The following is a 57671-nucleotide window of genomic DNA, read 5'->3' on the forward strand; positions in this document are numbered from 1 at the left end:
AAGCTGGAAAGCTACACCGGCGATAAGGCTCAGGTCCAGCTGATGGGCTCAGGCACCATTCTGAACGAAGTACGTAAAGCGGCGCAGATCCTGAGCGACGATTACGGTATTGCGTCAGACGTATTCTCTGTCACGTCATTCAATGAACTGGCGCGTGACGGTCAGGACGCTGAGCGTTTCAACATGCTGAACCCGGATGCAGAACAAAAAGTATCTTACATCAGCACGGTACTGGGCGAAGCACCGGCAATTGCGGCCACTGACTACATGAAGAGCTATGCCGATCAGGTTCGTGCCTTCATGCCAAGCGTTTCTTACAAAGTGCTGGGCACCGACGGTTATGGTCGTTCAGACAGCCGTGAAAACCTGCGTCGTCACTTTGAAGTGAATGCAGGCTACGTGGTTGTTGCTGCACTGAGCGAGCTGGTTAAGCAAGGCAAAGTTGAAAAATCAGTAGTAACAGACGCTATCAAGAAATTTGATATCGACACAACCAAAACCAACCCACTTTACGCATAAGAGGCTAAGTGATGGCAATCGAAATTCATGTACCAGATATTGGCGCCGATGAGGTTGAAGTAACCGAGATTTTGGTCAGCGTTGGCGACACGGTAGAAGAAGAGCAGTCGCTGATCACCGTTGAAGGCGACAAAGCGTCAATGGAAGTGCCTGCTTCTCAAGCGGGTACGGTTAAAGAAATCAAAATCAGTGAAGGCGACAAAGTGTCGACTGGTTCACTGATCATGGTCTTCGAAGCGGCGGGCGATGCGCCTGCTGCTGAGGTGGCACCTGCGGCTGCTGCGGCGCCTGCCCCGGCAACCGCAGAAGTGAAAGAAGTCCACGTACCAGACATCGGCGGTGACGAAGTTGAAGTTACCGAAATCCTGGTTGCGGTTGGCGACAGCGTAGAAGCCGAGCAGTCTTTGATCACGGTTGAAGGCGACAAAGCGTCAATGGAAGTACCAGCGCCATTTGCCGGTACAGTGAAAGAAATCAAAGTTGAGATTGGCGGCAAAGTGGCCACCGGCAGCTTAGTTTTTGTCTTTGAAACAGCGGGTGCAGCAGCGCCAGTTGCGGCAGAAACTGCGCCAGCGGCAGCCCCGGTTGAAGCAACGCCTTCGTTGCAGGAAGTACAGGTACCGGATATCGGTGGCGACGAAGTTGAAGTCACTGAAATCATGGTGGCAGTCGGCGACAGCGTTGAAGAAGAGCAGTCTTTGATCACCGTTGAAGGCGACAAAGCGTCAATGGAAGTACCAGCGCCATTTGCCGGTACAGTCAAAGAAATCAAAGTGGCGGCTGGCGACAAAGTGTCAACCGGGTCACTGATCTTTGTATTCGAAACCGTTGCGGCGGCAGCGCCGGCTCAGGCCGCACCAGCACCTGCTGCGTCTGCTCCTGCACCGGCTCCAGCGGCAAAAGCGGTTCCGGCAGCAGCGCCTGCGCCAAGTGCGGCGAAAGATGAGTTTGTGGCCAATGATGATTACGCCCATGCCTCGCCTGTGGTACGTCGTCTGGCGCGCGAGTTTGGCGTTAACCTGGCACGCGTTAAAGGTACTGGCCGTAAGAACCGTGTACTGAAAGAAGACGTGCAGAACTATGTGAAAGAACTGGTTCGTAAGGTTGAATCTGGCGAGATCAGCAAAGGCGGCAGCACAGGTGGCGGCGAGCTGGGTCTGATCCCTTGGCCGAAAGTCGACTTCAGCAAGTTTGGTGAAGTAGAAGAGAAGAAACTCTCTCGTATTCAGAAGATCTCTGGCGCTAACCTGCACCGTAACTGGGTTCAGATCCCACACGTTACTCAGTTCGACGAAGCCGACATCACCACACTGGAAGCATTCCGTAAAGAGCAGAATGTCCTGGCTGAGAAGAAGAAAATGGGCGTGAAGATCACCCCATTGGTATTCGTGATGAAAGCAGCGGCGAAAGCACTGGAAGAGTTCCCAACCTTTAACTCGTCTCTTTCAGAAGACGGTGAAAGCCTGATCCTGAAGAAGTATGTGAACATCGGTGTGGCGGTAGATACGCCAAATGGCCTGGTTGTGCCTGTCTTCAAAGACGTCAACAAGAAAGGCATTATCGAGCTGTCTCGCGAGCTGATGGACGTGTCTAAGAAGGCCCGTGAAGGCAAGCTGACTGCGGCTGACATGCAGGGCGGTTGTTTCACTATTTCGAGCCTGGGTGGCATTGGTGGTACGGCATTTACGCCAATCGTGAATGCACCAGAAGTGGCAATCTTAGGTGTGTCTAAGTCTGAGATGAAGCCGAAGTGGAATGGTAAAGAGTTTGAGCCGCGCCTGATGGTGCCGCTGAGCTGCTCATACGACCACCGTGTGATTGATGGTGCACTGGCAGCCCGCTTTACTGTGACGCTGGCCAATTACCTGAGCGACATTCGTCAGCTGGTAATGTAAGCCAAAGCAAAACCGCATGACCCCAGGTTGTGCGGTTTTGTCATATTTTTACTGTCCTGTCTGATATTTGGGCGGGACATCTGTGGGTGCGAATGATACACTTTCGCGCAACAAAAAACTCTCTCTGGTTGTTGGTGGCAGCGCTTGCCGATGATCAGGCACATTGGGTGCGGATACTCACTCGAGTAGAGTCCCGTTCGAATAATAGTTAAGGTAATAACATGAGCAACGAAATCAAAACTCAAGTTGTTGTACTAGGCGGTGGTCCTGGTGGTTACTCTGCAGCATTCCGTGCAGCAGACCTAGGTTTAGAAGTTACATTGATCGAATCTCGCGATACCCTGGGTGGTGTGTGCTTGAACGTAGGTTGTATTCCTTCAAAAGCACTTTTACACGTGGCTAAGGTAATCGACGACGCAGCTGAAATGGCTTCACACGGTGTAACTTTCGGTGCTCCTCAAATCGACCTGGACAAAATCCGTAGCTGGAAAGAGTCTGTAATTGGTCAGCTGACAGGCGGTCTGTCTGGCATGGCGAAAATGCGTAAAGTGAAAGTAGTTAGCGGCTACGGTAAATTCACCGGCTCTAACTCTATCGCAGTTGAAGGTGCTGACGGCACAACGACTGTAAACTTCGACAACGCTATCATCGCTGCGGGCTCTCAGCCTGTAAACCTGCCTTTTATCCCACAAGATGAGCGTATCATTGACTCAACTGGCGCACTTGAGCTGAAAGACGTACCAGAAAAACTGCTTGTACTGGGTGGTGGTATCATCGGTCTTGAGATGGGTACTGTGTACCGTGCACTGGGCTCACAAATCGACGTGGTTGAGTTTGCAGACCAACTGGTTCCTGCGGCTGACAAAGACGTTATCAAGATTTACCAGAAGTACGTGAAAGACAAGTTCAACGTGATGCTGTCTACTAAGGTTGTTGCGGTTGAAGCGAAAGAAGACGGTATCTACGTTTCATTCGAAGGCAAGCAAGCACCAGAAGGCCAGGTACGTTACGACAAAGTACTGGTTGCGGTTGGTCGTACGCCTAACGGTAAACTGCTTGATGCAGACAAAGCGGGTGTTGCGGTTGATGAGCGTGGCTTCATCAACACTGACAAGCAAATGAAGACTAACGTAAACCACATCTACGCGATTGGTGACATCGTAGGTCAGCCTATGCTTGCGCACAAAGCGGTTCACGAAGCACACGTTGCGGCAGAAGTGATTTCTGGTAAGAAACACTACTTCGATCCTAAGTGTATTCCTTCAATCGCTTATACAGATCCAGAAATCGCATGGGTTGGTGTAACGGAGAAAGAAGCGAAAGAGCAAGGTCTGAGCATTGAAACTGCGGTATTCCCGTGGGCAGCTTCTGGCCGTGCAATTGCTTCTGCACGTACTGAAGGTCAGACTAAGATGATCTTCGACAAAGAGACTGGTCGCGTGATCGGTGGTGCTATGGTTGGTATCAACGCCGGTGAAATGCTGGGCGAGATCGGCCTGGCAGTAGAGATGGGTGCAGACGCAGAAGACGTGGCACTGACTATCCACGCTCACCCAACGCTGAACGAGTCAATCGGCCTGGCGGCTGAGATCTTTGAAGGTTCAATCACTGATCTGCCTAACAAAAAGGCAGTAAAGAAGAAGTAATCGCTACTTCTGAATGAACTAAAAAAACCCGGCTCACAGAGACCGGGTTTTTTTGTGCCTGGCATGTCGTGCAGAATAAGCACCTTTGGTGCGTTTGAGCCCAGGTGATGAGAAAGGAAGCGGCATTGTTAACATTTAGACACTGTGCTAACGCCGGCGAGTATCAGGTCAGCGGGTCAGCAGACCCTGACAGTGACGTTTGAGGAAGGGGTTCTGTATGGACAAAAAGAGCAAAGTGAAAAGCGCAAACTCATCGCCAGGGCCAACAATGCGTTTTCCTTTGAATGCACCCAGAACTACTACCAGCTCAGTGTGGCAGAAGGCAAAACCAGCCTGACGCCAGTTGGGCTGTATCGCGGTAAGGGCAGGCCCTTGTTTAAGTTGTAAGCGCTTCTGCTTACAGAACACGCATATTTGTGCGTTGTGTTTGACTACAAAGATTCAGATGACCCCCTTTTGGGTTGTGAGCAGATACCGGCTCAGGGCCGGTATGACGAAGGTGTATGTCTGCTGCGAAGTGACATCGCTCCGCCAGGGTCACATAGCCGTAATGAAATGAATCATTGAGCGAACAGAAAGTGTGTGGCACTCGATCACTACTTTCTTGATGCCTACTTTTAAGCATATTTCACCGACCAATCTTCTATTTCGTTGAGCACTTCATCAACGGTTTCTTTAAGTTCGTCGCCCATTTTTAATACCTCATTCGGGTATTTATCCTGCATCAAGGTCATCAGGGCATAGTAGATGGGCTTAAAACGCTCTTTCAGCGCGTATTGCTCGAACCAGCGCTCGACTAAATTGGTCTGGCCTTTGGCAAGGAATGGAACGAAGAGATCTGTGAGCAGGGATTCATCAGAACGTTCAAGCCCGCCATTCTGACAGAGTAATGTATCCATGGCTTGGGTTGCGTCCTGAAAGAGGTTATTCCACAGCAGCATTTTAATTAAAATGTGAGTGAAATCTAATGGTGAGCTATTTTCCATTGCCTGCCTGACGCATTGCAGAGCCCTAAACTTGTTCTTTGCATCTGCCTGATAGTAGTAGCACAGTGCCAGCATCGTATAAATCACAATATACTTCTTATTTTTCAGGTATTGCTCAAAATAATCAATTGCCTGTGAGAAGTTTGCTTTGTACATGTTTAGACAGCCCAATCTGTCCAATACAGATTCTCCAGCGTCTTGAGCGGATAGAAAGTGCTGTTCTGAAAAATCATATTCACCTCGTTCCAGGTATATTTCACCCGAGATCCTGTGATAGTAACCTTTGTGTTGGCTTTCCAGTTCAGATTGCGCGGCTTGAAGAGCCATCAGTGCCTTATCCCATTGAGCAGACTTTTGATAGATACTGGTCAGTAGTATTGCTGCATTGACATTTTTAGGCTCTATGTCTGTGATTTGCCTAAATGCCAATTCTGCATCAGCATCCTTGCCTAATCTAAAATAGATAAAGCCTTTGATAGTCAGAGCATTAACACTGTCTCTTTCTTGTAATGCTTCGGCGAGCGTGAGCAGCTTGTTTGGTTTAGTTTTTTCAGCTTCATCCTCAGCCACGGCAATCAGAGTAACCTCCTCTACAGAAAGTGCACTAACAGCCTTTTCAACGACCTCAGTCATATCAGCCGGTTCGTCACTTCGCAGCCATTCAATCAGGAGCTGTTTGTTTTTATCACCTTCTACATCTGTGATATCAATCAGCTCTTTACTCAGCGCGGTGTGTCCCGCACCGCTCAGGTACTGCTGAGTTTGCTCAAGAATTTGTTGTTTGTCTGTGTGCTCAAGCTGGTCACTGCACAGCAGTGCATTGGCAAACGTCAGTGTAGCTTGGGGATGGCACTGGCCTGTGAGTTGCGCAAGAAAAGACTGGCTGCGGTGTTTTAGCTCGTCGCCAATGCACCAGACTTCCATAAAACGCGTCAGCCAGAGGACCCGGTTTTTGTCCCGGCGTCTGCCGTAGCGCATCAGGTACCAGATATTAAAAAAGCGCTCCTTGATGCGATACAGGTTATTTTTGCCATCGGTTTTGATTTTCTCAATCACCCAGTTTTTCTCCAGCTGGCTGAGCTGTGCCGAGATATTTTTGCTGGGCAGGCGGGTTTTTTCGGCTATCTCCTTGGCTGAAATGGCATCCCAGTGCAGTGCGATGGCGTTGACTATGGGCTTTTGCTGTGGTGCCAGGTCGTCCATACGGTGTTTATACAGCGGCGTAGTCCGGTCTATGGTTTCTTCCAGCAGTGCATAGGTCTGGCCGTTGGCCCCTTCCATCAGAATATTAAACAAAATAACCAGTGTGCGCGGAATACCGCCCGTTAAGCGCCGGATAGATTCAATCCGCTGCGGTTCTTGCTCAAGGATAGCCAGCAACCTTTGTTCTTCACGTTCACCACTGTGACTGGCCAGTGCCCGCAACAGCGCCTCGGTATCTGGCTTGTCTAATCCGGCTAAATTGATCACTTCAAAGAACTGGTAAAAGGGGGCCTGGTGATCGTAAAAAGCTTCCAGGCTGACCGCCGAGCCACCTATCAGCCTGAAGTAAGGATTGGTGATGAGCACTTCTCTGAGGATTTCTGTTTCTTTGCGGTTAAAGTTTGCGAATAGTTCCACCAGGTTATCAATAAATAACACAACCCGTTTGTCCTGTTTTTTGAGCCGGTTACTCAGCAACTGAATCGCGGCTTTAGGGTCTGGATTCTGGCCAGCAATGGCATCCAGCCCATCCAGTAGCCCGGCAAACTGGTCGTGATAATGCTCTTCCAGCTCTTCAGCAACGCGCTCCCAGAAAGAAAACAAAGGGCTGATACCGTATTCTTCTTCTTTAAAGGTGACAGGCAGCAGCCAGGTGTTCAGCGCGTCACTGTGCGCAAGCTCTATGGCAAGGCGTCGCAGCAGGGTGGTTTTACCGGCACCGCGTACGCCCTGGATCAGGTAATTTTGTTCGGGCACCTCTTTGTTGGTGCTGGCAATGGCACGCCAGATTTTTTTGTATTCTTTCAGTCGGATCACAAAGTGCGTTTTAATGAACTGGTCCGATGCATTTTGTGCATTGTATAGCTTTACGCCTTCTTTATAGTCGTCGAGTTGCATAGCGCCCCCACCATTCTTTAAGCATGGGCGAGGTGAACTGATAACACTGCGCCTGATTGATAAAAATATAACCATCGTGGATCAGACAGTCGATCACGTATTGGCAATTGGTTTGCTGATACTGGCTTGCCTGCGAGAGGTTAAACAAATGGGATCCCGGCAGCTGCGCATGCTCACACATCGCTGTTAATACGTCATTTGCCAGTGCTTTTTCGCTGTCCGAAAAACGGTTTAGTCGTTCTGCCCAGTGATTAAAGTGAGATTGATACTGTATCGAGAACAGCGTGTTGTAGGCGACGTCAATATTTGCCGGGCTGACAGAATCCAGTCCTTCATCAAAATACACATCAACCAGCTGCATCCACAGGATCTCGATGTAATAGGGCATCAGCCAGCCAACCTTGTTGAGCAGGTAATCCTGCGCTGTGGCATCAATCTGGATGGGATCCAGTTCACGACGATTCAGTGTGTTGATAAACTCGCGGCCCTGAGCCTGGCTTAGTGGCGCAATAGGCACCGGGATGAGCACATTGATGAGATCTGACAGTGCCATTTTGCTCACCAGCGTGTCCAGTCCAATTGAGCCCGTCAGCACAAACTGCACATGTTGGTTGAGCCCCTGCTCTGACCACAACTCGCGACAACCAGATAAAAACGACTCCGCGCTTTTGTGATCTTGCTGAGCATAGATTTTCTCAACCACATCCGGGAACTCATCAATGATTAGCACCAGTTTTTTGTCCAGTGTCAGTGCATTGAGGGCGGCGCTGAGATCTCGGTGAGTGAGCTGGCGGTCCTGATGGTCAAACTCGATACCCGTCGCGCCGAATGATACGCCGGTAATGCTGCTGCGAAATTTGCCAATTTGATCTTTGCCCCATTTAAACAGGCTACTCAGTTGGTCGGTAAACTCGGAGCGGAACAGATTATCTATGATCTGTTTGTAGTATTCGTGCTCGGTTGCACAGGATTGTACAATATTATAAAGAAACACGTAGCCATCTGGCGGGTTGTCTTGCAGGTAAAACAGCATAGACGTTTTACCGACACGCCGCGGGGCAAGGACCAGCAAGTGGCTCCCGTCTCTGAGCCGCCGCAATAGCTTATTTTGATCTGTTTCTCTGGGGAAATATTTATCACCCCGAACCACCTGACCCGCCATAATGCCTCCTGACAAAATTTTTATAGTCAAAGTGTAGTGACAATAAATTTATTGTCAAAAATTTTGGCAATAAAATTTTTGTCATCTTTGGGTGTAAGGTGTGGTCAAAATTGTCCTTATGGCCTTGACGGTATCCGTTCCTATGCCGTCAACTGTGCCTGGGTGGCATTAAATACGGCTTCAATTGAGCCAAGTGCGATTACTATTCTCTTGCCTGTTCAGTTTAGCTCACCGCACCCATCCCGGCTCTGTCGCAAATTCCTTTCCCTAATAACTTTGTCTGTTATTTTGTTTGACGACTAATAACAAATATAAAAGGAAGGGGTATGAAAAAATCTATATTGAGCCTGAGTTTGGCGTCGATTCTGGGAGCTGTGACTATGGGCACTCAAGCGGCGGATCATGCCAGTTTGCTTAAGCAGGTGGAGCCTAAAGTGATTGAATGGCGCCGGGACATTCACCAGAATCCGGAGCTGGGTAATCGTGAGGTACGCACGGCAGCGAAGGTTGCTAAACACCTTAAATCATTGGGTATGGAAGTAGAAACTGGTATTGCGTATACCGGAGTGGTGGGCATGCTGAAAGGCGCTAAGCCCGGGCCGACCGTGATGCTGCGTGCGGATATGGATGCGCTGCCGGTGACCGAGAAGAACGACCTGCCGTTTAAATCTACTAAAACCACCAATTACCGGGGGGTGGATGTGGGCATTATGCATGCCTGCGGCCATGATACCCATGTGGCTATGCTGATGGGGGCAGCTGAGGTGCTGGCGGGGATGCGTGATGAGCTCGCAGGCAATGTGATGTTTGTCTTCCAGCCGGCGGAAGAGGGCGCACCTGATGGCGAAGAGGGAGGCGCTGAGTTAATGCTTAAGGAAGGGATCTTCAAAAAGTATCAGCCCGATGTGGCGTTTGGTTTGCATATTACCTCTAAGCTTAATGTGGGCCAGCTGGGGTACCGTAGTGGGCCGACTATGGCCAGTGCCGATCGTTTTGAGATCAGTGTAAAAGGAGAGCAAACTCATGGCTCGACACCCTGGGCCGGGGCCGACCCGATAGCGGCTGCCGCACAGATTGTGTCCGGGGTAAATCACATTGTCAGTCGCCAGATCAATATTACCAAAGAACCGGCGATTGTTTCATTTGGTAAAATTGCCGGAGGGGTACGTAACAACATCATTCCCGAAGAGGTAAATATGGTCGGTACCATACGTAACTTTGATATGGAAAACCGCGCCCAGATCTTTGAAAAAATCACGCACACCGCTGAACATATTGCACTGGCTTCCGGCAACAAAGCCGACGTGAAGATCATTGAAGGTTATCCGGTGACTGTAAATGATCCTGCACTGACTGAGCAAATGTTGCCTACCCTGGAGAAGGTTTTCGGGGCACAGGGGATGATTGAAATGCCTAAGGTGACTGGTGCCGAAGACTTTTCGTTTTATGCCATGGAAGTGCCTGGGTTATTTGTGTTTCTGGGTGGTACTGCTAAAGACATTGACCCCAGAAATGCCGCCAGTAATCACTCTCCCTACTTTATTGCTGATGAATCGGCGTTTAAACTGGGCACACGGGCACTGACCGAGTTTACGCTCGATTATATGCAGCAAGCAAATTAATAAACGCTGTGGGTTGGGTCTGGTACGTGCTTTGTCAGGCCGGTGTTTCCTGGTGGTTGATACACTCCACGGAGGGGCACAAAATGATGCGACTATTGTCGCATCAGAACTTAAAGCTTAGTGGCAAGTATCTGTACCGCAGTTAGTATTGTTAGGACGTGATGGGCAGGTGAAAGAACCACACTGCACGACCATAGTATGGATGCACTCACGATAGAGAGAATATTTGTCACCACCGGCGATTTCTGCTGTTTTTGTTGCCGGGATAGCCGTCAGGTCTTTCGATAAACTTTTAAGCTTTTTTTTAGATATTTTTAGATTCATGTGTTATTTCCTTATTTTTGTTTGTGCATAAAATGCTCAGAGATGTTTACATATTGATGAGAGTGAGTCAATTGTTTGTGTCGTGAAAATCTTATAACTTAATGTTATGAGTAGTTTTTTTTCTATTTTATAATTGGCTTAGGAGGAATATTTAAAGTTGAATGATCGTTAAGTTACTGTAAGATTCATACATCACAAGTGTATGCACACAGACGTCTTTGCAATTCGATAAACTGAGCATACTCACATAGATCCTGTTAACGTTTAATCCACTGTCATCTGGCATAGTTGAAATAACTTCCGTCCATCACCTCACCTGGCTCCTGACTCGCATTGTCAAACATAGCGAGAAAAAAGGCATTCATTCTGCCAATGTGGCAATGTAAAAAGAGTAATCCGCTGCCGATGGACCCGGCGGCGGATTGGTTAATCAGCAAGTACCTGCAATATCAGTTCGTCAAAGTAGTTGTCATTGTCGTTACCATGATTGCGTACTCCTTGCAGAACAAACTCGATATAGGCAGTAACTTTGGGCACTCGTGTTTGCCCAGATACCGCTGTCCATTGTGCAGCCGTGGCGCTGCAGAAAAGTCAGTTTGTAGCCAGTTGTGGCTATGGTAATCAAAGTAGCGGTCTTTATCAGTGGTGCCTGTTACCTTGGCGATGACTTGCTACTACGTAAGTAGCTCACGCGGTTTTTAATCCGTGCGTAAGTCAGATATATGGTTTCAAACAACCCTATGGTCCAGCAAATGGGGCAGCCCCTGAATACGACGAGGGTGACGATACCAAGCCCGAGAGAAGCAAAGGGGTAGGGAGCGGCAATTTCAATTGCGTACCATAACAAAGCGAGCCCAATCGCGCCTCTGAACAGGTGCTCAGTCAGTGAGTTACTTGCAAATTGCGACTTTTTCTGCATATTTAAGGCCTATACGTCTAGATTAAATACTCGCGGATCAGCAGCCTGGCACGATAAAGCTGTGCTTTGATACTTTCCCGCGAACGCTGTAGTTTATCTGCTATCTCTTCAATGCTCATTCCTTCCATATCGCGTAATAACACGACATGGCGGTAATGTTCAGGCAGGGCTTGTATCGCCCGAATGAGATCTATTCTTAAGGCATCGGTTGGTTTATTCGACAACAGAACATCATCCTGATATTCATCTATATTTTCGGCTTTATTAACAATCGAATCGCCTTTAGTTCGTTGTGCAATGCGTAAGCATTCTCTTCTGACGACAGTAAACAGCCAGGCAGGCAGCGATGTTAGCATTTTGACTGTGCCAATTCGTTTTGCCAGTAGCCAGAGTGTTTCCTGTACGGCATCGTCGATATCAGCAGCGGAACAGTTACGCTTTGCGTAGCGCCGGATATCGGGTTGCGTGGCGATAATTAGTGACTCCAGGGCTTTGTTATCGCCCGCCCGCGCCTTTTCGAACATGCCCTTATCATAGCGAGGGGGGGTTGACGGTTGTGTCATTTACTTTTTTGCCTGCGCACGGCGAATGAACACATTGGACAAAATCCAACGAAACCAGTCACCGTTGTGATCACCCCCACACCGGATATCAAATAACCAAGGGCGAGGCCTTTCAGGCCGACTGCACCGCAAGCAACCATAGCTGCGCCGGCTATAACACGGGTAATACGTTTCCAAATTGGTAAGTTTTTTCTATAAAGCATCTTCGTCCTCTTAGTATAGATGATGGCATGTCATTTCTCTTCATAAGGTAAGAGGAGCGCACGGAGCATTTCGGTTCAAAAAAATTGAAAATAAATACCGGGCCGCACTGTGATGTGACTGATGGCCAGCCTGAATGGAGGTCTGTGGTTCTGTGGTTCTGTGTTATAGTGGGAGGTGAGTGAAACTGATGTTGCTATGATGCACAGCCCACATATTCATTAGCCCTCACAATCATTACTGAAAGGAGCTGCCAAAGTATGAAAAGCATTGCCATTTTGGTCGATGTCCAGAACATTTACTACACCACCCGGCAGGCCTATGGCAGAAGCTTTGATTACAACGGCTTCTGGCAGGAAGTACTTAAAGGCCGCACTTTGTATCGGGCGTTGGCATATTCCAGTGAGCCCAATGCGCCCAAGCAGCAACAGTTTCAGAATATTCTCAGAGCCATAGGATTTGAGGTCAAACAGAAGCCCTATATTCAGCGTACGGACGGGTCGGCCAAGTGTGACTGGGATGTGGGGATCACCCTGGATGCCATGGAGTGCGCGCCCCATTGCGACGTGGTGGTGCTGCTGACTGGGGATGGCGATTTTGACTTGCTGGCCGAGCGTATTCAAAGCCGTCATAACTGTGAAGTCGAGGTGTACGGAGTGCCCCAGCTGACCGCCAATTCGCTCAAACGCGCGGCCACCCGCTATGTGGCCATTGACGAGCGTTTATTGCTAAATGCAAAGCCAAACCACAATAATGCCGGCCAGTAGAGATACGATAAAATCTCTAAATTCTCAAAGAAGCTGTAACAGATCAGCACCGCCATCAGGCACAAAGCGGTCTGTGCAGTTTTAGAGCCCTGCGACGCCCATAATAAATAAACACTCGACACCAGCATAGGAATGGCCAGTGCCACGGCCCCGACAAGGCCTTTGACAAATAACAGCCCATACCAGCTGTGGTGCGAGCCGATAGGCATAAATTCCACCATTTTTGGTCCACGCTCAACAATGCCGTGCCCCCAGATGGGCGCTTCTGCCTGCCAGCGCTGAATGGCAATATTAGCCAGCGCCTTGCGCACCCGGGTAGAGCCCGGGCGCTGCTGTTTTACCGCCTCGTAGGAGTCCATCACCGCATTATAAATGGGCTCGCCCAGCAGTAAAATCAGCGGGATAGTGATACCGAGCAGCAGCATCATCCAGGGTTCTTTAAACTTATCGCTGAACAGCACCAGCGGGAACAACATAATGAAGATGGCGATACCGGCGCGGGATTGCGACAAGATAAGCATGGCCCAGCAGCCCGCGATGGCCCAGCGGCGAACCTTGGCGTTTTTTTCCTGCAGGCAAAACACCAGATAGACGCAGGACATAAAGCCGGCAGCCGGGGCCCAGGGGGTAAAGAAGCGCCAGCGCCCGGCACCGGTTTCGGGATTAATACCGTAAAAACTGACCATAAAAAAGCTCTCCCCCGGTCCCCCAATCACTTTTAACGGCGACAGGAAGATATCACCCGGTAGCTTAACCACATAAAAGGCTACGGAGATCAGTGAGAAGATCAGGGTGTGAATGGCAATAATGCAGACTCCGCGGATCACCACCTCTTGGCGAATTTTTGCCAAGGCGGCAATCACTGGGAAAATTGCCAGCAGCGCCCAGCCTTTCATCCAGCCGATGGTCGATTTAATGGTTTGCCCAACCCCCAAAGACCAGTCGCTGTGTGCAATCAGCAGCGCCACCAGCATCAGTAACATGGCGACTATCCACATCCAGATCATTGGTGACAGCGACCGCGGCTTGGCGTTCAAGTCCAGGTAACAGCGCATCAACACCACCATAAAAATCAGCCAGCCAATAATGGAGCCCATCACATACAGCATGCCCAGCATAAAAGTGGGGTAGGTAAGCACCAGACCTGCCCAGACCAGCTTTTCTTCTGTGCTGATAAAGCGCTTGTCCTTAAAGGGTAGAAAGGCGGTGAATAACATGCTGTCCTCCGCTAGTCAGGTTGTTTCATCACCGCCGAGATAATCACCCGACGTTTGTTGATCATCAGCACCGCCATCGACAAAAAGATCATCGCAGCCAGCGCTGCTGCAATGGCGATGGCCTTTTTCGGAGAGGATGAATTAATGGGCAATGACGGTGGCGACATCAGCTGGATCACTGGATAAGAGGCAAAAATATCCGCTTTGCCAGCCTCAAGACGTGCCACGGCTGAGGTGAATACGGCTTTGGCCAAATCAAACTCACGCTCCAGACGCTCCAGCTCAGCCGCTTCTCTGGCGTAGACCTTAAGCTTTTCATTCAGCAGCTGTACTTCGTTTTCAAGCTCAATCAGTTTTGCTTCCGACCCTTTTTTAGCTGCAAAGGCGCTGATAAGGTCGGCAAACAATTGCGCGCGGTTCGGGTTAGAGGCGAGATCTGTGGTATGAAACGCATGAGCCGCGTTGATCCCGACCAGGCCCTCGGAGCGGGTTCTGAGCGCCATTTTCGACTGCTCAAAGCGCGCCAGCTCGGCTTTCACCATAGGATGACCATCATCCCAGCGAGAACGGTACTCGCTCAGCTGAGCAGCGCTTTTGTCCAGCTCAGACAAATAGGCTCTGAATTCACCATCCGATTGCAGCACAAAAGCCTGGCCTGCCATGGAGGGCGATACTCCCAAATCGACACTGAGCTGGCTGACAAAATACTCAGCGCGGCCAATTTCGGCTTTGACGATGGCCACCTGCTCTTTGAGGTTGGTCAGGGTACGCATCTGCTGGTCCAGCTGCTCCCGGCTGATCAGCAAAGAGCGCTGCTGAAAGTCCGTGATGTTACTGCGTGTGACATTGAGCCGCTCTCTGTACTGATCGAGCACCGATTTGATGCTGGCATCGCGACGTTGCACTTCGTCGGCACGCAGGTGATCCAGTTGGTCCTGCAACGCGTTATACAAAGCCCAGGCTTTTTTCTCGGCGATGCGCGGACTGGCTCCTGTGATCTCGACATTTAAAATCGAGGTTTGCTCGGTCAGACGGACTTTAGGGCGGCCAAATGCTTTAGCCGACATGCCCATTGAACTCGCTGCATTGTCGATGAGGTTTTTGCTCATCAGCATTTCTTTGTAATTGACTCTGGGGTTGTAGCCTTTACCGAATGGAGCGCTGGTAGATGATACCACCTGGCCCACCTCATCAAGCGAGACGTTACTGTTAGCACCGGTGCCAGGCAATACCATATCCAGGTCGCTGCGGTATTTAGCTGGCTGCTGCAGGTAGGCAAAGACCAGCAGTAAAATAATCGCGTAGCTGACCAGACAAGTTACCAGATAGGGCTTGCGCAGGGTGCGGTAAATCGAGGCCCTGAAGCGTGAATAAGGCGTGGTGACCTGAAGTTGCGTGTTCATGAGTCCTCCTTACTCAGCAAAGAGAAGGGTGAAACGATATCTAACAGCGTCCGGGCGATATCACGTAGATTGGTGATATCTGAATCATAGCAGGCGATGGCATCGTTCGGCATTACATAAGGGTTAATGTGGTCACGATAAGACTTACGCATCAGCTCTTCTACCGAGCGCTCTATCACCTGGGTTTTGCCGGTCAGCGGGTGGTTGCTGACCAGCACAATGCGACGTGGTGCATTGGTATATTCTTTGCCACCCACACAGTTGGCTGAAACGGCTGCCTGCAGCAGCCGGGTGCCGTAAGGCAGGTTGCTAGAGAAGCGGCCGATGGCGGCATTGGCATTACTCATTGACGAGTCAATCAGGTTAGACATAAAGACCCGAAAGCCCTTTGGCGTGATCTGTGACGGCTTCACCAGGTTGGGCTGAAAACAGCCGGTGCTGGGCACTATCACCTGATCGCCGGCAATGAGGACATGATCTTTGACTGGCTGGCCGGTCATAATGCCAGTCAGATCCGCTTCGATGCGCCAGCCCTGGCGAACCAGGATCACCTGGTCCAGTTTGGCATCGGGGCGGACACCGGCCGCAGCCCGAATGGCTTCTGAGAGCAGGCGCTGCTTTGAGTGGTCGCCCGACGCCGCCACCTGCTGATCTAACAGCTGTTCGGGTAACTTGGCATTGATGGTCACCCGGCCCGGTGAAAAGACCGCGCCTGAGACTGGCACTTCGATGGCAGCCCAGGTTTTGACCTTAACCGTAACATCCAGCGTCTGAGCGCGGAAGATTTTGGCACGAATAAGCGCCAGCTCCACTTTTTGCGCCAGGGCCTTGGTGGTCAAACCTGCGGCGTAGATGGGTTCAATCACAGGTAATGTCAGCGCCCCTGAGCTGTCCAGCACATAGTCGCCGTTAAAGCCTTCGCCGTATTCCATTCTGACCTGGATCAGGTCGCCCGGGCTTAATGGTGCTGCACCGAATGCGCCTCGGTAGCTTGATTCATTGGGGCTCAGGCCGGGCGCTGCCAGCACAATGGGTTGATCAACCCGAAAGTTAGCCGCCGCCGCAAAGTTGTCGGCATCGGTGCAGCTCAAACGAGACGCAAACACCGAGTTTGACTGAGTGAACTGGGTTCCTGTGGCATGTGGCATACCATAGAAATCATCATCGTTGTAATCCGGACTGAGTGTGCAGCCAGTGCCAAGCACACACAGTACAAGCGCTGAGATGCGTGTCATCAGGGTGGTGGTTGAAGTGGCTTGTGTCATGGTTTGCTCCTTGGCAGTGGGTCTTACTCAGTGTGCTTAGCATGACAGGAGCATAATCTAAGCCAATTTAATTATCTCTTTTAAATCAGGTGGTTAAGGTTTTTGACGTCGTGATGCACGCTGTTTTTTTGTATTTTGCAAAGCAATTTCAAAATGAAAAGAAGCCAGCAAATGCTGGCTTAAGGGCCATTGGTGCGAGGTGCGTTATCAGTCAGCAGTTGCCTGCTGGCTGATAACGGCGCGGGCCCGGGAGCGAAGGGTTAGCTGGCAGGATGCTTATTTGCCTGCCTAAGGGTACGCATAGCCAGTTTTTCTGCGCGATTGTAGAGTGATTTGGGCAGCAGGCTGGTTACAGCGCTGCACCAGGTCAGGGCAGTGCGCCCCGGCTCTTCAAACAAAATACGAATGTCGGTAAACAGCGCTTTGTGGATAAGCTTCAGCGCGGCTATGGTATTGCGGGACTGCACGGCACGACGGCTCAGATATCTGAGCTGATATGCGCGTGCAAGCGAGCCACACTGTTTAAAAAATTGCGCATGGCTGCGCCTATGTTTATTGACTGCATGCTCCCAGCTCAGATATTGCTTTTGCAGGTTGGCAGATAAGCCACTGGCATTAACGCGATAAAAGGTCAGTGGCTCAGGGATCCCGGCAAAAGTCGCCTGGGTGTAAAGCGCCAGGCGCAACCACATTTCTATGTCTTCAGATTGTCTGAGATTTTCATCAAAGTACTGCCGCCAGCTGCGGGTTTCGTCATGAAAGGCGACTTTTTCCAGGGCGGCTGCGCGTATTACCGGTGCGGAACCATTACCTACCGGATTACGACAAAAAATGGTTTTGGCATTGATGTTGTCTAACTTGGGAAACTGGCCAATTCCCAGTTGTTTATTGTCATCGTCGACAAACAACGACGGGCAGTAACTGACGTCAACATGGGGGTTGCGATTCAGGTGTGCAACATGTTTTTCGAGCTTGTCGACTGCCCAGTAGTCGTCGGCGTCCAGCAAAGCAATATAAACGCCCCGAGCGTTACGGATCCCGGTGTTGCGTGCCCCGGACAGGCCGCGATTGTGCTGACGAATGATGTGGATCCGGTGGTCTTTATAGTCTCTCAGGTAGCTCAGTGTGTTGTCACTGCAGCCATCATCAACACAGATCACTTCAAAATTCTGATAGGTCTGGTTGAGCACCGAGCAGATGCATTTATCAATATATTTCTCAACGTTGAACATAGGGATGATGACACTGACAACGGGTTTTGAATTAATCACATAGTTAGTCATAGCGGGCTCCGGATCATAAAGAAGATTTTGCTGCGCCGGCGTAACAACGTCTCAGCGCAAAGTCTGCCAATGGGAAGAGCAGCCACAGTGCGCTGCAACTCACCAGTACGGCGGCAAGTAAAAGGGGTTGATCAGGCTGTATCATTAACAGCCCGGCCAGGGAAACGAGTAAACAGTAGGCGTTCAGCTGACATTCCCGGGCATAGCAGCCATTGCTTCTTTGTATTACTGCGTAACTATCGGTCCATACGGTGCTGGTGGCAATCAGGCATAGTAAGGCGCCGGTGGTAAAGCTGCCTTGCCAGTGTTCACTGAATACCACAGGCACATACCAGGGGACCAGTAACGCCTGTACAATAAAAATCGCAGACACGGCCATCGTAATGGCGAGCAGCAGCTGGCTGTGTCTGGTACCGAAATTGCCTGCATTTTTAAGTTTGCAAACAAACGGGTAAAGTGCAGTGGTGTAAGCCTGAGCAACCGATATCGCCAGCCCGACGCCGACACTTTTAGCGAAGCTATATAAGCCAAACAAGTCGGGAGTCAGCAGGCGTGCTGCCACGAACATGTCTATATTGACACGCAGCGAGCGCAGGATTTCACTGCCAGCGAGCTGGGTGGACGCTTTAAGTAGCCGGGTAAACACTGCTTTGCTGAACTGGCCCGTCATCGCCGAAGTGGGGACAAAGGCAAAGCAGCCAAGCCATAATACGGTGAATGCCCATTTGCCAATCACCACGGCCAGTAGTCCGGCGTCGAGGTACAGTGCAGCAGCCAGAGCTAAGTTTTCGGTGATAATACAGACGCTGCTGATCAGGCCGAACAGGCCCATTTGGTTGCGTCTTTGCATCAGGAAAACCTGATTACAGACCAGCGGAAATACCAGATAGGTCAGCGCCATCAAGGCAATCAGCACTGTCATGTCCTGACCCGGAAACAACCAGGTACTGGCAATTGCGAGCAGAATTTGTACCAGGCATAAGGCAACACACAGCAGCCACTGTAATAACCGGCCGTTTTTCAAAAAAGCGGGTAAGTCGTCATCACAGGCCCGGATCACCTGTGCGCCGGCACCAGAGCGCAGCAACAGCCTCAGCACTTCATGTACCGTCAGCGCCAGCATGGCCGTGCCATACTCAGTGGCAGACAAACAGGCTGCCATCGCCATGATGCTGATCAGCCGCGAGGCCTTGGCAACCACCTCGGCACCGATCAGATAAGAGGTATTGCTGAGCAGGGTCCGCATTGTGCTGGTTGGGTGTGTCATGGCATCGTTCTCTCGTTATCAGATACCTTTACTAACCAAAATCCGTACCAAGGCGAGCTGAGGCTCTAAAAGAATTCAAGAAAGCCTATTAGTTATATGTTTTTAAAATACTTTATTTGTAATTTAGATTGCCTGATTTGATCGTGAGGGGGGTATACAGAACGTGCTTAGGTAAAACTTAAGGTGTGCAGATCGCATTTTGCGACTGGGGTTTTGCAATTTGCGATCTGCGAATGGGGGAGCACCCGATAAAATCAGGCACCGGTATGTTTATCTCCCCATTGCTGTATTTTGCGGTACAAGGTCGAAGGGCTGACTTCCAGCAAGCTGGCTGCTTTCACCACGTTGTCATCACACGCGGCAATGGCTTTTTCAATGGCGATACGCTCGACCTCAGCCAGCGAACAGATCTGACTTTGTGACGGGATCTCGGCTGTCTGCAGAGGCGGTGTATAGCCGCTTTGCTGCACACTCAGCGATGGCTGCGGAGGGTTACTGCGCATCGCGCCTGATTGGCCGTTGAGCAGGGCCTGGGCATCGCTGGGTTTAAGTTTAAGCTGCATTTGCAACGTGTCTTCGGTGATAAGCGGTCCGTCAGACATCACCACACAACTGTGGATGAGGTTTTCGAGCTGACGTACGTTACCCGGCCAGTCGTAGTGTAAGATCAGTTGCTCGGCGGCGGGTGAGAAGCCCACAAACACTTTGTTTTCAACTTCGCTGAACTTGCTTAAAAAATGCTGCGCGATTTGCAGCGCATCGTGATCCCGCTCATGCAGCGCTGGTAAATCAATTGCAATTACGTTCAGACGGTAAAACAAGTCTTCCCGTAAACGCTGATCCGCAATCGCCTGGTGCGGCTCGCGATTGGTGGCGCAAATAAACCGTACATCGACTTTTTCCTCTTTACCGCTACCCACCTTCTGAAAGGTGCCAGACTGCACAAAACGTAAGATCTTGGCCTGCAGGTTCATGTCCATTTCGCCAATTTCATCGAGAAACAGGGTGCCACCATCGGCCTGAGTGGCTGCGCCGTCGCGGTTAGTTACAGCCCCCGAGAAGGCGCCCTTGATATGACCGAAGATCTCAGACTCCATCAGCTCGCTGGGGATGGCGGCGCAGTTAATACACACCAGGGGTTTATCTTTGCGGGTGCTGGCGCGGTGAATGGCGTCGGCGGCCAATTCCTTGCCGGTACCACTGGGCCCGGTGATAAACACATTGGCCTGGCTGGGGCCGGCTTTTTCAATGGCTTTGTACACCATTTGCATGGCGATGGAGTCACCCACAAAGCGGTAGAATTGTGATTTAATTGTACTGCGATAACGTTGCAGGCTGGCACGTAACATGTTGCGTTCGGCCACCAGCATTTTGGTTTGCACGGCCTGCTCGAGCGTCAGTTTGATGTTGCCCATTTCGAAGGGTTTTTGCATATAGCCCCAGACCTTGCCCTGATTAATGGCGTCAATGAGGTCTTCGACCTCGGTAAAGGCGGTGAGCATCATGCGAATGGTATCCGGAAAGCGCTCCGCAACCTGAGCGAGAAACTCTATCCCCGACATATTGGGCATCATTTTATCCGACACCACCACATCGATGGGATGTTGTTCTAACAAGGCCAGGCCTTCCTCGCCACTTTGCGCAGTATACACAGTGTAGGGCTCGTGTTTTAGCGCCCGCGTAAGTGAACGTAGAATAAGAGGCTCGTCGTCGACGAACAGCAAGGTGATGTTAGTAACCGGGTCCATGTAATCCTGCCTGAGTTAACGCGTGTTAATAGAAGTATTACACAGTCTTAGACAAATTGAAGCATTAATAAACAAGCAAAAGCACAATGAGAAAACCGCTGTTCAGTAGTCACTGACCAGCGGTTTGGCGAGGAAGCGATTGAACGGATCAGTTAAACTGGTGTGCCACTGTGGTTGCCTGCATCGTCAGTTCGCTCAGCAAATGGTTGCTTTGCAACATGCCATCAACGCTAATCAGCAGGGTCTGGTAATTGACCGGCACATCCAGTGTCAGCGTGAGTTGACCTGCACTGTTAAAGCGAGTGGTTGCCAGCAGGGCTTTGTCGGCCAACGCTTGATCTGCATAGCTTTCAACCACATCGTACAGGGCGTAGATTTTGACCATTTTATTGGCCAAAGAGGCGCCGAAAACATCTTGTCCGCCCAGGTCCAGAGTCACGGATTTAATGGTGCTGAAGTTAAAGTCTGCTTTGACATGCAAGTCGTTGGATGTTTCGGCTGCACTGTCCAGCCTGTCTGGATCCGGGTCGAAATTTGGCGCAGGCTCGGCGGGTTGTGCCGGTGTGGTAACTGTGCTACTGGATGAACTTGCCGGGCTGGTGCTGGTGGGCCCGGATGAGCCGCCTTCGCCACCACCACCGCAGGCGCACAAGGTTAAACACAGTAGGGTCAGGGTCGAAAGTTGGTTAAATGTTGTCATGGTCGTGTCCTCTTAGTGTGCGCTGAATGTGTGGGTGGTGCGTTCGTTAGTCATAAACCAGTCTTGCGCCTGCTCGCCGTTGCTTTCTACCCAGGTTTCATAGGCCGGGTAGGCCCAGATGACATCAAGATACTCTCTGGGGTAGTGCCAGTCGTTACTGATCATCAGTGCCCAGGGCAGGTTTTCGGCGGTTCTGAAATAGCGGTTGGATTGCGCATTTGAGGTGTCATCGGCGGTGTCAAAGCGACTGGTATCAAACTTGTCTGTTGGCGGGTAGTCTGCCAGGTGGATCTCCAGTGAGCGGTCCTGGGTACGATACAGGAAGAAATCAAAATCACTGATGCTGAGTGCATCCAGCCCCTGCTCAAAACGCACATCAAAAGTGTAAGGCACCGGCTCAAAGTAATCACAGGTCATCACCGTATTAAAGTGCTGACACTGGCCAGATTGCCCGGTGGTGGTGAATACATGGGTGTTACTCCACAGCGATAAAACCGCGTTGCTCTGTCCGCTTTCAGCGGTTTTGTCGAAGCTTTGGCCGTTTATGGTCAGGCTGGCTTGTTTGATAAGCCCGGGCTCACTGTTCATCAGACGCAGTGCAAAGCCGTTTTGATAGGCGGCGCCGCGTGCGGTGATCCAGCCACTGATGATAAACCCGCTGATCTGGTTATCGGCGTTGTAGGTCATGCGAATACGCTGCTTTACCACTAAGTCGTTCAGGTCATGGTCGCCCCGCGCGGGCCAGTTATCTTCAAAAGCCAAAGTGGTTACCCCTTGTGCACTGGGGATGTACTGGCTGTAAGCGCGGTTAAAGTCGTTGGGGAATTCATCCAGCTCGTCTTCAATGCCATCGGCGTCGCTGTCGTTTTGCTCGGGCATAACGGTCAGATTGAGTGCAGAAATGGCAGAAGCGGGTGAGCTTTTCACGCTAAATACCGCGTCGTTGAAATCGTTGTCGCCCCAGGTGCGTGGTAAGTCTTCAAAGCCGATGACCACTTCCTGTTGCGCCTCATCCAGCAGCAGAACACAGTGCTGTCGCAGCGTCTCGTTGCTTTCCGGGTTCAGGTTAGACAGTGAGTAGTAGTAGGGGGTTTTAAATGGCTTAACCCCGGTATCATACCAAAAGCCATTGGCAGCGATAAAAAAGCCAATACTGGTGCCGGCGGGAAACTCACCGATGCTGACACGGTGACCATTGGTCAGGTGAGGGTAGCTGAGGTTAGGGAAAACGATGGTTTCCTGCACGTCTTCAGGGGTTTGCGGCGGATTTTGCGGATCAAAGGTAAAATAACCAAAGGAATTTTTATAGCCTGCGCCTTCGTGAATAAAGGTAATAAAGACTTCGGCATCTTCATTCAAGTGAATCGTTGAGCCGGCGTCACCGGTGATAAAGGCTTCGTTAACTTTAGCCTCGGGCAGCGCATTTTGGATCCGCTGAAAAAATTCACGGCTATACTCTTCACGTGCATAGACCATAGAATCCGGCTTGCCGGTAGACTGATTGTAGCCAAATGGCCAGGCTTCGCCAGACTGGAATTGCCAGACATACTGACCTTCGATTTGCTCAACGGCGCCAGCTGTAAACGAGAACAGCCCAGAGGCCATTAAGCCCGAGGCAATTAAGGGATAAAGTGGGTTAGCTAATTTCATCATATTCGCTCCGATTAAAAGTCAGGTTTTTCTTTCTGAGTTAGATATTTCATGAAGCGTGCCAAAACTTAACCTGTTTATTTTCAGTTGCTTATGTTTTTTCTCCTTGTCGCTCTCGGGTTTTTCGCAAATTGCGCTGCATTGCGCTTTGCAAACAAAAAATGGCGCAGGTAGGGCGGTAAAACAACCAAAGCAGTCAGCCAGCAGTACGCCGTGGGATATTTTCTATGATCGGTGCAATACTTGCTTAACGGGGATAAGGAACAAAGGAGGTAAGCATGCACTTTGCGCAATCAGACACTTTGATATTCAGTGTGGCACTGAATGGATATCAGTGGCGCTACCGTCGTTATCTGAACAGTCAGCGTCAGTACGCAAGGCGAATGGGGTACGATTATGTGGTGGTGACCCGGCCCTGGCTGAACCGGCTCGGCGCGGAGTGTTGCTGGCTTAAATTGTTTTTGCTCAAAGCGGCGCTACAGACCGGTTACCGGCAGGTGCTGTTTGTGGATGCCGATGCCTGTATTCAGCCGGGCTGCCCGGCGCTGGAAACCTTATATCAGCCAGACAAGTTTTTGTATCTTGTCAGAGGGTATAGTGGGGTGTTCAACTCTGGGGTGATGCTGATGCGCGACTGCCCGCAGGCGATTGCCTGGCTGGATACGCTGATCACGTCTATGACTGCGCCGGTTGCCGAATCACAGGGGATTGGCTGGGGAGAAAATGGACATGTGATCCATTATGCCCGGGACTGCGAGGGTGTTGCCGAGCTGGAACGGCGCTGGAACAATACCTTTGATGCACAGCTGGATGACTATATTCGTCACTTTAACTATGGACCGCTGAAGTGCTCGTTGCTGGATAAGTGCTTCCATACTCTGATCTTCAAATGCTCACGCCTGCTGCTGGGCCATAGTTTGTCCCGGCCCGAAGAGCAGGCACATAAACTGGCTGTGGTACAGTCACGAGTCCCAGGGGTTATGGCGCAGATCCAAGCTCTATACTCGCGTTACTTTGCAGCCCGGTGAGCGTTTTTCAAAATAAAAAAATTCCTAAAATGCAATGCACTTTAGCGTATCGCAATCTCAGATGAAATTTAAATAATACATACAAAACAATGGATTAAAGGTTGGCACGGTCCTCGCTATTCCTCTTGTGTAATTCACTAAATACGGGAGAAAGCGATGTCATCTTATCTTAATTCGCACTCATCACAGGCAGGTAACCCAGGTGTGCGCAATGCACTGCGTTTTTGTGCAGCGCTGTTGCTGATCATTGCTTTATTACCCCTGTTTTTATTTAACACGGTTGCGGCGCTACTGTGTTTTAAAGCCCCCCTAACCCGTCAAACCTGGATTGATATCAGCGCTCAGCCCGTGCGGCTGCTACGCTGGCAGGCTGGCATCTTCAAAGGTAGTGCAGCGGTACTGAATGTGCTGAGCGGAACCATTCATTTTGTTGGCAACCCACTGGTACGCGCGGGTGTAAGTATTCCGGGGACGGCGCGTTTATGCTCCCCTTGCCACAGACCCGGTCTATTCGACAGCCTGTGGTTATATAGCTTGATAGGTCTGAGCACCGAAAAGCCGCTGGTTTTATTGCACCAGCAGTGTCGCCAGAGTGCTTTTGCCGATACCCTGCTTATTGTCAGAATTGCGTTATGTCTGGGCCTGTATCATAAATCAGCGGTCATGCCACCGCACAGCACCTTGTTTGGCATTCCGTTTAGCAATACGCGTATGCACAGTGCCGTCGACTGGGTGGTGCACGATAGTGCTCATCAGGCATGTCGCTCGGCTTATTACATCAACGCCAACTCAGTAAACCTGTCTGCCCGAAACGCGCAGCTATATCAGGTGTTACGCAGCAGCGATCGTAACTTTATTGATGGCTCGGGTATGCGTATCGCAGCGCGTCAGGCAGGCATGAGCCTGGCCGACAACAACAATGGTACCGATATGCTGCCTGTGCTATGCCGCGCAGCCATCACCCACAAACGCTCGCTGTTTCTGCTCGGTGCTCAGCCGGGTGTCGCTCAACAGGCCGCCACAAACTTACGTCAGCAGTTTCCCGGGTTACACATTGCGGGTGTACAGCACGGTTACTTCGATGATGATGAAGCGGTTGTAAACCAGATAAATCAAAGTGGTGCCGATATTGTGCTGGTCGCCCTGGGCTCACCACGTCAGGAAATCTGGATAGATACCAACAAACACAAGCTTCAGGCGCAGTGTGCGCTGGCGGTCGGCGGCTTATTTGACTTTTTCTCGGGCAATATAGCGCGTGCGCCTATGTGGATGAGAGAGCTGGGTCTTGAATGGATCTGGCGTCTAATTCTGGAGCCTAAAGCCAAGTTTAATCGCTATGTGCTCGGCAACCCGATTTTCTTATTCCGTGTTTACGTATTACAACAAGCTTTGCGAGGACTTTAATTATGTATAGCATCAAAAAAACCACAGTAACTCAGTTCACCCCGGTTTCAACGTCTGCCTCTGGACAGACAAAACTGGATGGTCGTCACCACGGTATCCCCGCCAGTTTACAGCGCTTGGCCGCGATTACCGGCTTACTGCTGCTCAGCCCATTTTTGCTGATTCTGATAGCACTTATCAAGCTGGAAAGTCAGGGTCCGTGTGTCTATAAACAAATCCGTGTTGGCAAGTTGGGACGTCGTTTTATGTTGTATAAGTTCCGTTCAATGTATGTACCGGAAGACCCGCGTTTTCGTAACCCGGATCCAGCACAAAGTGACCGTGAAGGGGTCTGTGCCAAGTATCGAAATGATCCGCGTATTACCCGCATAGGTGCGTTTATTCGCAAGTACTCCATTGATGAGTTGCCACAGTTACTGAATGTGATACGCGGAGACATGTTGCTGATCGGCCCCCGCCCGGCATTGGAAAAAGAGCTCAACGCTTATCAGCCAAACGATCTGGGACGCCTGGACAGTGAGCAGGGGCTGACAGGACTGTGGCAGGTAACAGGTCGCGCCGACACGACATTTGCGCAGCAGGTGCAGCTGGATAAACAGTATATCATGGAACAAAGTGCGCTGAACGACGTAACGATTTTGCTTAAAACCATTCCTTGTGTCCTTGGTGCCAAAGGAGCTTATTAACCCTGATGGGAGTCATGATGTTGCACCCACTTAGTGTTTTGCCATAAAACCACCGCTCGCCGGTGGTTTTTTGTTTTGAAAAAGCCCATTTCTATTTTGGTAATTCTTACAAAATAACGCGTCGCCTTTTGCAAATTAGTGCTGCCAAACGCGTAGTGAAAATAAAAAACATATTAAAAACAATGCCTTGAAAGCTGGCATGACAGCTGCAATAACTCAGTATCTTAACTTAGCGAGGCAGCACAATGGCAGCAAAAAACAAAGCTTATATTGTCGGCTATTACGGCATGCGTAACAGCGGTGATGATGCGCTCATGCTGGCGTCGGTGATGGGAGCCCGGCATTTTCTGAACAGCGAGCAGGTGACGGTCAGTGCACCAGCAGGTGACCCTCTGGTGAGCCAGTTGAATTGTATCGGGCAACAACCCCTGTTGTTTCGAGGTCATCAGCGGTTGTGGCATTATCGCCATGCCTATGGTGCACAACATGTGATTTTTGGTGGCGGTTCAGTACTACACAGCAGTCGTGATATCGCCCTGAAACGTCACATGATGGCACTGAGTGGTCGCAACCAGGCGATGGCGCTGGGCGTGGGTATTGAGCCGTTTAAAACCCTGGATGACGAACTGCAGTGCAAAAAGTTTCTCTACGAATGTGGCCTGGTTACGCTGCGTGATAAGCAAAGTTACGAGATTGCTGAGGCGCTGGCCCCGCATGCCAACCTGAAGCACACCTTCGACCTGGCGCCGTCCTTGTTACACCATCTAAAAGGCAAGCTGAATCCGGTTGTGCGTCAGGGGGTTGCCTTTAATTTTTGCCCGCAAGCCATTGATGCGTTTGGCAATGTTAATGAGCACAATGAGCTGCGCCGGATTGCCAAAGCAGTTGATCTGATCACTACGGTGTGGAGTTTTACCAACGAAGACATTTATTTGATTGATCTGAACGATCAGGCACAGGGCAGTGACCGGGCTATTCACGACGAAATTGAGGCGCGCCTGCCTGATTATGTGACGGTTAAACGGATCCGTTATGTGCCGAACCCTGCCAGTATTTTGCAGTGTATGGCGATGTTCAGGGTCGTCGTCGGGATGCGATTACATGCACAAATTTATGCCTATATGACGCAAACGCCCTTTATCAGCCTGCAATATCACACCAAATGCACACAATGGAGTGAGCAAATTGGTCTGCCTGAGCAGTACACGTTTGATGCCAATGAGTTTAACCCGGATCCCGTGTTTCGGGTGATCTATCGGGGTCTGGACCGCAGCTTTGACGCCCCCAGCCTGGCCATCGGTCAAGCCACTACTTTGTCCCTTTCTAACTGGAGCGAACACTATGAACACCATCCAATTCACAGTCGTTATTCCGCTGTATAATAAAAGCGAGTGCATTGTCCGGGCACTGCAAAGTGTTCATGCACAGCACCATCAGGCTGCAGAAATCATCGTAGTCGACGATGGCTCGACCGACGATAGCCCGCAAAAAGTGATTGATCTGGGCTTGCCCAATTTACGTCTGGTACGCCAGGCCAATCAGGGTGTCTCTGCTGCGCGCAATAAGGGCGTTAAAGCGGCAAGCAGTGATTTTGTGGCATTTTTGGATGCCGATGACACCTGGAGCCCGTTCTTTTTGGCACGTATGGCTGAGCTGATCCAGCGTTTTCCACAGGCTGGCCTGTTTGCCTCGCGCTACCAAAAGGTGCGGGACAACGGGGAATATATCGACGCCAAAATCGCACTCACCAATTGGGCACCAGAGGGGTACGAGATGGATAATTACTTTGAGGTGGCGGCGAATGGCGATTTACCGTTTACCATGTCGAGTTTAGTGGTCGACAAAACGGCATTTAACCAGTTAGGCGGCTTCCCGGTGGGCGAATGGATGGGGGAAGATCAGAGTTTCTATGTCCAGGCTGCTCTGCAGTCGCGCATTGCGTATTCTCCTGCCGTTGAAAGCTTTTATTTCCTGGGGGCACCGGGCAGTGTCTGCGATAAGGCGCCACCCACTCAGCTCTGTCCGTTTGCCGAACGCCTGCTGAGCGCCATTAAAAACGGCGAGGTAGCGCACACCGCGATGGCGCATAAGTATGTAGCGACCCATATCTGCGACCTGGCCAAGCGCAACATTAAGCACCGCTTGTATGGCCAGGCGCTTCGCCTGTTGGTCAACCCGGTGGCGCGTGCCAAACCTTTACACTGGAGTGCTTACATGATGCTGAGCCTTTGCCGTGCCACCCTGTCCAGAGTGTCGTTCGGGCTGATCCGATAATTGAGCGCTGAGAGCAGCGCTCAGGGTGCCTGCTGCTTGTCCCTTAGGGTATCTATGATGCTGGCATCGACCCAGTAGATATCAACATTCTTGTTATCGTCATCGACCCCCCGGTTAAATAGCAGGTATTTGCCATCGGGTGTCACCGTGGCATAGGCATCCCATTTATCTGAATTGACGGCTTCGCCCATATTGATTGCTGGCCCCCAGCCGCCATCCGGTAGTTTAAAGCTGATATAGAGATCTGAGTCACCAAAGCCCGTCTCGCGCTCACTGTCCCAGATCAGGTAGCTCTCATCGGGCGCGATAAAGGGGTGGGCGGTCATGTCACCCGAGTTAACTACTGTGCTCATTACCCGAGGTGGTTGTCGCTGGCCGTTCACGACCTCGGACATGCGCACAACTTTACTTTTATAATCGTCAAAGACATAGGTGCCTTTGGCTGAAGCCGATAAGCGCATAATGCCCCAGTCTTCGCGGTCAAACATCGGGCCCAGACTGATGCGCTCTGTCCAGCCATTGCCCTGACGCTCCCGGTAGTCTTCGGCCATGTGCATGCGCTGGCCATTGGGCGAAAAGCTCACTTCGCCGGTACGTAAAAATTCGGTAAACTTTACCCAGGTATTATGCTGCTGTCTGAATCCAACCACAGTTGGGCGAAATCCGGTTTTGTCTGGTCCTTCATAGACACCCCTGTCAAGGGTGAAATAGAACTCCTGCATGCCGGGGGCAAAAACGCCTTCCAGTTCCCACCCTGCCTTTGAAACAATGCCGGGGGCAAAGGGCACAGCGGTCATCCCAGGTGGTGTCTGGCCCATCAGCGGACCGCTGATTGTGCCAAACTCGTCTTCTGCCTGCACCAAGGGGCTTGCCAGCAAAGAGCTTAATGCGATCATCGCCAGTGTTCCTGATTTCTTCATCGTGTTGCTCCTTGTGCGGTGCGCTCTGCTAACCATTTTATTGCACGCACCCCCGTCAGTGGGGCGGCGGTCTGGTGGGTGCCATCTATCTCGGCAAGCTCCACATGTAGTTGGGGATTGTTTTGGGCTTTAAGAAAGTTAAACAGCCCCTTAATATGCGGGCTCAGTTTTTCTTCCTGGCTACCGTGCGACAAATAGACATTGGTTTTTGTTTTAGGTGTTCTCTGGGTAGGTACTTCGAGGAGCTGTGCCAGCCGCCATACCGACGGGCTGCCAAGCAGATAGTTGTCAAAGGTATCGGGTTGGATTAGCAAAGTATAGGCGCCAAATAACCCACCCATGGAGTAACCAAAGTAACTCTCACTGCCAGGTTTAACACGATAGTGCTGTGCAATATAAGGCTTGACCTGGTTGCGGATAAAGTCGATATGGGCGTTGGCTCCGCCGAACTGATATTTTGCCTGATTCTCAGGCTTAGTCGACGGGGCGAAAGAGTAATCACGAAAGCGACTGGCATGAGCACCGACGTCGCGCTTTATTGGATCTGGCATATTGGTTTGCCAGGAGATGCCGACCAGGATGGCGTCTTCCATCAAAAAATAGGCGGCAGAAGCCAGCATTTCAATGTGCCAGGTCATATCGGTGTAATACAGCACCGGATGTTGCTTTTGTGCCGAATAATTTTCGGGCAGCTGAATAACCAGTTGATACATCCGTTCGGTGTCAGCCTGAATCAGCGGGACAACCTGGGTTCTGGGCATTTCATAGGGCACAGACTTGCTGCTGGCCAGCAGCTTCATCGGCAGCAGCAGTGCAAAAATCAAGATAATAATACTTTGTGTCATGGTTGTTCCTCAGTTGTTGAAGGTCGCGGCGTGAACAAGTCTGTCACCGCAGATAACGACACTGTATTTGCCAGCCGGAAAAACGCATGATGTTTCCTTGATATTCGGCTGAGTTTTTTATCCGGATATTAAAAGTATTACTTTCAAAAGGTTATATTTATGTTAAGCAGCTTGGGGCAGGGGAGGGGGCTAGGCGGTATGGGCGTGTTCCGTCAGGCTGAGCACGAGTCTTTGGCGAATACTGACATAGTGAAAGGTGGTAAAGCTATTACTTTGCTCTGTCAGTTTGCATAGCAATAGCTGTCATGATCAAGCGCAATAACGCCAGGGTCGTTGCAGGCGATAGTTCGCTGATTGCTGTAGTGTCCTAACCCTCAAACAAGGCGCTGATGGCTTGCATTTTGAGCTTGTCCATTTCGGTTTTAATTTGCGGGCCCTTAAAACCGAGCGCAATAACATCTTGCGCATTCACTTTGGCACCAAGCAGATGGGCTTGTGCCAGCATGTCACAGCGCTGTGCCAGCTTATCGCTCAAGGTCTTGGCGGCTTTGCACATCAGTGTCAGGCGTTGTGGTCGCCGCCAGGCATCCAGCGCACTGAAAAGCTGCATTATCGTGTGCGTCTGCCAGTCATCACTGTGCAATAAAGGTAACGCCGTTTGCAGGTCACGCAGCGCTTCGCCGTAGGCCTTGGGGATTTTAAAGTCCTGCTCCAGGTGATAGCCATTGAGCTGCGCGCGATGCTGCCATAGTGCAAAGCTTGTCAGCAGGTAGTCATCATCTTGCTTTTCCAGTTTGCTGGTACAGGTTTTAAGGTGCTTGCTGTCGTCGCTCGTCCAGGTATCCTGCCATGGCATGACCAAAGAGAGCGCGCTGAGGCTGGCCAGTACTTCGGAAAAAACTTCGATGGCGCCATCTTTGAGGGATTTTTCAATTTCCTGCCATACCCGTTCTTTGGTGAGGGTTGCCAGCTCACCGTCTTCAACCATGCGTTGCATTAGCGCCTGTGTTTGGGGGGCAATGGTAAATCCAAGATGATGATAACGGGCAGCAAAGCGGGCAACTCGCAATACCCGCAGGGGATCTTCGCCAAATGCGTCGCTGACATGGCGCAACACCCGGGCGTTGAGATCTTGCTGGCCATGATAAGGGTCGATGAGTGTGCCGTCCTCATCCTGGGCAATGGCATTAACCGTGAGGTCGCGGCGCATTAAATCTTCTTCCAGAGTAATACTGGGGGCAAAATCACAGATAAACCCGGTGTAGCCCCGGCCCTGTTTGCGCTCAGTGCGTGCCAGTGCGTGCTCATCTTTACTCTCAGGGTGCAAAAACACCGGAAAGTCTTTGCCAACCTGCTGATAACCAAGCTGTTGCATTTGCTCAGGGGTCGCGCCAACCACTACATAATCACGTTCCACAATAGGGCGTCCAAGGAGCTGATCACGCACTGCGCCACCGACCAGGTAAATTTTCATGGTGAATTCCGTATTGAAAAGCAAACAAGGTTTTAACTTGTGCCGTTTTTTTGCCATTATAGGCCCCATTCTAACAAGAAAGAGACGAGCCGTGTATTTACGTTATTTTGGTCTGACCGAAAAGCCGTTTTCGATAGCACCAAACCCGGAGTTTTTGTTCTTAAGCGAACGCCATAAGGAAGCGCTTGCTCATCTGACTTACGGCCTGGGTGATGCCGGCGGCTTTGTGCTGCTGACCGGTGAAGTGGGTACAGGTAAAACCACCGTGACCCGCAGTATGCTGGCACAGTTACCCGACTCAACGCAGGTGGCATTCATCCTGAACCCGGCATTGTCGGAAATGGAACTGCTGGCAAGTATCTGTGATGAGTTGAGTATCGACTATGATGCGAATAACGCGACACTCAAGTCACTGACCGATGTGATCAAGGCGCGGCTGCTGGATAATCATCAGCGCGGTGGCCATACTATGTTGATCATTGATGAAGCACAGCATCTGGCGGCAGAAGTGCTGGAGCAGTTGCGATTACTTACTAATCTGGAGACCGACCATAAAAAGTTACTACAAATAGTGCTGGTGGGTCAGCCTGAGTTGCAACAGCTGCTAAAGCGCAATGAACTGCGTCAGCTGGCACAGCGCATTACGGCACGTTATCATTTATTACCGCTGACTGAGTCTCAGGTTTTTGCTTATGTGAAGCATCGCCTGAATAAGGCCGGCTGCCAGACCAGCCTGTTTGAGCCTCAGGCTATTGCCTATATGCACCAGGTGACCGCCGGGATCCCCAGGCTGATCAATTTGCTGGCCGATCGGTGTTTACTGGGCGCATACTCTGCGCAGCAACAGGTTGTGACTAAGGCCATTTCGATGCAGGCTGCCAAAGAGGCGCTACCTCTGGATCTGGTGCCGCAATCCGGCGAGAAAAAGGTCAATATGCCGGTGCTGATTTCAGGCTGGGTGGCTGCCATGTTTGTGTGTGGCATCGGTCTTTCGTATATTTTTTAGTGGTGTGATATGTCGTACCTAATCAATGCATTAAAACAATCTCAACAAATCGACTCAGAGCAGGATTACCAACAATCACGTCATGAGCAGCAGGTCCGCTTTTATCGCCGTTTAAGCCTCACTCTGGGTGGCGCGCTGATCAGCGTGTGTTCGCTGGGGGCGGGATATTTTGTCGGTGAGGCCTTTCAGGGGGAGCCGCAAGAAGAAGTCATCGCAAGCGTTGCACCTAAGAGCAGTGACGTCGCCGCGGAGGCTGTGGATAAGCAGGCAAAGACACTACAAAGTGGACAACCCCAGGCTGAAAATACCCCAGCTCCTGTCAATCAGGTTGTGGCCAATAACCCGGCCTTGATGCACAGCGGACAACTTGTAAATCAGTCCATGAATCAGAGTATTAATCCGGTGGGTAATCCTGTGATGCACAGTGCACAGCGTCAGATCCACTATCAGTGGATGTCGGTTCAGGTTGGGTTTGATTCGCAGGGACAGCCCGTTTATTCGCAACAGCTGGTGCCCGTGTCGGCTAATGGTCAAATTTTACAGCAGCCCGTTGGTAATCAGTATGCGGCAACACAGCAGGCCTATCAGCCTAACAACTCGCCTGTTTTTGCGGCCAATCAGGGGCAACAGATACAGCAGCCACTTGAAGATCTCAGTGGTTACCGAGTGCTGGGCGTGCCGCTGGAGCAATCTCGTGCTAATGCTGCGCGACAGGCAGCTGAGCGGGAGGAGGCTCAGGCGTTGGCAGGTGTACCAGACGAGCTGAAAAAAGCCTTTGAACAGGCGGTGGAAGAAACCGCGCCTAAGTCGGAACGAATTGTCTCTGAGGTACTGTCCAGTACCAAAGGGTCTGCACGCGCGACGCCGGTTGAATTACTGCCCCCGCAGCTTCAAAACAGTTTGCCAAGGCTGCGCTATCAGGCTCACATTTATGCCACTGACGCGGAGAAACGCTGGATCAAGTTGAACAATCGAGAGCTATATGAGGGCGATAACATGGGGGCCCTGCAGCTGGTGGAGATCACTCCAGAGCAGGCTATGTTTGACTTTGACGGCATAGAGTTCACGCTGCAGGCCATGCAGGACTGGCCCGACGGTGAATAATTACGCCGTTCAGGGCACCATGGTGTGGCGGAAAAAGCGGATCAGGTCAATGCTGAACTCTTCCGGTTTTATCGCCGCTTCCAGTTCATCGGTTACGCGCTTGTCGGCCAGGTCTATGTCTTTTACTTCGGTGTAAAGCATGTTTTTAGCGTGATAAAACACTTTCACCACCGGCTTGAGTGGCTCTGTGGGGTTACTTGAGGCGACAATGCCAATGCGCTCACTTTTCAGTTTTACCAGTGTGCCCACCGGGTAGACTCCAATACAATTGATAAAGTGTGCCAGCAGCTGGGCATCATAATGATCCGGTGTGCCTTCTTTTAAAATACGAAAGGCGCGGATTGGTGTCAGCCCCACTTTATATACCCGCTCGGCTGTCAGCGCATCATAAACATCCACAATGGCCGCCATACGAACATACTGAGACAACTCGTCGGCTTTTTTGCCAAACGGATAGCCGCTGCCGTCCAAACGCTCATGATGAAACCCGGCAATTTCGGTGGCTATCTGCCCCAGTCCGCTTTGGGCAACAATTTCATAGCTGTATTTGGCATGATCCATCATTAAATGGTATTCATCGTCACTGAGTTTACCGGGCTTGTTGAGGATCTCATTGGCGATTTTTATTTTGCCAATATCGTGCAGCAGTGCACCGGTGGCCAGCTGTTCGATGATAGTGCGTTCCAGGCCAAGGTGCTTGGCAAAAATACTCATTAAAATCGAAACGTTCAGCGAGTGTTCGAGTAAATAGCTGTCTTTTTCGCGGATCCGAGCAATACAGGCAAGGGCATCCTGATTGCGAAATATGGAGTCAATAAACCCGGACGCGGTTTGTTTAAATTCCTCGACGGCGATGGCTTTACCTGCTTTGACATCCGCAAAGGCTTTTTCCTGAAGGCCTTTGGCTTCCGCATACAAGGTGGTGGCCAGGTCCAATTCGGCCTCAACACTGGTGGTTTTATGCCAGGGGTCGTGCACCGTGACATTGTCCTGATGAGTTGCTTCGGACTGCTCAGGTTGCGCCTGCGGTTTGGTTTGCAAGGTTTTGTCCGGGTCTATTTCCACTTCCAGCACGCCGGCCTTTTGTAAAGCACCGATAGCGCTGGGGGTACGTACCCAGCCCTGGCTCTTTACGCGCACATGGCCGGCTTGTTGGGTGACGCTGACAACAAACATACCTGGTTTTAAGTCATTGATTGTAATCGTTTTCACGGCCGCAATGAGATAGTGGTTCAGACTCTAAGCTTAGCAAAGCTTAAGCAGAAAGAAAGGAATAATCTGGCTTGTTTGTCGACTTCATTACCGCCGCAATGACACAAAGAGGTTGCAATTCGCATCAATTCTTCGCAAATTGATATCAACCCTAAAAAACGGTAAGAATAACAATGATGAAAACACTACTATCTGCATTATCACTCGCGCTGGTAAGCCATAATGCGCTGGCATATCAACTGGATTCCGAAGTCACCCGGGCGATGCCCGAGCTTGAAGCCCTTTATGTACACTTACATCAGAACCCTGAACTTTCTTATCAGGAAGCGCAAACGGCCAGGCGGTTGGCTGCTGAACTCAAACAACTGGGCTTTGAGGTTACCGAGCAGGTTGGTGGGCACGGTGTTGTGGCCTTGCTGCGCAATGGCGAGGGGCCTACGGTAATGATCCGCGCCGATACCGACGGTTTGCCGATTGTCGAGCAAACCGGCAAACCCTACGCCTCCAAAGTACGGGTGAAAGATGCCAGCAATAATGAAGTGGGCGTAATGCACGGGTGTGGCCATGATATTCATATGACCAGCTTTATTGGCACTGCTCAGCAGCTGGCGAATAACCGCGACCAGTGGCAGGGCACACTGATGATGGTGGCACAGCCGGCAGAAGAAGTGGGTGCGGGCGCAAAAGCTATGCTCAAAGAGGGGTTGTTCAGCCGTTTCGCCAGACCGGATCACGTACTTGGGCTACATGTCAGTGCTTCTCTGCCTGCCGGCCAGGTCGCCATTGCGCCCGGGTATGCGCTGGCCAATGTTGACTCGGTAGACATCATTGTACGTGGTAAAGGTGGCCACGGTGCCTATCCACATACGACGGTGGATCCTGTGGTGCTGGCATCAAGAATTGTATTAGCTGCGCAAACCATTACCAGCCGGGAGATCTCGCCGCTGAAGCCGTCGGTTATCACAGTGGGTTCCATTCATGGTGGCTCTAAACACAACATCATTTCTAATGAAGTGAAGCTTCAGCTGACACTGCGTTCGTACGATCCGGCAGTGCGCGAACAACAAATAGCGGCACTGGAGCGCATGACTCAAGGTATCGCACAAAGCGCAGGCTTACCACCCGAACTCGCCCCGATAGTGTATGTGCACGAAGAGGAAAGTATTCCGTCAACCTATAATACGCCGGAGCTGGCAGTGCGGGTAGAAAAAAGCATTCGGGCCGAACTGGGCGAAGATCAGGTCGTTAAAGCCGAACCTGTGATGGCGGGAGAAGACTTTGGTTTGTACGGCCGCACGCCGGAAAATATCCCGGCAACCATATTTTGGCTGGGCGGCGTAGAGCCGCAAGCATATCAGCAGGCCCAGTTTTCGGGCGAGCCTTTGCCGTCCCTTCATTCGAGTAAGTTTGCGCCAGACTATCCGCTGACCATCAAAACTGGTGTACGCGCAATGACGGCCAGTGCGCTGGACTTGTTTAAAACGGTACCGGCGCTGTAAAGGTCATCATTTGTTCTGATATTGGGTGGCGGATCTGCAACATCTCGGCATGCAGTTGCAGCCGGGGTGCCGCTGCCAGTGCCTCGTCCTGTGCATAGAGCCGGTCGCCCAAAATAGGATGACCCAGAGACAGCATGTGTACACGCAACTGATGCGAGCGTCCGGTAATGGGTGTCAGCTTGACCCGGGTTGCCTGTGCTTCGTACGCCAACACCTCAAAATGCGTCAGTGAAGGCTTGCCAGTCTCGTGGCAGACCATCTGTTTCGGGCGGTTCGGCCAGTCGCAGATCAGTGGCAGGTCTACCGAGCCACTGGACTGAGCTAACTTACCATGGACCCGGGCAATATAGCGTTTGGCGGTCAGCCGGTCCTGAAACTGAATACTGAGAAAGCGATGTGCTGCTTTGTGCATCGCCAGGCACAGCACCCCAGATGTTGCCATATCCAGTCTGTGAACAATTTTTGCATTCGGGTAGACGAGGTTGACCCGGCTGATCACGCTGTCCCAGTGTTTAGGATCTTTACCTGGAACACTCAGCAAGCCACTGGGTTTGTTTAATACCAGCATTTGCTCATCCTGATAAAGAATATCAAGATAAGGGTCGGTAGGGGGAGCGTAATTTACTAACACGGATAACCTACAATAGGTGTTTATTTCAGGGGCCGACATTTTACCTAGCGTAAAGGCAAAAGGCCAACCACAATACATGTAATCTCTTGTTATTGACAGCTGCCAATGGATCAGTGACAGTGCAACACAAAAGCGTGTAAAGGAGTGAGCCATGACGTTGCCATTACAATGCGAGTCCAGCTATGAGCCCGGTTTTCTCAGCGACTCAGAAAGCTCAGTGTTGTTTCAGTGGCTCAGCGAGCACTTCGACTTGTCACAGCCAGAAACCATTGCCATGCCGGATGGCTCCGACATGGCAATTTTACCCTGGAAAATGAACCTGTTGTCTCCTGATCTTATAGAGTCCGGCTTGTTTGAGCGACACCACGGCAGACAATCCCCTTGGTTTCCCTTAATCGATACCATTCATCAACGCCTTGTTGAACGTACCGGACTCAGCTTTCCCGTTTGCGTTTGTATTTATTACCCTGACGGAGACGAGTGGATGGATTTCCATAGTGATTTATCCGCGTTCGGGTCAACTCATGTGATCCCGTCTTTGAGCATAGGCGCAAAACGGACTTTTCAGGTCCGTAGCCAGGCAGATCATCAGGATCTAAATTCAATTGAGCTGGAAAACGGCTCTTTGTTTATCATGGGCAGTGGTTTTCAGACACTGTATCAGCACGCGGTGCCAAGGGCACCCGGAGCCGGCCCTCGTTTTAACCTGACATTTCGTCAGTTTGGTCCGTACTAACCTGCAGGGAATCAAGATGTAAATTGATTTTCAGTTTAACGTTGCGCTTTATAGGTTACTGCCTGATTGCTGATCCGCAAGGCACCGTGTTGGCGCAAGGGGGCAGATCTCAGCAATTACGGGTGGTCGAAATACCGGTTTGAGTCGGTCCACGCATCAAGTAAGTGCCCGCCTATTGTTTGGGTAATGATGTATAAACCAGTGCTGTAAGAACTGGATGCATTGCAATACGCTGGCCGGAACGTGATGGCGGGCTGGGTAAAGTGCAAGCAGAGTCAGTTGAGGCTTTTTGTTGGCTGGCAGAATACTCACCACCTCTTTGGCTTCAATTGCATGCCGACAGGCAAATTCTGGCAATATGCCTATGCCCAGACCTGCTTTAATGGCCTCCAGCATGAACAGCACGTTGTTAACTTTTAATGTGCCTGAAATTTTTACTCCTTCATCGATAGGCCAGATATTTTTCCCTTTGAAATAACGGTATTCAAAGCAGTTATGCTGAGTCAGATCCCGAGGATGCGCAATATCAGGGTGTGTCGCCAGGTATGCCGGGCTGGCGCAAATATGATAGTCAAACCGGGTGATTTCACGGCCGATGTAATTGCTGTCGATGGTTCGGCTGGTGGCGCGCAGGCCCAGATCAAAACCTTGTTCAACCAGATCGATGTCCTCATCACCAAGATGAATGTCGAGTTCGATATTCGGGTAGGCCTGCATAAAGTCCGCAAACACCTTTCCCAGATCGGTGATCCCCAGCACCATAGGTAAATTCACTTTTAGCTTGCCCCTGGGGGCCTGTTGTGTTGACTGTACAAAGGAATCTGCCTCTTCCAGCTTATTTAAGATGTCTCTGGCGCGCTGCAAATAACCCTCCCCGACCTGAGTCAGCTGGATATTGCGGGTGGTGCGATGTAACAGACGTACACCAAGTTGATCCTCAAGGCGACTAATCTCTTTGCTGATCATCGATTTCGATGTACTGAACTGCTCAGCAACACGGGTAAAGCTGCCAACCTCTGCCAATTTCACAAAGAGTTCAATGGCACGTAGCTTATTCATCTGAGTTGTCCTTCCAGTCGTGAAGTCTATAAGTCAACAATACACTGTTTCTTGTGTGTGAACACTTGGTTTCTTTTGTGGCTATATATCAAACAAAGTGCAAGTCATAGACTAAAGGTGTTGGACATAACCGCAGGCGAAGCATGTTGAGTTCGTCTGTATGCTAAACAGGAAGGATAAAGACTATGTACACTCTTTACTACATTCAGGAAGCCTGTTCACTGGCCGTGAATACCGTATTGCGCGAACTAGATCAGGAGGTGACGCTTATTCGCGCTGATAACCTCAGCGAGTTTTCGGTCGTGAATCCTGCACAGCAGGTGCCGGTACTGATAGATGGAGACGAAAAACTGTTTGAAGGGGCTGCGATTATGTTGCATCTCACCAGCAAGCATCCCAGCTATTTGTTTCCCACAGAGCAGGGCCCGGCTCGTCGCCGTGCAGTGGAGCAATTGTTGTTTGCGAATGCCACCATGCATCCAGCGTATTCCAGATTATTCTTTGTTGCGCGCGTCATGGAGAGTGGTTCGGTGCGTCAGCAGTTGTTTGAAGCGGCCGCAAAGGAGATCAATCGGCTATGGGGGCAGGTTGAATCTCAGTTGCAATCTCAACCATTTCTGGGTGGCCAGCAAGCTTCTGTCGCCGATATCTTGCTGGCTGTTTATTCGCGCTGGGGGGCCGCATTTGGGGTCGACATAATAATACCGCCACGCACTGCACACATGATTGAAGCGGTAACCAGTATGCCTGGTTTTGTTGCAGCACTGCAGGCTGAACAGGCGCAGGGGGTATAATGGAGCACGCGCAAATGAAAGCGGATCTAAGTCAGATCCAGACCATAGTGCAATGTTATTTTACGGGGTTACATAGCGGGGATAGCGAGGCATTGCGCCACCTGTTTCATCCCGACTGTTGGCTCAAAGCACCGGGTTTGCGGCGAACTCGGGATGAGTGGTTAGAGCTGGTTAGCCTTCGTACCTCACCTGCCGAACAGGGCGCTGAAATTGCCTGCCAGGTACTGGCCATAGACCTACTGGGTCAGCAGGCGATGGTCAAGGTGTTATGCCCGCTGTTTGAACATAATTACATCGACTTTCTGGGCCTGCTGAAAGAGCAGGGGCAGTGGCGGATAGTCAATAAAATGTATGCGGATTTACCACACACTGAGCAGGAGTAACTATGCCTTATATTCATATTCAAGTCACCGATGAAGGCGTCACAAACGCGCAGAAGCAGTCACTGATCAAAGGTGCCACCCAGCTGATGGTCGATGTTTTAGGGAAAAATCCCCAGACTACATTTGTGGTTATTGATGAAATCTCAACTGATAACTGGGGAATTGGCTTTGAACAGGTCACAGCTATCAGGCAGCGACCATCTTAAAGATCACTGTTTATTGGCTATATCATAAGAGGTGCGGGCAGCGCTGATTTCATCGAAATGATCGTCGGCCCAGGAGACCAGTTGCCAGGCTGATTTGGCCAGTCCCCGTCCCAGCTCTGTGAGCGTATATTCGACTCTGACGGGGACCTCCGCGTATACGGTGCGCTTTACATAGCCATCACGCTCCATATCACGCAAGGTTTGTGTCAGCATCCGCTGGGATATGCCCTGAATTCTCGATTTTAATGCATTGAATCGTTCAGGCCCGTCAACCAGTGCAAACAGAATAAGGATCGACCACTTGTCGCCTATCTGGGCCACGACATTACGGATCGGGCAGCGCTCGTTCTGTTCAAATACCCGGCGGGCTGGGGCGCTTGTTTTGGTCATAATACTATTTCCTGACGTTAGCAGTGCAATATTGCCTGTTATGCTCACTGAGGTGCTTAAGTATATATAAGTAACTAAAGGGGTGGAAGTCTTGAATGAAGACAAATAGAGCCGGAGAAAGACTATCTGACGACTGAAAAAATAAACCCCACTTTAAAAAGTGGGATTTATCCTCAATCTGAGGCGCTATTGCGCCTTTTCTTCTTTGCTGTGTAGCAGTTTAATGATGGCCTTAAAATTACGCCGAGAGGTTTCGTTTTGCAGTGCCTGACGCAGTATGGGTTTTATAGCGTCTTTTTGCTGCTGGGTAGCCAACGCATTGATAGCGGCCAGGCGAACAGCATCGTCCTGATCATTGACCGCCATATTCAGCACGGTATCACTGGTTTTAGCACTCATCTGAAAATTCCCCAGGGCACTGAGCAGCGCTTTTTTATTACGCTGTGGCGACTTAAAGAAGTGCTGTTCCAGGTTTTGATAGGCCGTGTCGGTTTGCATCATGCCCAGTGCACGAATTGAGGCTTTCTCAATCCGGGCGCTGCTGTCAGACAAATGGGCGGTGAGCACAGGCTCATGCTGCGGGTTGCGACTGTTGCCCAATGCGGTGAGCAGGTTGGCTGTTTTCCCTTCGCTTTCGCTAAGCGCTACCTGCTCAGTGATTGCCTGGCTTAATTGCGCGGCAGTGTCTGAGGTGTCGCGATTGTTGAGTAAAATGCCCAGTGTCATGTAGAAACTGGATTCAACTTCCGCATCTAACGTGCTGAACCCATTAACCAGCATCTCCAGCAGCATATCTGTGGCTTGCTGTGACAGCGGCGTATTGCCCTGAGTCAGTGCGCGCAGTGCTCGAAACTGAGTGAGGGGTTGCTTTTCTGCATGCAACAGGCGGCTGAGTAGGTGCTGGCTGGTTGCTGAGTCCAGCTGTCCCAGTGCATTAAACAGGCGCATCTGAGCTTTGTCGTTGAGTGTGCCTGAAAGCATCAATGGGGCCAGAGTGCCAATCACCGCATCGTACTTTTTTAGCAGGATTGACAGGGTATGGGCATCTATCTGGGTGATATCCTGGCCGGTGATCAGCTGTTGCAACTCGGCTGCGAGGCGTGCCTTTTCGGCTTCGCTGAGTTCGGCTGTGGTGGGTTGCCAGGTGGTCAGATCGGTGCCCAGCTCGTACAAAGTACTGTTAAAAGGCTGGCTAAGCTGTGTCAGCGTATAGCTTTGCCGGGAGCCAAATCGCAGATCGGTCCCGCTCAGCGCCAGCGCTTCATTGCCTTCTCGGCGTGCTAAAAAGCAGCTATCCGGGGTGATCAGATGGGCTGAATCGAGCACCTCAATTCGATTAAAAGTAGTCAGCTGAGTGCGGTCAAAGTCACTGTAGTGTTGTTTGACCATTTTTAATTGCTTGTCGACCTGCTGGTAAGTGGGCTGGTACTGGCCCAGAGTATCGGGCTCTTGACTTATCTGGCTGATATCGCGCTGATACTGCAGATAATAAGCCAGTCCTTTGAGCTTGTCCCGGGTCTGCTGATCGAGATCACCGGCAAAATAGAAGTTGCTGATAAGCCCCTTATCCGTGAGTTTAAAGGCGAATGCATGTTCATAACTGGGCAAAGGCATGCGTTCTTTACCCTGAACGGCAGCGACCTGATCGGCCTTGATTGCCCACCAGTTTTGTTCCTCTCCTTTTTGCGCCGGTTTAAGCGACAGCTTACCCTGTAAATGCACCATAGAAGTTTGCGGCGCACTTTGCAGCTTAACGTAGTCAAAGGAGGTTTGGCTTTTGATGTCAAACTGGTATTGCGGCTGGCAGAGTGTGCCAGCCATTACCTGAGCGCTTGTCAGCGCCACCCAGGGCGCTGCAAGCAGAGTCAATCGACACAAGGTCATAGTTCGATTTCGTCCTCTTTGGAATATAAAGTCCAGGATTTGTTATACACGCTTGGTGTCTGGTATAGCCACAGGTCGTAACGGTGGGTCTTCTTACCACATGGATAAGGGATCCCCCATTTCTTACACCACTTCACCCCAATGGTTTCGGCGTATAAACCAAATTTACCTGAGATCACATCCAGGTCGTTCTTCAGTTCAATACCATAATAAATATGTGGTGCTTTGTTACCGGTAGAGACCAGAGCAAAGCCTGCATTAGACTCCATGGCAAAGGTATTGTCGATTAAGGTTAAAATCGCCTGGATACCGGCAGAGACTAAGCCCAGGTTCACACCACCACGACCAAAGGCGTTAAAGTCAACATGGAACAAGTCACCTTCGGCATAAAGCTCTGCGTTATAGCCGACTGTCAGTTCAAAGCCCAGGCTGCCTGTCACACCGGCTTCAACACTCATTGGCACCGGACCTATAGTAAAGCGCGCCTGTGCCAGGACTTTTTCTTCTTCCCAGGATTTTTCCCAGGATTTTTCGTATTTGGTGGTGTATTTCTCATCTTCAAACGCAACGTTATTGAAGATGATCATTTCAGATGCGTAGCCCGTGTTTTGTCCGCTGATATAGGCACTACCGTCATATGAAATACTGAACAAGGTATTTTGGGCATTAAAGAAGTAGGCTTCAACAACGCCCTCACCTGTGATCCGGCCACCCGGGTCGCCGGTTGGCACAATAAATAACTGGCCACTTAAATCAACACCCACACTGAACTTAGACTTGTTGCCATAAGACTTATCAAACTCTTTCTCAAGCTTGATGTTAGCCAGTCCAACGGAGTATTGCGCATCACGCTTTGCCAGGCTTTGCGCTGTGTCCGCGTTGTCACCGGTAAAGAAGTACAGAGGGATTTCAGTTTCGATCACATTGTTGTCTGTGATAGTTTCAGCATTCTGAGCCAGATCCGTTAAAGTAAATCGGACCTGTAAAGACTGCGCCTGAGAGGCGTCGTAGCCCTGATAAATTTGCGCAAGTAGCGCGTCATCCAGTGCAATGTCAAAACCAATATGCTCATCATGTAAGCCCGCAGTGAAGGTGTGTGTGAGCTGCGCCTCGTACGTCGTGTTCGCGGTATTCCAGAAGTGGGTCGGTTGCCAGTTGCCGTTTACCAATACTTCTGCTGTGATGGCGGTGCTGCCCAGATTGGCACCTTCATAATCTGCGCTCAGGTAGCCGACCAGATCAGAATGATGCTCGCTGGTACCGTCGGTATTATTTGGGACATCCAGGATTAATGCTTGCTGACCAAACTCCGCGCTCAGCAGCTTGTAATCATGGCTTTCAGGCACCCGCACATGAAGGTCAGCGAAAGGGAACTCGCCGTCAGAGAATGGTTCATGATCAACTGAAGGGTGATTGTCTTCTTCGATGTCCTCTGCATGGTCATCATGAGGGTCAATCTGTGCGATTAAGTGATAATGACCACCCAGCAGGGTATCCGGAATGGTGATTTCTGTTTCAAAATTGTGACTGCCTTCACTGACCTGGGTTAACTCTAGTGCACCAACTTTGTGGACTTCTTCGATTTCAGCTTCTTCACCGTCAGACGTGTCTAACTCTGTTGCGTGTACCAGATAAAAGTGTACGTCAACGTCGATATCCTTAAAGCCACTGATGTCAACATCGTAAAAAACCTTCACAGCGGTATTAGGTTCCAGTGTTTCTAGCGGGCCCGTGGATATTTTGGTGATGGCAATATTACTATTGCTTTGTTCAACCGGGATCACGATAGGTTGTTTATCGTTACTCCCAAGCTCACATCCTGATAGCGTGGTGAGCATAGTTGCGGCTAAAATAGCTCGTGAAAAATGGCGCATTATATGTCCTAATCTGTTCTTACCCAGCGTTGAGTATATCGCAAAAATATGGAGGAATAATGAGTTTGGGCGGGCTGTGTTACACAAGTAACTGGAAAGTATGAGGGTGTTTAGCTTAAATAGCGATAGACACCCGGAACAGTGCTGTTAAAGCATCACGTAGTTGATGCGGCAACGATCGCCAATTTTGTAGGCGCTGTCTGCGGCCTGGATCATGATGGCTTTACCAGAAAGACGTGCCGCGAGTAATGTGCTGTATACCAGCTGTTTATTGTCTGAGGTGTGGGGCAGGAAAAAACCACCAGGGCAAATACTCGGGTTTTCTTTCAAACTTACCCAGACACCATATGTATCCGATCCTGATACCCAGGTTCTCATATTTGCTATCTCACCGCTGTGATTCGTTACACCCGCCATTGTGTTTAAAGTTGTCAGAGCAAGCGCAAAGGTGATTGCTTTTTTTAGCATAAGTAGTCCTTTAAATAGATTTTAATAAAAGTTAACTGTACCTTTTTTAAAATGCAATTATCAATAGTATGTTTACTCTGCTGTTTATTCGGGGGTCTAATCTGGTCGTGTTTCAAAAAGTCATTGCGCATTCAGGTTAGCTTTTATATTATCCGCCGCGCTCACTAAGGTAGTGAGCGATACCGCTTTACTATATGGAAATAAAGGGTTTTTATGAAAAAGCTACTCACATTTGCGGCACTTGCCGTTGTTACAGCCACATCCGCTTATGCCACTGAGACCAAGCAATGGTTTAACAGTGCAACCTATACCGATCAGGACCGCACTTTTGATAACGATGCGTTGGCATTAAGCAGCCGTTACTTCTTTGCACCTCAGCAGAGCTCAGGTGTTTGGGATGACTATGGTTACCTGGATACCGACAGCAATGTTGGGCTGAGTTACTACAACGATGAGTATATGAACCGCTTCTCTTTTGCCGGTGAGGGATACTTTAGCAAAGAAGTATTCGTGGTTGGTCAGGTTAGCGACCTGGGTGAAATAGACGACCATTACACCTACGGGATCGGCTATCTGTATAACGACAAGCTGAAGCTGAGTGTTCGTCGCAATGAATCTGACCTTGGGGCCGACAGTACCTGGTTAAAAGCTGAGTATAATCATCAGCTCAACGACACCGACTATTTAGGTGTCACAATTGATACTGATGATGAAATGGACAACTACACAGTATCTGGCCGCTACTTTATGCACCTCGATGCTGAGCGCTATATTAGCGTAGATGTATCTCACCATGAGGTCGATTTAGGTCACACAGATGTCTCGTATAACAATGCCCTGGTCAACTTCTACTTTAACCGTAGCATTGCTGTGGGCGTGGGCTCTTATGACTCTGATTTAGCACTGGAAGGTAAGTACTTCTTTAACGACAGCTACTACCTAAGAGCTGAATACGTAGATCGTGATGCAGGTGAAGAAACCAGCTTGCAGTTTGTGGCTCAGTTTTAATTCACATTCGTGAAGCTTTGGGTTGCAGTGATACCTGCAACCCTAGATGATTACTCATCATCTGGTTTAAAGGCCAGCAGATCGCCGGGCTGACAGTCTAAGTAGTGGCAGATCTGTGCCAGCGTTTCAAAGCGCACCCCTTTCACTTTACCGCGTTTAAGCAAAGACAAGTTGGCTTCGGTGATCCCGATGGCTTTGGCCAGTTCTTTGGATGACACTTTGCGCATTGCCATCACCACATCTAAATTGACAACAATCTCCATGGCTTAAACAAACTCCTTGTTTTCATCTTCTATTTCTTTTGCGGCTTTAAGCAAGTATGCCACCACAGCGAATAGTCCAAGCGTCATAAGTTCACCAAAGGGGATTTTTAACACTACCTGATTGGAGTGGTAGAGCGAGTGATACCAGTAATCCAGCGAGAAAGTCAGGCCTGATGAATACAGTTCCAGCGTGATTTTTGTCCAGATAAAGCCCAGGTAGCAAGTGTAACAGCTGTTGTGAAAGAACAGCCCCTTGCTAAAAAGTTTCATCAGCCGAATGATCCAGTACACACTCAATAGCATACCAGCCAGCAGCGGGACAGAAAGAGCAAATAAAACGCCGTTACCTACTTGCTCACTTTGCCACAGTAAGTCGAATGACTCGCTATCTAAATAACGCACTTGCCCGTTGACGATAAGCTGATAAGCCAAAAACGAAATTACGATGCCACTGATACCCAGCACAGCAGCGCGGAAGGTACCGCACCAACGCTGAATTTTGTCTGTTGATTTGACCATAAAGATCCCTTCTTTCTACGTTGTTCTTTATAAGAATCATACCACACAGAAACTATTTTCTGAAAAAAGAAAATAAATTATCGTTTTACAATAATAAAAAGTCGTGTAATGATGTTTATCAACAAACGGAAGGAGTGACATGATGAAGAACAAAAACAAACTAACCAGATTGACGTTAAGTGCTGCACTGAGTGCCATACTGGGTACTACGGTTGTATTGTCAGGCTGTACGCTGAACGACAAGCAGCCGCCTGCTCAGCCAGAGTCGGTTCAGCATGTTGCGACATTTGTGGATGTTGAAAGCTTATTCAGCACCAGTGAAAAAAAGTCGATTGCGATGTCGAAGGATGGCAAATGGATCGCCTTCCTAAAAATGCACAACGGCGCACATAACCTGTTTGTTGTCGCTGCCGACAAGCCGGATATGACGCCTGTGCCAGTTACCAATCTCACTGATTCAGTTGACAGCTTTATCTGGTCTGCCAATCAAGATGAGATCCTTTTTTCTAAAGATCATCAGGGCAATGAGAATAGTCAGATATACAGACTGGATCTCAATGGTAAAGATCTCAGGGTCAGCACCATGACCCGACTCACCCATGACGATACGGTTGATTACAGTTTACTGGGACAGTCGGACCAGGATGCAAATATTCTGGTTGTTGCTGCAAACCACCTGACACCAGAGCGGATCGATTATTTTCACCTGAGTGTGGACACAGGTAACCTGCTCCATACTCAGACCAATAGTGTGAACCTGTTTGAGACGCAGCTGAGTAAATCGGGCCAGGCGGCATTGGGGTTGGCGCTTAATGCGGATAATTCCAGGAGTATGTACCGGTTCACAGATGGGCGTTGGATCAGGGTGATGACTACAGAACCAGGCGAGATACTGGAGATTATCAGCTTTGATGAAGAATCTAATACCGCTTTTGTTGCCGGCAGTATTGAAGGACGCGACAAGCAGGAGCTGATCAAGGTGGATCTGGTGACCAAGTCGATTGAGACCGTGCACCTTGACCCGAAACATAGCTCTGATCTGCATCATGTTGTATTTGATGAGCAGGGGCAGCCCCTGATTGTGTCTTATTATGGTGGCCGGCTGCGCAATTACCCTCTGACAGACGCAGCAGCTAAAGCGCTGCAACAGATACAGAATCGTTTCTCGCAGGATATTGAATTAAAAGTAGATAAGATAAATCACAAGGCAGGTCAGTGGCTACTGACCGTGTCTTTTGCTGACCGGCCGGACCAGAAATATGCTTATTACCCGGCTCAGGATAAGCTGACGGGCTTGTTGAACGAAGCGCCCAGGTTTGATCCGGCTCAGTTGGGAGACAGGCAGTCTATAACCTATACCGCATCAGATGGCGTTGAAATCCAGGCCTATCTGACCTTACCTAAAAACCTCAACAAAAACCTGCCAACAATTGTGTTACCACATGGTGGGCCCTGGGCACGAGATCAGTGGGGCTACAGCAGTGGTTATTTTGTGCCCGTGGCGCATTATTTTGCCAATCGTGGTTATGCTGTACTGCAACCGAACTTTCGTGGCTCATTGGGGTTTGGCAAACGTTTTGTTCAGCTTGGCGAGAAAAACTGGGGCACAGGGACCATGCAACACGACCTGACCGATGGCGTAAATTATCTGATAGAGCAGGGGATTGCTGACAAACAGCGCGTGGGTATCATGGGCGCTTCCTATGGTGGATATGCTGCGCTGGCTGGTGCAACATTTACCCCTGATGTGTATAAAGCGGTGATTTCTTATGTTGGCCCATCCAGCCTGATTACTTTGATGGAATCGTTCCCTGCGCATTATCGCCCTTATCTGGGTACCTGGTATGTGTCTGTGGGAGACCCTGAGATTGCAAAGGACAGAGCCGATATGGAATCACGTTCGCCAATTAACTTTGTAGACCAAATCAAGGCACCTCTGATGCTGGTACAGGGCGCAAACGACCCCCGGGTTACACAGGTTGAGTCGGATAATATCGCCAGAGCACTGGCCGCGAAGAACCATCCGCTCGAATATATTCTCGCTAAAGACGAAGGGCATGGCTTTATGAAGCAAGATAATAAACTGGCCTCGATTGTGGCGATGGAGCAGTTCTTTGCCAAGCACCTTGGTGGGAGCGTGTCACAGCAGGTTGACCCGGCTATCACTGCGCACCTTGAGACCTTGCGTGTTAATCTGGATCGGCTCTGAGCAATGGAAACAGCACGGTGAAAATACCGTGCTGTTTTCCTGATCATAGTGATTGTTTCTATGATGCTGTGGTTGTCCGGTGCTGTATGGCCGCAGTTTTGACCTTTTTACCATTCAATAAGACCCCGAGCCAGGTGTGTCTGACCAGCAATTGGTAGCTCAACAGGCCTAGGGCCATGGTCGCGGATACGGCAATGAGCACTTTAAACCAGGGTGACAGAGCGGTATTACTCAGTGGGAATTGGATATACATCAGTACAGGAACATGGATCAGGTAGATCCAATATGAGGCGTCCGACAAATACTTGTTCAGCTGACTGAACTGATTGAGCCACTGATAGCCGGCCAGGAATGCGACTCCGGTCCAGCTGACAATGGCAACCGACTGAGCGACCACAGCATAGATGTTTATATGTTCAGGAGTTGTGATGCCGGTATTGGCCGCTCGGATAACGGTTTCCAATGACGGAGGAGGTGGCATCAGATAAAAATAAGGCACTAGTGACAGGCACGCCACTATCAGTAAAGGTGTAAAGTAACGGGCATATTGCGCTACCCGATTATGATGCTGGTAAAGCCCGGCACCGATTAAAAACAGCACACCGTAAAAGCCGTAGGACCATAACTGTGGATACAGTTTATCCGGTGCCGGGAATGGCACCAGCTGATGATACAGGGCCACTGTTAGCAAAACGGGTAAAGCCACAAGCAAAAAAACCGGTCTAACCACGACTGCTAATATCGACTGATACAGGCTGGCGTGTTTTTGCAGTAGCCAAAACAGTAAACAAAACTGCGTCAGATTCCATAAAAACCATAAATGCATCGTTGAAATTATCGGTTCTTTTACAGACTGAAAAACCGTAAACAGGGCCGGTTTTTCATACGCTATTTCGGCCCCCCAGCCAAGTGCATGAAACAGGACCAACATAGTTAAAGGAAAAAACACGACAAAGGGCAGTAATACTCTCTTAAGGCGGTTGATCACAAAGGCATTGCCACCGCGTTTACTGATCAGCAGGGCTGCACAAAACCCCGCAATGGCAAAAAACAGCGGCATTCTGAATAAGTGTGACCAGATAGCAAAGTAGTCAAATGCGGCATGATTTGTCGGGTCGGCGGTAAACCAGATAGTTGAGAAGTAAGGGCCATAGGCCAGTGCGGCATGAAATACCACACCCAGTAACAGGGCCAGGCTACGCAAATTGTCTATATAATGATAACGAGGGGATGTGTGCATAACATTTATCCTTAAAAACTGCCACTTTGAACAGATTAACATCAAATGTCTTGAGAGAATACCTATATAGGAACATGGTGTGGTTGAGCATTGTACCTATTCGGTAGAAGGAGCGTAGGCTGTTTGTTTTGTGTAAATGGTGTTGTTTTTTCAATTTTGGGGTGCTAGGTTAGTTTGTGTTGATTTCCAAAAAGAAATTGACAGGCATATCCATCAGTTGAGTAACTCCTTTGATGGTTAAAATTAAACACAAAACAATAATGATTAAGTGTAAAAAGGAATGACCATGAAATTAAAAATCAAAAAAAATAACATCAAAAACCTGTCTAAAACCAATGAACAACTAAATCAAGAGCAAACTGCGCAAATCGCGGGCGGCTTTTTAAGCCAGGCTTGGTATGGTAGTTGTGGTGCGTATTCTTGTATTCAAAAATAATACTTAGTGCTGTCTAAGTGAATTGGCTCATTTACCTGTGTAAGATGAGCCATTTTGCAGAAAAGGCTCTGCAGCTTTTACCTCAAGTGACTTACAACAATTTTGATTCCATCCACTCTTTTATCAAGTAAACTGTTTATCCTGCGCTGAGTGGGGTATTCACAGCCCAAACTTTTTAGTTCACAACATTCTTTGTAAAATTACTCGGCCATCGAGCTGGTGCTTTATTACCGTGAGAATATGTACAGTGACCATGAACAGCAATAAAACATTGCTGATCACGTGTAGCCGGGCGAATACGGCACAGTAAACAGGCCAGACACGCAAAATGAACGCGGCATCATCAGTACACCGGAGCACATCACCATACTCGTGAGTAGGTAAATGAATTCCTTATTTTACTCACGCTACGCTGTGGAGAGTTAAAACACGGTTAACGCACCGATACACTGAGCCTGGTACCTTGGCTGTCTATACGGACAGTTTGTCTTTGTAACCACTACATCATCCAAAGACCAGCCAGAGTCAGCATATCCGCCCTTTTCGTACTAAAGTTTAGAAGGTCACTGTGGGAAATTGGGGTCTCTGAATATGAAAAAAAATAAAGTACTAAGTGTTATCGGATCAATGCCTTGCATCACACTCGAAGCGTACAAAACCGAGTGTCAGGCTGCAGTAAAAGTAGCAGGTGGCCGCACATGACTGGCTATTTTATACAGGCCTTTGTTTATCTGGCAGCCGCCGTCATTATGGTACCGCTGGCAAAGCGATTGGGGCTGGGCTCGGTGCTCGGCTACCTCATTGCCGGGGTGATCATTGGTCCCGTGTCCGGCATGGTGGGCGAAGAAACCGTCACAATACAGCATTTTGCCGAGTTTGGAGTGGTGATGATGTTGTTTTTAGTTGGGCTTGAGCTGCACCCTCAGATGCTTTGGCAAATGCGCCATCGGTTATTAGGCTTAGGCGGGCTACAGGTAACCGGAAGCGCAGTTTTTTTGGCGCTCATTGCCTGGTTACTGGGCCAGCCTGTGAGTGTTGCGGTGGCAATTGGCCTGGTATTCTCTTTGTCATCTACTGCCATTGTGCTGCAAACATTTAATGAAAAAGGCCTGACAAAGACCGAGGGCGGGCACAATGCCTTTTCAGTGTTGCTGATGCAAGACATTGCCGTGATCCCCATACTGGCATTTATCCCTGTTCTGGCACTGCCCGAGTTGGTAAGTGCCGCACGGGCGATGCAAACCACGGCGCAGCACCATGAATCATTGAGCCTGGTGGCTGGGCTACCAACCTGGGCGTATGCCGGTGCGATTTTTGCCAGCATTGCGGGTGTTGTTGTGATTGGGCATTACCTGAGTCGTCCTTTGTTTCACTATGTGGCCAACTCAGGACTGCGAGAGATCTTCGTGGCAACTGCCCTGTTGCTTGTCATTGGTATTGCCACTTTGATGAGTCTGGTGGGGTTATCTCCGGCATTAGGCACCTTTCTGGCTGGCGTGGTACTGGCTAACAGTGAATTTCGTCATGAACTGGAATCAAATATTGAGCCTTTCAAAGGCTTACTGCTGGGGCTGTTTTTCATTACGGTTGGGGCTGGTATTAACTTTGCCATACTGTCTGAGCACCTGTTCCTGATCATCACACTCACGCTTACGGTGATGCTGGTTAAAGCTGGCGTACTGTGGGCGCTGGCGGTGCTGTTTAAAATCCACAACAGTGACCGCTGGTTATTTGCTCTGAGTTTGTCTCAGGCTGGCGAGTTTGGTTTTGTGCTTTTGAGTTACGCATTGCAAAATCATGTTATTCCGGCTGCAACTGTGAGCTTGTTACAGCTCGTTGTGGCCTTATCTATGTTCCTGACACCCGTGCTGTTTATTCTCTACGACAAAGTCATATTACCGCGCTATCAGCAGACCACCAATCAGCAGGCTTATGATGATATCCAGGAGCAGGGTCAGGTGATTATTGCAGGAATTGGCCGGTTTGGTCAGATTGTAAATCGATTACTGATCGCCAATGGCGTACACACGGTTGTAATGGATCTCGATGTGAATCAGGTTGAGTCAATGCGCCGGATACAGGTCAAAGCCTACTTTGGTGATGCAACACGGCCTGAGTTATTGCACACAGCCGGTATTGAACAGGCTGCGTTACTGGTTGTCGCCATTGATGATCGGGAAAGTGCCAGGACACTGGTGCAAGCGGTTAAGCACAACCACCCGGGAGTAACCGTACTGGCCAGGGCGTTCGACAGGGGTCATCACTATGAATTAAAGCACGCCGGTGCCGATGTGATTGTCAGTGAAACGTACCATTCAGCTCTGGATCTGGGGGCTAGTGCACTGACTTGCCTTGGTTTTGAGCCAGCGCTTGCCGAACAGAAAAAGCTGGCTTTCTGGGAAACCGAAAAAGCAGCATCAGAGCAACTCTATGATACCTGGCAACATGGCAGTGAAGGCCAGCAGTACGATCACGACTATCGTAAGCTGTTTATCCAGACTGAAGAGGCCATCAAGCAAGCCATGCAATCAGATATTGCCGATGAACAGGAGCATGCAGATAAAGCGCGCTGAGCCAGGATCATCAGCCTCAATACTGGTGCAGACAGTGGCAGACCTGATATGCTACGCGCTTTTAGCGACAACTGAGTACAAAACATGATTGACGATAAAGAATTGATCAGCACACTGGATGAATTGGAAGCGTTTTTGAAGCTGGTAGAAAGCGGCGGATTGGGTCTGAACAATGCTGCAGGTGTGGCACTGGCGACCAATAACAGCAATGGTCGGCCGTTTGTTGCCGTGCTGGACGATAATCATCAGCTGATCCTGGGTCGCTGGGTAACTCAGGAAGTGTTTGATAACGGTAAAGACCTGATACGCCAGGGGCCGAATAAAGCACACTAACACCCGGCGCATTGTCAGGTCTACTGACTGCTCAGATTTATCGCACCTATTGGCGATCCGGGCTCCCGCCGCAGCATTAGTCGAAGTACTTTCAGCTCGGGTTTTGAGCCCGCTTGTGAAGCGCTCAATCCGGGCAAAATGCAGTGCAGCTTTATTCGCGCATGCCAGCTAATGGCCGCTAAGACGAGCGGCTGTCTTCCAGTTGGAAAAACGCCACCTGATCGGTCAATACCCGGGCCTGATCCTCCATGGTTTTACCCGACTTGGAGGTGGTCTCGACCAAAGAAACATTCTGCTGGGTAATACCATCCATTTGTGCGATGGTTGAGCACACGGAGGCGATACCTGATGCTTGTTCTTTACTGGCGTCGTCAATATTGGCGACCATATCACTGACCTGCGCAATCGACTGCGTCAGTTCATCGAAAGTCGTGCCGGAATCATAGACCAGCTTACTGCCTTCCGTGACGGCATCTACACTGTTTTTGATCAGAGCTTTAATCTCTTTGGCTGCACTGGCACTGCGTTGTGCCAGGTTGCGAACTTCACTGGCCACCACTGCAAATCCTCTGCCAGCTTCACCTGCCCTGGCGGCTTCAACGGATGCATTGAGTGCCAGCAGGTTGGTCTGAAAAGCGATTTCATCAATCACCCCAACGATGTCGGAGATTTTGTGGCTGTAGTCTTCAATATTGCCAACTGCGCTGATGGCATCTTCAATGGTGTGCTTACCACTGAGCGCTTTTTCTCTGACGACGGCCGCACGTTCAGACGCTGTGGTCGCGCTGATTGCATTGTTTTTGACGGTTGCTGTCAGCTGCTCCATGGTGGCGGCCGTTTCTTCCAGGCTGGCCGCCTGACTTTCAACTCGGCTATTGAGCTCGTCATTGTCGCAGGCTATCTGCCTGGCGATATCAAACACTTGTGCAGCACCTGTGTTAATGGTCTGAACCAGCTCGCTAAGCTTATCAAACAGGCCGTTCATTGCCTTAGTTAACACAGAGAAATCAGCGCCCAGCTCTGCGGTGATTCGATGGGTTAAATCGCCTTGCTCTAGTGCAAATATCGCCTCCTGAATATGCTGGACGGCTTGTTTTTGTGCCGTGATATCCGTGGCATATTTAACCACTTTGACCGGCCGGCCATGTTGGTCCATGATAGGATTGTAAGTTGCCTGGATCCACACCTCCCGACCACTTTTAGCGATGCGCATATATTGCCCCGCGTCGAACTCGCCGCGATTAAGTTGCGCCCAGAACTGCTGATACTCAGCACTTTGTGCCTGCTCAGCAGTGGCAAACATACGGTGGTGCTGGCCTCTGACCTCGTCGAGTGTATAGCCCATCGTGCTCAAAAACAGCTCATTGGCCCATAGAATGGTGCCGTCCATGTCAAATTCAATCACAGCCTGAGATTTGTGTATGGCCTGTACCTGGCCCTCCAGATCTGCCGCGATTTCTTTCTGACGCGTAATATCCATGGCATATTTGACGACTTTGAGCGGGTTACCCTCGTCATCCCGGATCAGGTTATAGGTTGCACTGATCCAAATAGGCTTGGCATGTTTGCCTAAGCGAAAAAACTCACCAGAATGGAAATGGCCATTTTTCAGGTCAGCCCAGAACTGCTGATACTCATCGCTTTGGGCATATTTGGATTCAACGAAGATCCTGTGATGTTGCCCGACAATTTCCGCTTTGCAGTATCCCATGGCAGCAAGAAAGTTGTCGTTGGCATCTAAAATGTTGCCCTCTAAGTCGAATTGGATCACGGCCCCTGAGCGGTTAATGGCGTCTATCTGTCCTTGCGCTTCAAAGGCTCTGAGCTTGTCTGCGGTAATGTCTGAGGCGAACTTCATGATTTTACAGAGTCGCCCATGCTCGTCAAAAAGTGGTGTATAGTGCGCCTGGATCCACACCGTCTCGCCATGTTTGTTGATACGTTTAAACTCCCCGGACTGCAACTCGCCACGACCCAGGGCTTGCCAGAATGCGGCGTATTCGTCACTGGCGGCCTCTTTGGCGGTGACAAATAAGCGGTGATGCTGACCCTGGATCTCGTCAAGCTGATAACCCATCACATCGAGAAAGTTCTGGTTTGCGGTCACTATGGTGCCATCGAGGGTAAACTCGATCACAGCCTGAGCCTGCTGTATTCCGTTAATCTGGCTGTGCAGATTGATCAGGGTTTGTTGCTGTTTCGACATGTCACAGGCTAATAACACGACTTTTGCGATGCGCTGCTCAGCATCACGCACTGGTACCAGCCAGGCATGTAACCAGAGTGACATTTGCTCATCGGTTTGCCATTGCAGGTCACACTCAACGGAATGGCCTGCACTGAGCGTGTCCCAGCAGGTTTCACTCAATTGCTCATTGGTGATAAATTGCTGGCACTGGCGGTTAATCACCTGCTCTTTTGCTGCCCCGACTAAGGCTAAAAAAGCCTCATTGGCACTGAGCACAGTGCCTTGCAGGTCCAGCTCGAGCCGAGCCTGCGCGCTGGACTGCGCCTGTGCGGTGAGTTTGCTATCCAGCAGCGGACGGTATTGGGCTGTCACATTCTGGAGTATGGCAAAGCACTGCGCATGGTCTGCCGGACAGATCTGTACGGAGATGTAATACAGCGTGCCCTCGGTATTGTGCATGGCGCAGATCTGCGCGCCATCTTGCTGGGCGTTTTGCAGTGCTGCATGCAGTATCTGGTAGTCACGTTTGTTATTGCACAGCGATGCCAGTGTTTTTGGCGCTGCGCTGTGAGAAAAAGCCAGCATGCTTAAAAAGGCCTGGCTGGTGGCGGTGATATCGCCTTGCCTGTCTAACTTCAGCCAGGGTAAGGTCTGCGGTAGGGTAACTTGTGGTTCAGTTTTTTTTGTGCCGGAAAAGCCGAAGAGCGCCATATCACATCCTGGTAAGTTGCTATTTAACACTAAAACTATAGACAAGGAATAACCGCCCCCCAAAGATTGTGGCGCAGAAAGTGCTACTAAGCGGCCGGCATAGGACAGGTGCCCCGAAATATCGGTATCAGGTGTCGCTTTCGTTGACCAGAATGACCTTACGGTGCGGGAAGGGGATCTCTATATTGGCGTCATCCAGGGCCTTTTTCACCTGCTCAGGCACCGAATACAGTACGTCAAAATAATGCGCCCCATCGCAAAATGGCCTGACCAGAAAGTCTACAGAGCTGTTGTTCAGCGACTCTACTTCAACAAAAGGCGCAGGCTCGGACAAAATATGAGGATGAGCCTGCAACACCGAGTGGATCACGGCCTTAGCATCATCAATGCTCTCATCGTAGGCAATGCCAAAACGCATATCCACGCCGCGAACAGCATGATGAGAGTGATTCACTATTTTGCTGCCCCAGATATGACTGTTGGGGATCACAATTTGCTGGTTATCAAAGGTCTGCAATATCGTGGTAAACATGTCGATTTCAGTCACTTTGCCAAACTGAGCTGCGGTGTCGATAAAGTCATTGACTTTGTAAGGCCTGAAAATCAATAACATGACGCCAGCTGCCAGGTTAGACAAGGTGCCTTGTAACGCGAGCCCCACAGCCAGCCCTGCGGCGCCGAGCAAAGCTATGATTGACGCGGTTTGCACGCCGAATCGGTTGAGCACTGCGATACCGACAAAGGCCAGCACGGTATATTTGGCAACACTGCCAAAAAATTTGAACAGGGTATCATCCAGTTTGTCGTAGCGGTTCGCCACAGAGACAACGGCCTTATAGGCTTTGCCCGCCAGCCAGATCCCAATGAGCAGAATTAACAAGGCCAGCAACAGGTTAGTAGCCCAGTCAACGGCAACAGGTAAATATTGATTAATATCGATTTTTTCTAGAAAGCTGTTCATACACCGACCTCGGTAAAGGGTTGAAAGAATTGCAGAGCGTTTTCAGTGATGCGTTTAAAAGTTAGTTGCAGGGATGGGATAGTTCAACCTGATCACAGCGGGAAGGGGAAATCGGG

Annotated in this window: 52 protein-coding genes (1 of these 52 cut by a window edge); 24 read left to right on the forward strand and 28 right to left on the reverse strand. The window is 50.1% G+C overall.

Annotation, left to right across the window (positions count from 1 at the left end; translation table 11 throughout):
* From aceE to MHN33_RS05910, 4 genes are all read left to right on the forward strand, one after another.
* Positions 1–519, forward strand: partial view of a pyruvate dehydrogenase (acetyl-transferring), homodimeric type gene (aceE, locus tag MHN33_RS05895; protein WP_239397089.1) — the 3' end only. 2148 nt of this gene lie to the left of the window's left edge; only the last 519 of its 2667 coding nucleotides appear in the window; its start codon lies off the left edge, out of view; the stop codon is at positions 517–519.
* A gap of 11 nt (positions 520–530) precedes the next feature.
* A complete protein-coding gene (aceF, locus tag MHN33_RS05900; RefSeq protein ID WP_239397090.1) occupies positions 531–2414 on the forward strand; it encodes a pyruvate dehydrogenase complex dihydrolipoyllysine-residue acetyltransferase in 1884 nt (627 codons plus the stop codon).
* 221 nt (positions 2415–2635) lie between these two features.
* Positions 2636–4060, forward strand: a complete 1425-nt coding sequence (gene lpdA / locus MHN33_RS05905) for a dihydrolipoyl dehydrogenase (RefSeq protein ID WP_010384093.1) — start codon at positions 2636–2638, stop codon at positions 4058–4060.
* A 192-nt stretch (positions 4061–4252) separates the two neighbouring features.
* Positions 4253–4447: a hypothetical protein gene (locus tag MHN33_RS05910; RefSeq protein WP_239397091.1), complete on the forward strand. Its 195-nt coding sequence runs from the start codon at positions 4253–4255 to the stop codon at positions 4445–4447.
* Between the two features lie 230 nt (positions 4448–4677).
* On the opposite strand, the gene MHN33_RS05915 is transcribed toward MHN33_RS05910, so the two are convergent.
* A complete protein-coding gene (locus MHN33_RS05915) occupies positions 4678–7146 on the reverse strand; it encodes a hypothetical protein (RefSeq protein WP_239397092.1) in 2469 nt (822 codons plus the stop codon).
* Positions 7127–8308, reverse strand: a complete 1182-nt coding sequence (locus MHN33_RS05920; protein WP_239397093.1) for an ATP-binding protein — start codon at positions 8306–8308, stop codon at positions 7127–7129. The genes MHN33_RS05915 and MHN33_RS05920 overlap by 20 nt, the downstream gene beginning before the upstream one ends.
* A gap of 326 nt (positions 8309–8634) precedes the next feature.
* Between MHN33_RS05920 and MHN33_RS05925 the strand changes: the two genes are divergently transcribed.
* Positions 8635–9930, forward strand: coding sequence for a M20 family metallopeptidase (locus MHN33_RS05925; protein ID WP_239397094.1), 1296 nt, complete (start codon positions 8635–8637; stop codon positions 9928–9930).
* Between the two features lie 117 nt (positions 9931–10047).
* Here the strand turns inward: MHN33_RS05925 and MHN33_RS05930 are convergent, their stop codons facing one another.
* From MHN33_RS05930 to MHN33_RS05940, 3 genes are all read right to left on the reverse strand, one after another.
* Positions 10048–10254, reverse strand: coding sequence for a hypothetical protein (locus MHN33_RS05930; protein ID WP_239397095.1), 207 nt, complete (start codon positions 10252–10254; stop codon positions 10048–10050).
* 652 nt (positions 10255–10906) lie between these two features.
* Complete coding sequence (locus MHN33_RS05935; protein WP_239397096.1) at positions 10907–11173, reverse strand: hypothetical protein; 267 nt, start codon at positions 11171–11173, stop codon at positions 10907–10909.
* A 17-nt stretch (positions 11174–11190) separates the two neighbouring features.
* Positions 11191–11736 carry an RNA polymerase sigma factor gene (locus MHN33_RS05940; protein ID WP_239397097.1) on the reverse strand — a complete coding sequence of 182 codons (546 nt, stop codon included), beginning with the start codon at positions 11734–11736 and terminating at the stop codon, positions 11191–11193.
* A gap of 461 nt (positions 11737–12197) precedes the next feature.
* On the opposite strand from MHN33_RS05940, the gene MHN33_RS05945 reads away from it, so the two are divergent.
* Positions 12198–12704 (forward strand): NYN domain-containing protein, encoded by a 507-nt coding sequence (locus MHN33_RS05945; protein WP_239397098.1) that lies wholly within the window; start codon positions 12198–12200, stop codon positions 12702–12704.
* On the opposite strand, the gene MHN33_RS05950 is transcribed toward MHN33_RS05945, so the two are convergent.
* The 8 genes from MHN33_RS05950 to MHN33_RS05985 all read right to left on the reverse strand — a co-directional run bounded on the left by MHN33_RS05950 (position 12638) and on the right by MHN33_RS05985 (position 23240).
* Entirely contained in the window at positions 12638–13921 is a 1284-nt protein-coding gene (locus MHN33_RS05950) for an O-antigen ligase family protein (RefSeq protein ID WP_239397099.1), read from the reverse strand. The two genes, MHN33_RS05945 and MHN33_RS05950, sit on opposite strands and share 67 nt — an antisense overlap.
* An 11-nt stretch (positions 13922–13932) precedes the next feature.
* The gene (locus MHN33_RS05955; protein ID WP_239397100.1) at positions 13933–15324 is read right to left on the reverse strand and encodes a hypothetical protein; all 1392 of its coding nucleotides are present in this window, start codon (positions 15322–15324) and stop codon (positions 13933–13935) included.
* Positions 15321–16589 carry a polysaccharide biosynthesis/export family protein gene (locus tag MHN33_RS05960; RefSeq protein WP_239397101.1) on the reverse strand — a complete coding sequence of 423 codons (1269 nt, stop codon included), beginning with the start codon at positions 16587–16589 and terminating at the stop codon, positions 15321–15323. Before MHN33_RS05960 ends, MHN33_RS05955 begins: the two co-directional genes overlap by 4 nt.
* A 260-nt stretch (positions 16590–16849) precedes the next feature.
* A complete protein-coding gene (locus MHN33_RS05965) occupies positions 16850–17872 on the reverse strand; it encodes a glycosyltransferase family 2 protein (RefSeq protein ID WP_239397102.1) in 1023 nt (340 codons plus the stop codon).
* Between the two features lie 13 nt (positions 17873–17885).
* Positions 17886–19139, reverse strand: a complete 1254-nt coding sequence (locus MHN33_RS05970) for a lipopolysaccharide biosynthesis protein (protein WP_239397103.1) — start codon at positions 19137–19139, stop codon at positions 17886–17888.
* 254 nt (positions 19140–19393) lie between these two features.
* Entirely contained in the window at positions 19394–20887 is a 1494-nt protein-coding gene (locus tag MHN33_RS05975) for a sigma-54 dependent transcriptional regulator (protein ID WP_239397104.1), read from the reverse strand.
* 148 nt (positions 20888–21035) lie between these two features.
* Positions 21036–21587: a hypothetical protein gene (locus MHN33_RS05980; protein WP_239397105.1), complete on the reverse strand. Its 552-nt coding sequence runs from the start codon at positions 21585–21587 to the stop codon at positions 21036–21038.
* A gap of 12 nt (positions 21588–21599) precedes the next feature.
* Complete coding sequence (locus tag MHN33_RS05985) at positions 21600–23240, reverse strand: LruC domain-containing protein (protein ID WP_239397106.1); 1641 nt, start codon at positions 23238–23240, stop codon at positions 21600–21602.
* Between the two features lie 275 nt (positions 23241–23515).
* Between MHN33_RS05985 and MHN33_RS05990 the strand changes: the two genes are divergently transcribed.
* The 5 genes from MHN33_RS05990 (at position 23516) to MHN33_RS06010 (ending at position 28629) form a co-directional block, all read left to right on the forward strand.
* On the forward strand, positions 23516–24265 hold the full coding sequence (locus MHN33_RS05990) for a hypothetical protein (protein ID WP_239397107.1): 750 nt from the start codon (positions 23516–23518) through the stop codon (positions 24263–24265).
* 156 nt (positions 24266–24421) lie between these two features.
* Positions 24422–25669, forward strand: a complete 1248-nt coding sequence (locus MHN33_RS05995) for a WecB/TagA/CpsF family glycosyltransferase (RefSeq protein WP_239397108.1) — start codon at positions 24422–24424, stop codon at positions 25667–25669.
* Positions 25670–25671: 2 nt separating this feature from the next.
* On the forward strand, positions 25672–26355 hold the full coding sequence (locus MHN33_RS06000; protein WP_239397109.1) for a sugar transferase: 684 nt from the start codon (positions 25672–25674) through the stop codon (positions 26353–26355).
* A gap of 245 nt (positions 26356–26600) precedes the next feature.
* Positions 26601–27737, forward strand: coding sequence for a polysaccharide pyruvyl transferase family protein (locus MHN33_RS06005; protein WP_239397110.1), 1137 nt, complete (start codon positions 26601–26603; stop codon positions 27735–27737).
* Positions 27697–28629, forward strand: a complete 933-nt coding sequence (locus MHN33_RS06010) for a glycosyltransferase family 2 protein (RefSeq protein ID WP_239397111.1) — start codon at positions 27697–27699, stop codon at positions 28627–28629. The genes MHN33_RS06005 and MHN33_RS06010 overlap by 41 nt, the downstream gene beginning before the upstream one ends.
* Before the next feature lie 20 nt (positions 28630–28649).
* On the opposite strand, the gene MHN33_RS06015 is transcribed toward MHN33_RS06010, so the two are convergent.
* Both MHN33_RS06015 and MHN33_RS06020 read right to left on the reverse strand, forming a co-directional pair.
* Complete coding sequence (locus MHN33_RS06015; protein ID WP_239397339.1) at positions 28650–29525, reverse strand: hypothetical protein; 876 nt, start codon at positions 29523–29525, stop codon at positions 28650–28652.
* Between the two features lie 20 nt (positions 29526–29545).
* Positions 29546–30394, reverse strand: a complete 849-nt coding sequence (locus MHN33_RS06020; protein ID WP_239397112.1) for an alpha/beta hydrolase-fold protein — start codon at positions 30392–30394, stop codon at positions 29546–29548.
* Positions 30395–30553: 159 nt separating this feature from the next.
* On the opposite strand from MHN33_RS06020, the gene MHN33_RS23845 reads away from it, so the two are divergent.
* Positions 30554–30688: a hypothetical protein gene (locus MHN33_RS23845; RefSeq protein ID WP_275442604.1), complete on the forward strand. Its 135-nt coding sequence runs from the start codon at positions 30554–30556 to the stop codon at positions 30686–30688.
* A gap of 73 nt (positions 30689–30761) precedes the next feature.
* On the opposite strand, the gene MHN33_RS06025 is transcribed toward MHN33_RS23845, so the two are convergent.
* On the reverse strand, positions 30762–31868 hold the full coding sequence (locus MHN33_RS06025) for a tRNA nucleotidyltransferase (RefSeq protein WP_239397113.1): 1107 nt from the start codon (positions 31866–31868) through the stop codon (positions 30762–30764).
* 91 nt (positions 31869–31959) lie between these two features.
* Here MHN33_RS06025 and MHN33_RS06030 point away from each other — a divergent pair, with 91 nt between their 5' ends.
* Both MHN33_RS06030 and MHN33_RS06035 read left to right on the forward strand, forming a co-directional pair.
* Entirely contained in the window at positions 31960–32874 is a 915-nt protein-coding gene (locus MHN33_RS06030; RefSeq protein WP_239397114.1) for an AAA family ATPase, read from the forward strand.
* 9 nt (positions 32875–32883) lie between these two features.
* Entirely contained in the window at positions 32884–33978 is a 1095-nt protein-coding gene (locus MHN33_RS06035; protein WP_239397115.1) for a general secretion pathway protein GspB, read from the forward strand.
* A gap of 9 nt (positions 33979–33987) precedes the next feature.
* On the opposite strand, the gene MHN33_RS06040 is transcribed toward MHN33_RS06035, so the two are convergent.
* Positions 33988–35190, reverse strand: a complete 1203-nt coding sequence (locus MHN33_RS06040; RefSeq protein WP_239397116.1) for an HD-GYP domain-containing protein — start codon at positions 35188–35190, stop codon at positions 33988–33990.
* Positions 35191–35366: 176 nt separating this feature from the next.
* Here MHN33_RS06040 and MHN33_RS06045 point away from each other — a divergent pair, with 176 nt between their 5' ends.
* Positions 35367–36689 carry an amidohydrolase gene (locus MHN33_RS06045; RefSeq protein ID WP_239397340.1) on the forward strand — a complete coding sequence of 441 codons (1323 nt, stop codon included), beginning with the start codon at positions 35367–35369 and terminating at the stop codon, positions 36687–36689.
* Here the strand turns inward: MHN33_RS06045 and rluA are convergent.
* Positions 36667–37320 (reverse strand): bifunctional tRNA pseudouridine(32) synthase/23S rRNA pseudouridine(746) synthase RluA, encoded by a 654-nt coding sequence (gene rluA, locus MHN33_RS06050; protein ID WP_239397117.1) that lies wholly within the window; start codon positions 37318–37320, stop codon positions 36667–36669. The two genes, MHN33_RS06045 and rluA, sit on opposite strands and share 23 nt — an antisense overlap.
* A gap of 151 nt (positions 37321–37471) precedes the next feature.
* Here rluA and MHN33_RS06055 point away from each other — a divergent pair, with 151 nt between their 5' ends.
* Positions 37472–38056 carry an alpha-ketoglutarate-dependent dioxygenase AlkB gene (locus MHN33_RS06055; protein ID WP_239397118.1) on the forward strand — a complete coding sequence of 195 codons (585 nt, stop codon included), beginning with the start codon at positions 37472–37474 and terminating at the stop codon, positions 38054–38056.
* A 156-nt stretch (positions 38057–38212) separates the two neighbouring features.
* Here MHN33_RS06055 and MHN33_RS06060 read toward each other — a convergent pair whose 3' ends face one another.
* Positions 38213–39115: a LysR family transcriptional regulator gene (locus tag MHN33_RS06060; RefSeq protein ID WP_239397119.1), complete on the reverse strand. Its 903-nt coding sequence runs from the start codon at positions 39113–39115 to the stop codon at positions 38213–38215.
* 185 nt (positions 39116–39300) lie between these two features.
* On the opposite strand from MHN33_RS06060, the gene MHN33_RS06065 reads away from it, so the two are divergent.
* From MHN33_RS06065 to MHN33_RS06075, 3 genes are read left to right on the forward strand one after another with little or no spacing between them, the layout of a single operon-like run.
* Positions 39301–39909 carry a glutathione S-transferase family protein gene (locus MHN33_RS06065; RefSeq protein ID WP_239397120.1) on the forward strand — a complete coding sequence of 203 codons (609 nt, stop codon included), beginning with the start codon at positions 39301–39303 and terminating at the stop codon, positions 39907–39909.
* Between the two features lie 14 nt (positions 39910–39923).
* Complete coding sequence (locus MHN33_RS06070) at positions 39924–40292, forward strand: nuclear transport factor 2 family protein (RefSeq protein ID WP_239397121.1); 369 nt, start codon at positions 39924–39926, stop codon at positions 40290–40292.
* 2 nt (positions 40293–40294) lie between these two features.
* Positions 40295–40498, forward strand: a complete 204-nt coding sequence (locus MHN33_RS06075) for a 4-oxalocrotonate tautomerase family protein (protein WP_239397122.1) — start codon at positions 40295–40297, stop codon at positions 40496–40498.
* 3 nt (positions 40499–40501) lie between these two features.
* On the opposite strand, the gene MHN33_RS06080 is transcribed toward MHN33_RS06075, so the two are convergent.
* The 4 genes from MHN33_RS06080 to MHN33_RS06095 all read right to left on the reverse strand — a co-directional run bounded on the left by MHN33_RS06080 (position 40502) and on the right by MHN33_RS06095 (position 45114).
* Positions 40502–40888, reverse strand: coding sequence for a helix-turn-helix domain-containing protein (locus MHN33_RS06080; RefSeq protein ID WP_239397123.1), 387 nt, complete (start codon positions 40886–40888; stop codon positions 40502–40504).
* A 186-nt stretch (positions 40889–41074) separates the two neighbouring features.
* Positions 41075–42772 (reverse strand): HEAT repeat domain-containing protein, encoded by a 1698-nt coding sequence (locus MHN33_RS06085; RefSeq protein WP_239397124.1) that lies wholly within the window; start codon positions 42770–42772, stop codon positions 41075–41077.
* Positions 42769–44646 (reverse strand): hypothetical protein, encoded by a 1878-nt coding sequence (locus MHN33_RS06090; protein ID WP_239397125.1) that lies wholly within the window; start codon positions 44644–44646, stop codon positions 42769–42771. The genes MHN33_RS06085 and MHN33_RS06090 overlap by 4 nt, the downstream gene beginning before the upstream one ends.
* A 147-nt stretch (positions 44647–44793) precedes the next feature.
* On the reverse strand, positions 44794–45114 hold the full coding sequence (locus MHN33_RS06095) for a hypothetical protein (protein WP_239397126.1): 321 nt from the start codon (positions 45112–45114) through the stop codon (positions 44794–44796).
* A 213-nt stretch (positions 45115–45327) separates the two neighbouring features.
* Here MHN33_RS06095 and MHN33_RS06100 point away from each other — a divergent pair, with 213 nt between their 5' ends.
* Positions 45328–46122 (forward strand): putative porin, encoded by a 795-nt coding sequence (locus MHN33_RS06100; RefSeq protein WP_239397127.1) that lies wholly within the window; start codon positions 45328–45330, stop codon positions 46120–46122.
* A gap of 50 nt (positions 46123–46172) precedes the next feature.
* On the opposite strand, the gene MHN33_RS06105 is transcribed toward MHN33_RS06100, so the two are convergent.
* Positions 46173–46385 (reverse strand): helix-turn-helix transcriptional regulator, encoded by a 213-nt coding sequence (locus tag MHN33_RS06105; protein ID WP_239397128.1) that lies wholly within the window; start codon positions 46383–46385, stop codon positions 46173–46175.
* A gap of 3 nt (positions 46386–46388) precedes the next feature.
* Complete coding sequence (locus MHN33_RS06110; protein WP_239397129.1) at positions 46389–46904, reverse strand: hypothetical protein; 516 nt, start codon at positions 46902–46904, stop codon at positions 46389–46391.
* 139 nt (positions 46905–47043) lie between these two features.
* Here MHN33_RS06110 and MHN33_RS06115 point away from each other — a divergent pair, with 139 nt between their 5' ends.
* On the forward strand, positions 47044–49113 hold the full coding sequence (locus MHN33_RS06115) for a S9 family peptidase (protein WP_239397130.1): 2070 nt from the start codon (positions 47044–47046) through the stop codon (positions 49111–49113).
* A 58-nt stretch (positions 49114–49171) separates the two neighbouring features.
* On the opposite strand, the gene MHN33_RS06120 is transcribed toward MHN33_RS06115, so the two are convergent.
* Entirely contained in the window at positions 49172–50353 is a 1182-nt protein-coding gene (locus MHN33_RS06120; RefSeq protein ID WP_239397131.1) for an acyltransferase family protein, read from the reverse strand.
* Between the two features lie 286 nt (positions 50354–50639).
* On the opposite strand from MHN33_RS06120, the gene MHN33_RS06125 reads away from it, so the two are divergent.
* The 3 genes from MHN33_RS06125 to MHN33_RS06135 all read left to right on the forward strand — a co-directional run bounded on the left by MHN33_RS06125 (position 50640) and on the right by MHN33_RS06135 (position 53695).
* Positions 50640–50789 (forward strand): hypothetical protein, encoded by a 150-nt coding sequence (locus MHN33_RS06125; RefSeq protein WP_239397132.1) that lies wholly within the window; start codon positions 50640–50642, stop codon positions 50787–50789.
* Positions 50790–51487: 698 nt separating this feature from the next.
* Positions 51488–53362 (forward strand): monovalent cation:proton antiporter-2 (CPA2) family protein, encoded by a 1875-nt coding sequence (locus tag MHN33_RS06130; protein WP_239397133.1) that lies wholly within the window; start codon positions 51488–51490, stop codon positions 53360–53362.
* Positions 53363–53446: 84 nt separating this feature from the next.
* Positions 53447–53695, forward strand: coding sequence for a hypothetical protein (locus MHN33_RS06135; protein WP_239397134.1), 249 nt, complete (start codon positions 53447–53449; stop codon positions 53693–53695).
* 178 nt (positions 53696–53873) lie between these two features.
* Here the strand turns inward: MHN33_RS06135 and MHN33_RS06140 are convergent, their stop codons facing one another.
* Both MHN33_RS06140 and MHN33_RS06145 read right to left on the reverse strand, forming a co-directional pair.
* Positions 53874–56594, reverse strand: coding sequence for a methyl-accepting chemotaxis protein (locus tag MHN33_RS06140; protein ID WP_239397135.1), 2721 nt, complete (start codon positions 56592–56594; stop codon positions 53874–53876).
* A 127-nt stretch (positions 56595–56721) separates the two neighbouring features.
* Positions 56722–57555 (reverse strand): mechanosensitive ion channel family protein, encoded by an 834-nt coding sequence (locus MHN33_RS06145; RefSeq protein WP_239397136.1) that lies wholly within the window; start codon positions 57553–57555, stop codon positions 56722–56724.
* Positions 57556–57671 lie beyond the last annotated feature (116 nt).

This window comes from Pseudoalteromonas sp. OOF1S-7, assembly GCF_022347765.1.
In the GTDB taxonomy this organism is placed as follows: domain Bacteria; phylum Pseudomonadota; class Gammaproteobacteria; order Enterobacterales; family Alteromonadaceae; genus Pseudoalteromonas.

What these genes read in the sequence shown, in the direction of transcription:
- aceF (WP_239397090.1), top strand. Translation starts at nt 531, where the DNA reads ATGGCAATCGAAATTCATGTACCAGATATTGGCGCCGATGAGGTTGAA.
- lpdA (WP_010384093.1), top strand. Translation starts at nt 2,636, where the DNA reads ATGAGCAACGAAATCAAAACTCAAGTTGTTGTACTAGGCGGTGGTCCT.
- MHN33_RS05915 (WP_239397092.1), bottom strand. Translation starts at nt 7,146, where the DNA reads ATGCAACTCGACGACTATAAAGAAGGCGTAAAGCTATACAATGCACAA.
- MHN33_RS05920 (WP_239397093.1), bottom strand. Translation starts at nt 8,308, where the DNA reads ATGGCGGGTCAGGTGGTTCGGGGTGATAAATATTTCCCCAGAGAAACA.
- MHN33_RS05925 (WP_239397094.1), top strand. Translation starts at nt 8,635, where the DNA reads ATGAAAAAATCTATATTGAGCCTGAGTTTGGCGTCGATTCTGGGAGCT.
- MHN33_RS05930 (WP_239397095.1), bottom strand. Translation starts at nt 10,254, where the DNA reads ATGAATCTAAAAATATCTAAAAAAAAGCTTAAAAGTTTATCGAAAGAC.
- MHN33_RS05935 (WP_239397096.1), bottom strand. Translation starts at nt 11,173, where the DNA reads ATGCAGAAAAAGTCGCAATTTGCAAGTAACTCACTGACTGAGCACCTG.
- MHN33_RS05940 (WP_239397097.1), bottom strand. Translation starts at nt 11,736, where the DNA reads ATGACACAACCGTCAACCCCCCCTCGCTATGATAAGGGCATGTTCGAA.
- MHN33_RS05945 (WP_239397098.1), top strand. Translation starts at nt 12,198, where the DNA reads ATGAAAAGCATTGCCATTTTGGTCGATGTCCAGAACATTTACTACACC.
- MHN33_RS05950 (WP_239397099.1), bottom strand. Translation starts at nt 13,921, where the DNA reads ATGTTATTCACCGCCTTTCTACCCTTTAAGGACAAGCGCTTTATCAGC.
- MHN33_RS05955 (WP_239397100.1), bottom strand. Translation starts at nt 15,324, where the DNA reads ATGAACACGCAACTTCAGGTCACCACGCCTTATTCACGCTTCAGGGCC.
- MHN33_RS05960 (WP_239397101.1), bottom strand. Translation starts at nt 16,589, where the DNA reads ATGACACAAGCCACTTCAACCACCACCCTGATGACACGCATCTCAGCG.
- MHN33_RS05965 (WP_239397102.1), bottom strand. Translation starts at nt 17,872, where the DNA reads ATGACTAACTATGTGATTAATTCAAAACCCGTTGTCAGTGTCATCATC.
- MHN33_RS05970 (WP_239397103.1), bottom strand. Translation starts at nt 19,139, where the DNA reads ATGACACACCCAACCAGCACAATGCGGACCCTGCTCAGCAATACCTCT.
- MHN33_RS05975 (WP_239397104.1), bottom strand. Translation starts at nt 20,887, where the DNA reads ATGGACCCGGTTACTAACATCACCTTGCTGTTCGTCGACGACGAGCCT.
- MHN33_RS05980 (WP_239397105.1), bottom strand. Translation starts at nt 21,587, where the DNA reads ATGACAACATTTAACCAACTTTCGACCCTGACCCTACTGTGTTTAACC.
- MHN33_RS05985 (WP_239397106.1), bottom strand. Translation starts at nt 23,240, where the DNA reads ATGATGAAATTAGCTAACCCACTTTATCCCTTAATTGCCTCGGGCTTA.
- MHN33_RS05990 (WP_239397107.1), top strand. Translation starts at nt 23,516, where the DNA reads ATGCACTTTGCGCAATCAGACACTTTGATATTCAGTGTGGCACTGAAT.
- MHN33_RS05995 (WP_239397108.1), top strand. Translation starts at nt 24,422, where the DNA reads ATGTCATCTTATCTTAATTCGCACTCATCACAGGCAGGTAACCCAGGT.
- MHN33_RS06000 (WP_239397109.1), top strand. Translation starts at nt 25,672, where the DNA reads ATGTATAGCATCAAAAAAACCACAGTAACTCAGTTCACCCCGGTTTCA.
- MHN33_RS06005 (WP_239397110.1), top strand. Translation starts at nt 26,601, where the DNA reads ATGGCAGCAAAAAACAAAGCTTATATTGTCGGCTATTACGGCATGCGT.
- MHN33_RS06010 (WP_239397111.1), top strand. Translation starts at nt 27,697, where the DNA reads ATGAACACCATCCAATTCACAGTCGTTATTCCGCTGTATAATAAAAGC.
- MHN33_RS06015 (WP_239397339.1), bottom strand. Translation starts at nt 29,525, where the DNA reads ATGATCGCATTAAGCTCTTTGCTGGCAAGCCCCTTGGTGCAGGCAGAA.
- MHN33_RS06020 (WP_239397112.1), bottom strand. Translation starts at nt 30,394, where the DNA reads ATGACACAAAGTATTATTATCTTGATTTTTGCACTGCTGCTGCCGATG.
- MHN33_RS23845 (WP_275442604.1), top strand. Translation starts at nt 30,554, where the DNA reads ATGTTAAGCAGCTTGGGGCAGGGGAGGGGGCTAGGCGGTATGGGCGTG.
- MHN33_RS06025 (WP_239397113.1), bottom strand. Translation starts at nt 31,868, where the DNA reads ATGAAAATTTACCTGGTCGGTGGCGCAGTGCGTGATCAGCTCCTTGGA.
- MHN33_RS06035 (WP_239397115.1), top strand. Translation starts at nt 32,884, where the DNA reads ATGTCGTACCTAATCAATGCATTAAAACAATCTCAACAAATCGACTCA.
- MHN33_RS06045 (WP_239397340.1), top strand. Translation starts at nt 35,367, where the DNA reads ATGAAAACACTACTATCTGCATTATCACTCGCGCTGGTAAGCCATAAT.
- MHN33_RS06055 (WP_239397118.1), top strand. Translation starts at nt 37,472, where the DNA reads ATGACGTTGCCATTACAATGCGAGTCCAGCTATGAGCCCGGTTTTCTC.
- MHN33_RS06060 (WP_239397119.1), bottom strand. Translation starts at nt 39,115, where the DNA reads ATGAATAAGCTACGTGCCATTGAACTCTTTGTGAAATTGGCAGAGGTT.
- MHN33_RS06065 (WP_239397120.1), top strand. Translation starts at nt 39,301, where the DNA reads ATGTACACTCTTTACTACATTCAGGAAGCCTGTTCACTGGCCGTGAAT.
- MHN33_RS06070 (WP_239397121.1), top strand. Translation starts at nt 39,924, where the DNA reads ATGAAAGCGGATCTAAGTCAGATCCAGACCATAGTGCAATGTTATTTT.
- MHN33_RS06075 (WP_239397122.1), top strand. Translation starts at nt 40,295, where the DNA reads ATGCCTTATATTCATATTCAAGTCACCGATGAAGGCGTCACAAACGCG.
- MHN33_RS06080 (WP_239397123.1), bottom strand. Translation starts at nt 40,888, where the DNA reads ATGACCAAAACAAGCGCCCCAGCCCGCCGGGTATTTGAACAGAACGAG.
- MHN33_RS06085 (WP_239397124.1), bottom strand. Translation starts at nt 42,772, where the DNA reads ATGACCTTGTGTCGATTGACTCTGCTTGCAGCGCCCTGGGTGGCGCTG.
- MHN33_RS06090 (WP_239397125.1), bottom strand. Translation starts at nt 44,646, where the DNA reads ATGCGCCATTTTTCACGAGCTATTTTAGCCGCAACTATGCTCACCACG.
- MHN33_RS06095 (WP_239397126.1), bottom strand. Translation starts at nt 45,114, where the DNA reads ATGCTAAAAAAAGCAATCACCTTTGCGCTTGCTCTGACAACTTTAAAC.
- MHN33_RS06100 (WP_239397127.1), top strand. Translation starts at nt 45,328, where the DNA reads ATGAAAAAGCTACTCACATTTGCGGCACTTGCCGTTGTTACAGCCACA.
- MHN33_RS06105 (WP_239397128.1), bottom strand. Translation starts at nt 46,385, where the DNA reads ATGGAGATTGTTGTCAATTTAGATGTGGTGATGGCAATGCGCAAAGTG.
- MHN33_RS06110 (WP_239397129.1), bottom strand. Translation starts at nt 46,904, where the DNA reads ATGGTCAAATCAACAGACAAAATTCAGCGTTGGTGCGGTACCTTCCGC.
- MHN33_RS06115 (WP_239397130.1), top strand. Translation starts at nt 47,044, where the DNA reads ATGATGAAGAACAAAAACAAACTAACCAGATTGACGTTAAGTGCTGCA.
- MHN33_RS06120 (WP_239397131.1), bottom strand. Translation starts at nt 50,353, where the DNA reads ATGCACACATCCCCTCGTTATCATTATATAGACAATTTGCGTAGCCTG.
- MHN33_RS06125 (WP_239397132.1), top strand. Translation starts at nt 50,640, where the DNA reads ATGAAATTAAAAATCAAAAAAAATAACATCAAAAACCTGTCTAAAACC.
- MHN33_RS06130 (WP_239397133.1), top strand. Translation starts at nt 51,488, where the DNA reads ATGACTGGCTATTTTATACAGGCCTTTGTTTATCTGGCAGCCGCCGTC.
- MHN33_RS06135 (WP_239397134.1), top strand. Translation starts at nt 53,447, where the DNA reads ATGATTGACGATAAAGAATTGATCAGCACACTGGATGAATTGGAAGCG.
- MHN33_RS06140 (WP_239397135.1), bottom strand. Translation starts at nt 56,594, where the DNA reads ATGGCGCTCTTCGGCTTTTCCGGCACAAAAAAAACTGAACCACAAGTT.
- MHN33_RS06145 (WP_239397136.1), bottom strand. Translation starts at nt 57,555, where the DNA reads ATGAACAGCTTTCTAGAAAAAATCGATATTAATCAATATTTACCTGTT.